We start from the raw sequence: 57,671 nt of genomic DNA, 5'->3' as shown, positions 1-57,671 counted from the left end.
CTGCCTCCGGATAGGCCATAATGATCGGAGAATGTGTAGCGATAATAAATTGTGAGTGTTCCCTGACCAAATCATGAATTCTTGTCAGCATGGACATTTGCCGCAAAGGAGAAAGTGCTGCCTCCGGCTCGTCCAGGATGTAAATCCCATTGCCGCGAAACCGGTGAAGAAACGTAGAGAAAAACGCTTCTCCATGAGATTGCTCATGTAAAGAACGGCCTCCAAAGGAGTCGATTACTTTTGGTGCGCCACCTTCCCGATCCATTTCCTCAATATTAGAAGCGACATTATAGAAACTCTCTGCCCTTAGAAAAAAACCATCAGACGGCCTATCTATGCCTTTTATCACCTTGAGATAATCTCCCAGCACAGAATGCGAATCGAAGGTTGAAAAGTTAAAATTGAAAGATCCGCCTTCTGCATTAAATCCTAGTGCAACCGCTACTGCCTCGAGCAGTGTCGACTTTCCCATTCCATTCTCTCCAATCAGAAAGGTTACTTTCGGGTGGAAAGGCACCTCATCCATGGTTTTCAAGCTGGGAAGGTTGAAGGGATACTGATTGAAGGAAGGAATTTCTTCTCTTTTAAGGCTAATACCTCTTACATAATGTGAACTTAATAGATCCATAAAAATACCTCATATATTTTATAGTCAGCTATTTGCCATCAGGGCTGAAGCCAGCCTTGGATACACCTAATTGAATGGGTGCATCTTGAAATTCCCGGTCCAGCATTTTAAGAACCACTTTATATGCAGATGGACTATACCATTTCTCCAAACCAAGCTCATCAAAGATCTTGCGGATTCCAAGTCTCTCAGTCCTGCGTCCGCCGCTTCCATCCCCCATCCAAAAATCGTCAATTGTAACTCGATTTGCAATAGACTTAAGTTTTGCAGGAAATTCTCTTGAACAAGGCAGTAACGGGGCTATTGTTGCTTGAGTTATAATTCCTGCATCTTTTATGTCTTTTAGTGCAGCCATTCTTGCCGGGATGGGAGGGGCCGCTGGTGCAAATGCCTTTCTGACTTCTTCTTTGTCTGTCTCGATTGTCATGGAGATTCTGATACTATCTCCGAATTGCTGAAATAAATCAATATCCCGCTTCACCATAGGAGAACGGGTTTGTACATGTAAAAAGTCAGGCTGATTTTTAAGCATAACTTCCAATAAACTTCTTGTCAGTTTTGAGGCATATTCAATCGGCTGGTAAGGGTCTGTGGAAGAGGACATAAATAAAGCAACTTTTCCCCTCTTTTTAGCTTTAGCCAATTCTTTCTCCAAAAGTTCGGCCGCATTTGATTTTATATCAATCCACGCACCCCATTCCTCTTCACGAAAAATGGAAACAGGAAGCTCCCTAACGTAGCAATATTTGCAGCCAAAGGCACAGCCCGCATAGGGGTTCAATGAATGAGTAAAGTTGTCAATTGCACCTTTGGCAGGTGTTAAGATACTTTTTGATATGATTTCTTCAAGATGTATATTCAGGATAATCACCAAATCGAATGTATGTTCTGTCTTAAAAATAACACCGTGATTTCCTGAAGTCAACAATAAAGCACTAACTGCTTAAATAAAAAATGCCTGCCCCACTAATGGGGCCAGGCTTTGCAAAATTACAGCCAACGCTCTAATTGTTCATTTCTCTATATTAAGTTCCGCAAAATGTTCGATATGGCATGCCGGATGGCTCTGGCAGCTTGCAGTATTCTTCCTGTTCTATTGTATAGGCATAAGGATCCTTCAGTGCTGCAAGAAGCTTTTTCATCACGCTGTAATCCCCTTTGGTAACAGCTGCTTCAAGAGCTTCTTCAACTCTGTGATTCCGGGGGATGACGGATGGGTTGCTCTTCCTCATTAATTCATTCACTGCTTCTTTCGATTCCTTTTGCCTGTTCAGCCTTTCCTGCCATTGTCCATGCCAGTTTGCAAATTCTTGATCATCAAATATCGAAGTTTCCTCAGGCTTGTCTAATGTTAATAAACGGAAGGTGTTTGTATAATCTGCTCCAGACTTCTGCATCATCTTTAGAAGGCTGGTAAATAGGGCTTCATCTTGTGCTTCTTCATTAAAAAATCCGAGTTTTGCCCTCATCCCTGCAAGCCAATGGTTTTGATAAATTTTATTGTATTCCGAAATTGCATCCTGGGCTATATTTACAGCATCTTCCTCATTTTCATGCAGCAGGGGCAAGAGGGTTTCAGCAAACCTTGCCAGATTCCATCCGCCTATATAAGGCTGATTTCCATAGGCATACCGGCCTTCTCTGTCAATGGAACTAAATACGGTTGCCAAGTCATACTTATCCATAAAGGCGCACGGACCATAATCGATGGTTTCTCCGCTAATTGTCATATTGTCGGTGTTCATGACTCCATGGATAAAACCTGTTAGCTGCCATTTCGCAATGAGTGCAGCCTGACGTTTGATCACTTTCTGCAAGAGTGTCTTGTAAGGATTTTCATCGCCTTTAATTTCTGGGTAGTGGCGCTGAATCGTGTAATCTGCCAGTGTTTTAAGCTCATCAGCCGGCCTCCAATTTGCCGCATATTGAAAAGTGCCCACCCGTATATGGCTATCAGCCACTCTTGTCAGTACAGCACCTGGAAGCTCAGTTTCCCGGATAATCGCTTCACCTGTTGTTACAACTGCCAGACTGCGGGTAGTGGGAATTCCCAGAGCATACATGGCTTCGCTGATAATGAATTCTCGGAGCATCGGGCCTAGAGCCGCCCGCCCATCTCCCCCGCGTGAAAACGGAGTTCTGCCGGAGCCCTTCAGCTGAATGTCCACCCGTTTATCCTCAGGAGTTATCTGCTCGCCGATCAGCATGGCCCGGCCATCTCCAAGCATATTAAAGTGTCCAAACTGATGCCCTGCATAAGCCTGAGCAAGAGGTTCAGCGTCTTTTGGAACTCGAGAGCCAGAAAGTACCTCAATGCCAGTTTCGCTTGTCAATGCATCAATGTTTAGTCCCAAAAATTTCGCCAGTGGCTCGTTAAGGATCACCAGCTCAGGTGATTGTACAGGATTTGGCTTTACTTTTGAAAAGAATGTCTGCGGCAGCCGTGAATAGCTATTATCAAAATTCCATCCGGTTTCATTAATAGTCGTCATTCTATCTCCTTCCTGTCTGCATGGATTTAGTGTCATTTTCATTTATTATACCCTTTCCGGAGAAACATAGCGGTCTTAATAATCTTCTCTTTTTGTATGTAAAAAAAACCTGACGGCCGGGATCGTTAAAATTCTCCAGCAGTCAGGCCTACTCAATCTTATTCACGATGCTCAAACGTTTTACAGGCTGTTTCCTCTACATCATCAGCTTCTCGGCCATTTTGGCCAATCACATAAATAGAGTCGGCAACGCACTTATCACCTTCAGCCCAATACTTGCAGTTCTCAACATTACATAAAACTTCTACTTCCATTCTTGGCCACCTCCTTTTGGATTACTGATCAATACCCCTTTTCCAAGTGAATTAACCATATGGAATTTAATTCCACACACAGGTGAAATGGCTGGGCTGCTGTTATTTGGAGAGAATTAGGCTTCTTAGTTTTATCGTCATTTCTGGAGAAGTTAGGTAAACAGATTCATCTGTAATATACATGAAGGCGCTTTTTTCATTGTCTTCTCCAAGCCACAAATGAATGCCGTGAGAAGGAAGTTCTCCTTTATATTCTACTGCTATATCATACTCAGGTTTACTAATATCTGCATTCCCTGACTGTTTTACAGCAGATGTTATTGCCTTTTCAAATACAGCGATCGATTTTCTATCCTTGAAAGAAATAAAACTTTCTTCATTAATTCCGCCTAGACCCTCCGATTTTGAAACTTTGATTTCTCTGACTTCCTCATCCAGCAGAACCATTGTTTCAGCTGATTGACAGCCTGCTATCATTGCAAAAGAAAATACCATGAATGTGCATAATAAAAAAGCTTTCATCCTCATCCCTCAAGTTTAAAATTTAGGCTCTTTTCGTATAAATTGTTGTTTTTTGCTTATCAATGCTGTCCGTTGATTTCCGCTCCAGGCTGCTCGCTTTCCGCGGGGCGGGCGGTGAGCCTCCTCGACGCTGTGCGTCTGCGGGGTCTCACCTGTCCGCTACTCCCGCAGACATTGAGTAAGCTCCCTTGAGTAAACACCGCACGAAGAATATGCGAATGCATTTTCAAGGATCTCGCACCTTCCGCTACAATCAACTCAGTAAATATAATACAAAAAGCAACAAACCTTGTGAAAAAAAAGGAGGATGGACCGCTTGCCCATCCCCATTTAGAATTCAGTTATTATTTTCAAGATTCTTTGACACAAACGCATCAAGCAATTCACGCACTTCATCTGTAGACCTTGTGTTCATCAATTGATTTCTTAGTGCACTTGCCCCTGGAAATCCTTTGGCATAAATCTTGAAAAAACGGTGAAGAGCCGTGAACGGCCGCAGCTCTAAATGCGAATATTGATCATGAAGATCCATATGCAATCTTAAAAGGTCCAGCAATTCCTCACTGCTATGATCTTTCTTCTCCGTTTCAAAGGCAAATGGATTATGGAATATGCCGCGCCCAATCATAACTCCATCAATACCGTATTTCTCGGCCAGCTCCAAGCCCTTCTGACGGTCAGGAATATCTCCATTGATCGTCAAAAGGGTATCTGGTGCCACCTGTTCGCGAAGTTTCTTAATCTCCGGGATCAGCTCCCAATGCGCAGGCACTTTGCTCATTTCGTCCCTTGTACGCAGATGAATGGAAAGATTAGCAATGTCCTGCTCCAAAATGTGTTTCAGCCAGACCTTCCATTCGTCTACTTCCGTGAAGCCAAGCCTTGTCTTTACACTTACCGGCAAACCTCCTGCTTTGGCTGCCTGGATCAATTCAGCTGCCACTTCCGGGCGACGGATCAGGCCGCTTCCCTTCCCGTGCTGTGCCACATTGGGTACAGGACAGCCCATATTGATATCCAATCCCTTAAAGCCCAGTTCCGCCATCCCAATACTCATTTGCCGGAAGTATTCAGGCTTATCCCCCCATATATGGGCTACAATTGGCTGTTCATCCTCTGTAAAAGTCAAACGCCCACGCACACTATTAATCCCCTCAGGGTGACAATAACTATCTGAGTTTGTAAACTCAGTAAAAAATACCTCAGGTCTGGCTGCTTCACTCACCACATGGCGAAAAACAACATCCGTCACCTCTTCCATTGGTGCCAGTATAAAAAATGGCCGCGGTAACTCACGCCAAAAATTATCTATCATAGTAAAATTCAAATCCTCTCAATATGGGAAACCAACTTTTAATCCCAAAATTAAAAAGCAGAATATCCCTGCTTCTTTTACACTTATACCATGCTTAAGCACTTTTTATCAAACTGATTAAATAATGTAAATTTTAACTGCACAATTTTTGTACAGCTAAAATATCTCCTGCTGACATCCATCCCATTAAACAGTATTCCACTGGCTGAGTAAAAAATAAAGCTTTGCTAAAACATCCTAAAAAACAGCAGGGATTAACAGAAAAAAGACCCCGAAACCGCAAAAATATTTTTTACGAAATCAGGGTGGATCAGCAAAAGCTTATGTTTGGGTTACACGTTTAAAACAAGTTGTGTCACACTCTCCACATGTGCGGTCTGCGGGAACATATCCACAGGCTGTATGCCATTTACCTTATATTTGGGGCTCAGGACCGAAATATCCTTTGCCAATGTAGATGGGTTACATGAGACATACACCACTTTCTTGGGCTGGACTTTTAAAATAGTCTTTAACAGCTGATGATCAAGTCCTGTTCTTGGCGGATCGACGATAATAACATCCGGACGCCATCCATCTTTTGTCCATTTAGGAAGCCATTCCTCTGCTTTGCCGACAACATATTGGGCATGTTTAATTCCATGGCGGTCAGCATTTTTCTTTGCATCCTCAATGGATTCCCTGATGATATCCATGCCGCGGATTTCCGCTGCCTGATCTGCTACCCATAATCCAATCGTTCCGACGCCGCAGTATGCGTCAGCTACTTTTTCCTTGCCGGTTAAAGCCGCTGCTCTTTTGACTTCATTATAAAGCTTAACGGTTTGTTCAGGGTTCAGCTGGAAAAATGTCCGTGCAGATAGTTCAAACTGCAAATCTCCGAGTGTTTCCTGGATAAAGTCGCTTCCGTCCAGATTCATGGTTTCCTGTCCAAAAATAAGGGAGGTTTTTTCACCATTCACATTTTGTATGATTGATTTTACTTCAGGAAGCTCGCTTTTGATTTTTTCTATTATGATCTCTTTCTTTGGAAGCTCTTTTTGAGTTGTGATCAGTACAATCTGAAGCTCTCCTGTCTGGATTCCCACCCTGGCAACGATTGTTCTTACTATACCTTTTCGGCTTCTTTCATTATAGATTGGGATTCTCAAATCCTGGAGAATCCGTTTCACTGCTTCAGTCGCCTTTGTTGTTTGCGGATGCTGCACCGCACAGTGCTCAATATTAATCAGGCGGTGCGAATTCATGCCATATAATCCGGCAAGCACCTTCCCGTCTTTTTGGCCAACCTGGAACTGGCTTTTATTTCTGTAGCTCCACGGATCTTCCATTCCAATGGTTTCTTTGATATCCAGCTTCTCGGGATTCAGCTTAGTATGGCGTTCTAAAGCTTGAATAATGATATCCCGTTTCTCCTTCAGCTGCTGATCATACCGGAGATGCTGCAGCTGGCAGCCTCCACACTCATGATATACTGGGCATGGCGGCTGAACACGGAATTCGGATTTTTTACGGATTTTTTTTATTTTGGCCTCAGCAAACTTTGGGTTTACCTTTGTTGCTTCTGCTGTGATTTCCTCGCCAGGCAGTGCTCCTGGAACAAATACGACTTGCCTTTTAAAATAACCGACACCTTCCCCATTGATGCCAAGCCTTTTGATTGTCAGCGGGAATGTTTGCTTTAGTTTTAATTTAGCTGTTTGTTCTTGTTTCATGGTGCTTCATCACTCCAAATTACTCGATACTCCTCCACAAATAAAGAGAAGCATAGCTCAAATAAGGATCCCAGCTCTTCGAGAATGTCTCCATTTCCTCAAGAGTCGGTTTCGCTTCTAATTTATATAGTTTTTTTAAGGCATTCTGGATGCCAATGTCTGCAGCTGGAAAAAGATTTGGCCGGCCCAGCCCGAACATCAAGAAGTTTTGAACAGTCCAGGGTCCGACACCGCGCAATTTGATAAGTTTATCATAAATTTCTTCATCTGAAAGGTTTTTAAGCTCGTCAAAGTTTAAATTTCCCGAGGCCGTTTCTTTTGCGATGCCAATTACATACTCAGCCTTTCGTCCACTGAACTGCAGCTCTCTTAATTCATCCACTTTCAGTTCTGCAACTTTTTCGGGAAGCGGATAAAACCACACTCCATCCTTTTCGAATCCAAATGCTTTTACAAACCGTTCTGTTAACGTGTGTGCGAAAGCAAGATTAAGCTGCTGGTGAATAATGCATTTTAATATACAGCTATACGGATCAAAATCAAGAACAATTGGAGTACCATAATGAGCATCGAAAATTGGCTGTAATTCTGTGTTTTGAAAATGTTCGTGAATCCTCTCAAGAGGCAGATGCCATTGAAAAATTTCCGATAAACGCTCTGCTGCTTTTTCTTTAAAAGCGCCATCAGTTCCGGTTATTAAAAATTCCGGCTTATCAGTTGTACCGATTGCTTTTACTTCTGCCACAATCGGATGATGGCTGAGCAGCATAGGCACTTTCACAGACCGATTTGCTATATCAACCTGATTAAGAGGGTCATTCGAAAGCCTGTCCAGTACCAGATCAAAATTATAAGGTCCTTCTACTTGTATCTTTTCCAAGAAGAATCCGTCCTTTATCATTTTCCCCGATTATAGCATTTTTTGCCGTTATTTTACTAAAATTGTTGGACTATATACAAAATAGACCCTGAAAAGTTGGGTCTATTTCATGCAATTTATAAATTTCTGCAGTGTTACCGGCCGAAATTGGGCATTTACCGGCCATCTTAAAAAAATACCGGCCAAAGCACATAATTTACCGGCCTAATCTTAAGTATTACGGCCAATATGACTTTGTTGTGCCCATCCAAATTTTTTATCGGCCAAACATAAATCAGTACAGCATCCTCTCTCCAATTGCCTGCTCCCATTCCAGGTCATCAAGGCTCTTAAAGGTGTACCCGCGTTTTTTCAGATCCTGTATGGCCTTTTGGAGAGCATCGGCATTGTCCTTTGAAACAGTATGCAAAAGAAGGATACAGCCTGGATGGATCTGACGCATAATATTGTCGTAAGAATACTGCCAGCCTTTCTGCCGGTCTGTGTTCCAGTCGACAAAGGCCAGTGACCAGAATACATGCGTATAGCCTTCCTTTTTAGCCAAAGCCAAAGTGCGTTCGCTGAAAATGCCTCGAGGCGGCCGCAAATATGCCATATGCTTAACACCTGTAAGCTTTTCGTTTTCAGCACGGACCATTTCAAGTTCTTTAATAAATTTCTCATCGCTCACTCTTGTCATATCAGGATGATGCCAGGAGTGATTGCCTATGATATGCCCTTCATCCGCCATTCTCTTTACAAGATCGGGTGCGCTTTTTAAATAATGTCCTGTTACAAAAAAGGCAGCAGGAACGTTTTCCTTTTTCAGAACATCCAAAATTTGCCCTGTATAGCCGTTTTCATATCCATTATCAAATGTTAAATAAATGTCTTTTTTGCTTGTATCGCCTTTATAATAGGAGCCATGTCTTTCAAGCAGTGAGTCGAGCGGCTTTCCTGCTTCGGCCGGCACCTCATTTTTTGCTTTTTTGAATCCCCAGTGAACCGGCGAATTGCCATAATTCGCATAAGCTGTTCCGGAAAAAAACAAAATAAAAACACTCAGGAAGATACTTAATTTTTTCATCTGAGCTCCTCCAATATTTTTTTCTTAGTGTTTGTGAATGAAATAAAAACATTCGCAGGGATCATTGGCAAAAAAATGCACAAAAAAGAGAGGCCGCAAACAGCCTCTCTCCCGTTCATCTATTAGAATACACGCTCTTTGAATTGAGCCAATTTCTCAAGTGAAGATTTATCTACATCCCTATGAAGACTGTTTCCATGGGAATCCATCGTCACAACTGCAGTAAAGCCTTCAACCTTCAGGTGCCACATTGCTTCCGGAATACCGAATTCCATGAGGTCCACGCCTTCAACAGACTTGATGCAGTCAGCATAATATTGTGCAGCACCGCCGATTGCATTTAAGTAAACGCCGCCATGTTCCTGAAGTGCTTCCAATGTTTTTGGCCCCATTCCGCCTTTACCGATAACAGCACGGATGCCGAACTTTTTCATGATATCTCCCTGATATGGCTCCTCACGAATACTTGTAGTCGGTCCAGCGGCTTTTACATGCCACTTGCCGTCTTCGTCCTTCATCATGACCGGGCCGCAGTGGTAAATAACCTGCCCATTAAGATCAACTGGTGCATCATGGTCCATCAGGTGATGGTGGATGGCATCGCGGCCCGTGTACATCATGCCGTTGATCTGTACCACATCACCAACCTTAAGGTTGCGGATCTGTTCTTCAGTAATCGGCGCCTGCAATGTTACGATGTTTGTTTGCTCTGCTGTTTCTGCTGCTGCCGCTGTCTCAAGTTCGGCTTCAGAAGCACTAAAGTCGATATGCTCGCCTTCCTGATACATCCATTCATTAATTTCACCTGTTTCCATGCTGATTGCTGCGCCAAGGCGGCGGAACGCCCAGCAATTATAGGCAACAGATACGAAGAAGCTTGCCGGAATACGGTTCATAACACCGACTTTACAGCCTAAAAGCGTGGTTTCCCCGCCGAAGCCCATTGTTCCGATTCCTAACTCATTTGCATTCTCCATCACGTAATCCTCGAGTTTGCGGAGATCTTCATTAGGATTTACATCATCTACAGAACGAAACAGCTGCTCTTTCGCCAGGTCATAGCCTGAAGAGCGGTCTCCCCCGATGCCGACACCGATAAAGCCGGCGCTGCATCCCTGTCCCTGCGCCTGGTATACAGAGTGCATGATGCATTTGCGGATTCCATCTAGGTCGCGTCCAGCTCGGCCAAGGCCTTCAAGTTCGCAGGGAAGGCTATATTGGATATTTTTATTTTCACAGCCGCCGCCTTTAAGAATCAGGCGGGCGTCTATATAATCTTTTTCCCATTGTTCAAATTTAATGACAGGTGTTCCGTAGCCAAGGTTGTCCCCGCTGTTGGCGCCAGTTAAGGAATCAACAGAGTTCGGGCGAAGCTTTCCGTCCTTAGTTGCCTGGGCGATTGCGTTTTTGATTGCTTCCTTCATGACCAGCTGGTTAGCACCGACTGGCGTCTTGATTTTGAAAGTCGGCAATCCGGTATCCTGGCAAATTGGCGACACATTATCATCAGCCATTTTAATATTATTCGTAATGGTATCTAAGCTCATCGCTGCTCTAGTGCCGGCATTTTCTCTTTCTTTCGCTGATTTGATTGCACGGCGCACATCACGCGGAAGATTAGTGGATGTCTCAACAATCAGCTGATACATACTTTCCTGAAATTTGTCGATATTCATTGCTTTAGTCCCCTTCCCTTTGTTCCCTATATAGCTCATATCTTTTATGAAAATTACAATTATTAATCGTAATCATTATACTCCTATCTGATGCGTATTTAAAGACAAAGGTTGCAATCGTTTACAGGATGAAAGAGGGAATTTCCAAAGCAATTTCCATAAAAAAAGAGCCCTCATGTTATTATCCCCTTCAGGTAGACAGTAAAAAAAGAGAACATGATATGATGTTCTTACTAGTCTACTTGGAGGGGTTTTTTCTATGGCCAAAAAAGGACAAACCTTTAAAACCTATACAGAGGGGTTTAAGCGAGAAGTTGTTCGTTTGAAGTTGGAGGAGAAATGGTCTTATAAACAGCTTCGAGAACATTTTGGTATTAAAAGTGATGCCCAAATTGCAAATTGGGTTAAAAAAGTACGAAACGGAGAATCATTTGATGACCAGCGTGGGCATTGGAATAAGAAAAACTTTAATAATTTGGAAGAAGAGAATGCCTATCTGAAAGCGCAGGTGGAATACTTAAAAAAGCGCAATCCAAATCTACATGGGAAGGAATGGTCCTAAAAGCAGATCGATTTCAAATTATTGATAATTTAAGGGAAAAGTATCCCCTTGCGTGGCTACTGAAAATTGGGGAAGTTTCAAAAGCAGGATATTACAAGTGGCGCAATACAAATCCTATACGAAGAATCCGTCTTGAGGAGAATATTTTAGTAAAAGAGCATATCTTAGCCATCCACAAAATGCATCCTTACTACGGATATAAACGAATGACAAGGGCTCTTTCCCGGGAGGGAATTGTAGCTAATCATAAACGGGTCAGAAGATTAATGAGGGAATTAGGTATTCGTTCTGTCATTCGCAAGAAACGTCCATTCTATGGACGAAAAGGATCCGTTTTATTTCCCAATGTCTTAAATCGGGAGTTCTTTGCTGAAAAACCGTATGAAAAACTCGTCACAGATATTACTTACATCCGAGTTGGGGATGAGTTTGTCTATCTGTCAGCTGTTTTAGACTTATATAACAATGAAATTGTTTCATGGCAGTTATCTGAAAGGAACGATCTTAAGTTAGTCATAGATACTATAAAACAGCTAGAAGGCAAGCAGTTCGCAAAAAATGCTTTAATCCACTCAGATCAGGGGTTTCAATATACAACCAAAGCATACGAAAAACAAGTGAAGGAGGACCTCCAAGTTATAGGCAGCCATTCAAGAAGAGGAAACTGTCATGATAATGCTTGTATAGAGTGTTTCTTTTCTCATTTAAAGACGGAGAAAGTTTATTTAGTACGTCCCAAAACAATGGAAGAAGCTTACGTAGCAATTCAGGATTATATACATTTTTACAATCAAGACCGTTTTCAAAGTAAATTAAACGACCTTTCCCCGATAGAATATCGAGAAAAGGCCGCAGCTTAGTATACTCTTTTTTCAATGTCTACTTGACAGGGTTATGTGCATCAGGCTCCTGTTTTAATCGCGGTTATTAAATTCACGGCATTTGGATTCGAGGTCATCGATCATAGCAATTAAACGGTCGATGTCTTCGATTTCGGTGTCTTCCGGCTCAATAGCTTCCAGTACGTCCAGGAACATATTTAAGCGCTGTTTTAGAAAAGTAACCTGTGAATTCTTATCTTGAATCGGACTGCCCAAAACGTTCTCTCCTTTCGTCTCGATTACATCCTACATGAAATTAGTTATTTCAGCAAATAAGTATTTTTATTTAATATACCCTTCAATTGCCTCCCTGCAACATGAATGGAGATAAAAATCGTCCGTTTATTGTCTTCCTATAAAAGGAATGAAAGCCATATATAAGGGAGTCAATCATGTTTTTTCCAGCTGACAAGATTTATGGAGAGTTCTTTCAAATGGAGCTATAAGCTATATTTTTCTGATTCTGTTCCTGAGACTATCGGGAAAACGTACTTTAACAAAAATGAATGCATTTAATTTAGTGGTAAGAGTTGCCCTTGGGTCTACCCTGGCGACTATTTTCCTTAACAAACAGGTATCACTTGCAGAGGGTCTGACCGCATATGCACTTTTGATCGGCCTATATAGTAGCCTGGCTTTCTCTTCATTCAGCCACATTCAATAAAGCAAGTCCTGACCTGCTTTATTATCAAGGTCAATTCATAGAGTCAGCCTTATATAAAAACAGGGTTTTGAAATCAGTAATTATGCAGGCTATTCGTTCCAATGGGTTTTCCTCAATGGAAGATGTGGAAGCAGTTGTATTCGAGACTAACGGCAGTATGTTAGTCATTAAAAGGAGCAGCTCAAACAGCAAAACGAGCACACTATCTGATATTGATCCAAAGAAAAGCTGATGCCAGGCGGCATCAGCTTTTTAATTGCTCCTCTGTAATTCCGGCTGCCTTTCCTTCACGGCTGGAGTCAGCCGCACCATATAGACGGCCCTTCTCCCGGTCAATCTGAATGGCCTGAACATTTCCGATTCGGCTTGGCTTATCTCCAAATTCAAATCCGCTTGACTCCATTTCGCCTTTGGATTCCATGCTTATTCCCGGCTCCCATTCAATAAGCGGGCCTGTTGTGGCAAAGATCCGGGGCTCTTCAATAGCTTCCTTTAGATTCATTTTATGGTCAATGATATTCACGATCGTCTGAAAAACCGAGCCAATAATGGTCGGTCCGCCTGGAGAACCAAGAGTTAGAACGGGCTGGTCATCCTTAAATAAGATCGTCGGGCTTTTGCAGCTGACCGGCCTTTTGTCCGGTTTTGGTTCATTGATTCCGCCAGGGTTGGCATCAAAGTCTGTAAGTTCATTGTTTAATAAAAATCCGTAGCCCTTTACTATAATCCCTGACCCAAATGGATGCTCAACGGTTGATGTACATGCGGCAATATTGCCCCATTGGTCAATAACCGTGAAATGAGTTGTTTCACTTTTCTCTAAGTCATCCGGCTGGCGAATAATCTGCTTTGGTTCGCCTCCTTGATATTTCCAGGGGTTTCCAAAATCTATTGCATCATTTCTCCTTTTAAAATTTATAGCCTTTACCCTTTCAGCAATATAATCATCATGTAGCAGGCCTTCAATAGGGAGATCAGAAAATTCCGGATCCCCTGAATAGGCAACTTTGTCCGCAAAAGCCAAACGCATAGCTTCGGTTATCAGATAATACTTTTCCCAGGACTTTGCGTCATATTGGCTTAAATCAAACTTCTCCAGCATTTTAAGAATTTGGATAACGGTTACCCCGCCTGCACTGGGAGGAGCGGACGAAGCGATCTTATAGCCTTTATACTCGCCCCATATCGGCTCATCAATGGTAAGCCGGTAATTTTTCAGGTCCTGAAGCGTCATAAAGCCGTTCTTTTAACGTTTCTACGATGGCTTCAGCTATCTCTCCTTCATAAAAGGAGGCTATTCCTTCTTTTTGCAGGATCCTGAATGTCTTGGCTAAATGATCCTTGACAAGTCTGTCACCTTCCTTTAGAGATTTGCCTTCCGGAAAATAAAAAGCTTTGGCTTCCTCACCCAGCCTGTAATGAAAGTTCTGAAGAGCTTCCTCCATTACCCAGTTCACTTCAATGCCGCTTTCTGCGGCTTCTATTGCCGGCTGAATCAGATCGGCTAATGACTTTGAACCGTGATCCTTTACAGCTGAATCCATAGCTTTTAATATTCCCGGGATTCCTACTGCTGTTCCATGCGTAGAGCGTTTGCGAAAATCGATTACTTCCCCATTGTCATCGAGGAACATTTCCGGATGCACACCTTTTGGCGCCCTTGTGTGTCCATCATATATTTTTACATCTTTCTTTTTATTGTCGTAAACCATTAAAAATCCGCTTCCGCCAATGCCTGTCATCATTGGTTCTACTACATTTAATGCAAATTGGATGGCAGCTGCAGCATCTACTGCATTGCCGCCCTCCCGCAGTATTTTTTCACCTATATCTGTGGCAACTGAATGAGGACTGACTACCATCCCTGCAGTTCCAACAGCTGTTTCTCTTTCGTAAGATTGTTTTTCCATATCCTTTGATAATGATTTCCCTCGTCTATAACCCATAAATGTAACCTCCAAAAAAAGTCCTATACCTATAGTTAAGGGTTACCCCCTCCGTGTATATATAAAACAACCATCATTAGGAAACAGAACCAATAAAAAATCCTCCACTCATAAGAGCAGAGGAAATTTTATATTATTAATTAAAGGTTATTGCTGTTCTTTTGAGTCTCAGGACTATAGGTGACAGCACTTTCTCCACGCTCTACCGGGAAAGCAGTTTCTGAACTGCTCACTGAACTTGCTGCCTGGTTGTTCGAGCCAGTGGAATTTCCACCGTTCTCAACAGGGCTTTCCATTAATTCTGAACCTGCTTCCTTTACTTTTGACCCGATATCAGCCAGCTCGCTTTTTGCTTCCTTTGCTGTTGACATGGCTTCATTAGACACTTCTTTTACCATATCCATGTTGCCGAAAACATCTTCGTTGACACGCTGGTACAAACTCTGGGCATCTTTAATGGCCTCTTTAAGAGTATTGGAAGCACTCTTAAACTGGTTAATCATATTATCCTTTACATCACCAGGATTTTCTTTCACTTCAGAAATAAGATTTGCAGAAGAATCCTTTAGATCCATCGCTTTCGTTTTTACTTTTGTTCTTGTTGTACTATCCAGCATTGCTAAAGCCCCGCCAATAATACCGCCAATGACAATCCCTTTCATCAGCTTGCTGTTTGATCCGTTATCATGGTCATAATTCATATCCTGTCCATAATCTGATCTTAAAGCAGTTGTTGTGTTTGTTGTATTATAAGTGTTATTCTGTTCCATGTTAAATCCTCCTCTTAAGTTAAAAAGTGTTTCGCGTTTGTTATTGAGTTAATTCCCGCATGAGGAGAAATTAAACGTTTTTATATCATTTTTAGTCCAAACTATCGATTGACATGGGATATGAAAGATTAAATAATGACAAAGGACTTAGATTTAAAAGGAGATACATATGAAAACACAACTTTCACCTATCACACCGGAAAATGATCCATGGGAAGCTTATTCCGATATCGATCAGCACGGAAAATTGGTGCTTTCAAATATTGAATTCACAACCACTGTATTATGCAACATGCGCTGTGAACACTGCGCTGTCGGCTATACACTTCAGCCCAGGGACCCCGATGCCCTGCCCATTGACTTGATGCTTAAGAGGCTGGATGAAGTTTCTCATTTAAGCTCACTGAGCATCACCGGCGGGGAGCCGATGCTTTCAAAAAAATCGGTTAAAAATTATGTTGCGCCGCTGCTTCGCTATGCGCACGAAAGAGGGGTCAGAACACAGATTAATTCTAATCTGACACTGGAGTTAGCCCGTTATGAAGAAATCATTCCATATTTGGATGTCCTTCATATTTCTCATAACTGGGGAACTGAGGAGGACTTTATCGAAGGCGGCTTTGCGATGATGGAGCGAAAGCCGACGATAGAGCAGCGTCAGCGGCTCTTTTACAGGATGATTGAAAACAGCAGGGAGCTCGTGAAAGCGGGGGTAATGGTTTCTGCTGAAACAATGCTCAACAAACGGACATTGCCTTATCTTGAAAAAATTCATAAACAGATTATAGAAGAAATGAACTGTCAGCGCCATGAGGTCCATCCAATGTATCCATCAGACTTCGCCTCATCATTAGAAACTTTAACTCTTGAAGAAATGAGATCAGCCATCCATCATCTGCTGGATATCCGGGATGAGAATACATGGATGCTGTTTGGCACCCTGCCCTTTTATGCCTGCAGCAGCAATAAAGAAGACCTGGATCTTTTAAGAAGACTGCATTCATCAAATAATGTAACCGTCCGGAATGACCCTGACGGAAGATCACGGCTGAATATAAATATTTTCACCGGCGATGTCATTGTCACTGACTTTGGCGATACACCGCCGCTGGGAAATATCCAAACAGATCAGCTTGAGGATATTTATCAAAAGTGGAGCAAAACAGAACTCGCTGATTCTCTGAACTGTCATTGTGCGGGGGTTAGATGCCTTGGCCCTAACGTTCTTGTAAAGAACAGCTACTATAAAGAAACAGATTTCAAAAGAAGACGTTCGAATATCTAATAGATTAAGCCAGCCTATATGTCAGGCTGGCTTTTTTATTATCTAGGCCTTTCCGAAACAAGAAACCCAAACGTCACATGATCCTGAATCGGAATCCAGGCACCTATTCCCTGTGAAGTGACATTTTTAATGACAATCATTTTCTTGCTGCCTTTCAGCATCAAATACACTTCTCCATACGTTACTTTCCCCTTTTCATTGATTGCGGGAGCATAGCCGTATAGATACCCTAATCTTTTGGGCGGAATGTTATAGATATGATCTTTTTTGGTGCCTGCTCCAACAATCGTTTCAAAAGCAAGAGGCAGACCGGATTTCTCCATGGCTTTGAGAAGCATCATCTTTTTTACATCCTCGGCATTGGGAACCTTGGCAGTCAGACCTCCACGGACAACCTTTTGGGCTTCCTGAACATAATGAATCTGGTATGGGGCCTTGCCGCCGCGGTTGTCGAAATAATTCGTGTTAATCCTCTGATATTCCCAATTAGGGGAGGTTTCAGCAGACTCATAATTAAGCGGCCACTGACCGAGATAGACGATGGCCCTGTATCCAAGTGCGAACGGAGTGCTGCTCACAGAGGTTTCATTCAGCATCCGAATGAGATCCGGATTTTCGATTTTAACCTTGGATGAATCAATGAGCTGCTGGGTTAATTCACTCGGCTGGAGTGTCGGCATATCCTGAGCCGGATTAGGATACGTATTTTCCTTTGTAACATTCAGCACCGAATTAGGGACAACAATGGCCTTCGGCGGCTGTTTTGCCGATTTCTCAGTCCCTTTCTGCGCTTCTGCGGCCGGATGGAATGACAGTATTAATATAAGACCTAAAAAAAGAATGCTTACGTATTTTTTCATGATGTCTTTCTCCTTTCAAGTCACAATCTTTTTAGGTTGATATTAGTTTTTTCGGAGAAAGTGGATATTATCCGTCCCGTGAAAAATAACGGAGGGATTTGAGGAGGAATCAGCAGCAAAAATATTTCATTTGTAATGATTTTGTAAAAATCTGAATATTTACAAATATCTAATAATGTTTTATAATAGGCTTACTAAACTAAAGGAGGGCAGTGGAAATCAACCCCACTACTATGTAAAAGGAGGAGAATCGTTTTTTTGTTAAGTCTTCTGCAAGTCATGATAATGGTCAAAAATCAGCGTAAAGGTTGGTGATCAATGACTGAAAGCGAACAGAACCATTCTCTGAAAAACATAATCCTTTAAAAAAGTACTTAAATACCCATATAAATAACCGGCCCTGAGATTTTTTCAGAGCCGGTTTTCTGTTTTGTCATGACTATAAAAGATAAAATCCGATTCCCATTATAACGTAAGCTGCCAGCAGAGTGGCGCCTTCGAACCAATTGGTTTCCCCATCATTGCCAATGACAATCATAAGCAGCACCGCTGTCACCATGGCAATTAACTCAGGCAATGTAAAGACAAGAGGCATTGCAGCCGGGAACAGCAATGAAAGCAGTACAAGAACAGGTGCTACAAACATCGCAACCTGCAGCGTGGAACCAACAGCAATTTCAACAGCTATATCCATTTTATTTTTATAAGCCATAATGATGGCAGAGGCATGCTCAGCCGCATTTCCCACGATTGCCACAATGACCACCCCAATAAACAATTCCGTCCAGCCAAACGCTTCTCCAACTTCTTCGAAGGTGTGAACCAGATTCTCTGATACATAAGCAACCGCAATGGTCGAAATGGCAAGTACAGCAATGGCTTTTCCTTTGCTCCACTCCGGAGTTTCCTCCTCATGAGAGCTTCTGTCATCCTCTTTTGATTGATAAACGCCCCGGTGAGTGACCAGTTTGAAGAACAAAGCCGCTAAATAAAGCGCTATTAATATGACAGAGATGCCAATGCTGAAAGTTATCGTTTCAGCTTCATCCATGGTCATTGAAAAAACTTCAGGAATCACAAAAGCCACAATGACGGCAAACATCAGAAGTCCTGAGTTATGACGTGCATCATATACATTAAAGGACTGGGTCTTGTATTTAACTCCTCCAACGAAAAATGAAAGGCCGGCCACTAACAGTAAATTTCCCAATACGGACCCTGTCAGTGAGGCAAGAACAACACTAATCAGGCCGACCTTTAAAGCAAAAATCGAAATGATCAGTTCAACCGCATTTCCAAAGGTGGCATTCAGCAGCCCTCCAATTCGGGGGCCGGTTACTATGGCAAGGCTTTCTGTCGCCCTTCCCATATAGCTGGCCAATGCGATAATGGTGATGCAGTAGATCACAAACAGCAAAATATTGGACCAGTGCATCAATGTTCCGATGACAGACAGGGGCACACCTGCAAACGCCAATACCATGAAAACTTTATTAGTCATATCTTTTTTCTCCTTACGTTTTAATATTTTTAGTATTGCCTGCTCATTCACGCCTATGTGATTATATGCAGTAAGTTTATGTAAAACGTTTCTTTCTCTTTAGCCGATTTCGAAAAAATTCAAACTTGAAGCAGGATTTAGGCATTTTAAAAACAGGGAAGAAATTTAGCTTTTGCTGTCCGAACACAGGGCGACTTGGGACACAATCCACGGTTCTTCCTCTTCTCTTGTCCGAACTCGGGGCGACTTCAGACACAATTCACGGTTTTTCCTCTTCTCTTGTCTGAACTCGGGACGACTTCGGACACAATTCACGATTTCCCCTCTTTTTCTATCCGAACATAGAGCGACTTCGGACTCAATCCACGGTTTTTCCTCTTCTCCTGTCCGAACATAGGGCAACTTCGGACACAATTCACGATTTCCCCTCTTTTTCTGTCCGAACATAGGGCGACTTCGGACTCAGTCCACGATATTTCTTCTTCTCCTGTCCGAACATGGAGCGGCTTCGGACAGAATTCAAGGTTTTCCCTTTTTTTCTTGTCTGAACTCAGGGAGACCCTAGGCCCAAACCACGACTTTTGCTGTCCGAACTTAACCGCTAATTCAGACATGAAGACAACAAAATACCCCAATCACCAGGCGATTGGGGCTACAATGATATAAGTTTTTTAAATAATAACTAAAGCTGCTAAGAGAGCAGCCTTCCGGGTTACTTTATAGCTTTTTTTGCTAAGGCCAGAATGGTCATATCATCCATTGGCGGATTATGCAGGCCGGCACGCACATCCCTGTAATATCGCTGCAGAGGATTTTTTGCTGATAAACTGCGGGCACCTGCCACACGCATGGCCAAATCGACTACTGCTATGGCTGCGTTTGTTACAGCCAGCTTGACTGCTCCCAATTCAGGCTGCATCCTGCTTCTGGCTTCATCGTTTGCTTCATCCCATTTCTTTGCAACTGAATAGAGAAAATGGCGTGCTCTCATGAGTTCAAGCTCCATCTCGCCAATTTTTTGCTGAACATTTGGCAAATCAATGATTGCACCACTAATGCTGTTCGGGGAATAATTTTTGGCAAAGGTAATGGCATAATCTTGAGCCGCTTGTGCAATGCCTAAATAACAGGCCGGTATATGGAGAAGCCAGCCAGCCGCTCCTTTTTTTCCAGGCTGAAACAGCTCGACTAGCGCGTCCTGCTTCACTCTTACATTTTTTAAAAGAAGATCATGGCTCCCCGTTCCTCTCATGGCAATGCTGTCCCATGTTTCCTCTATTTCCAGGCCTTCGGAACTTCTCGGAATTAAAAAGTTTCCTATTTCCCCGCTTTCTTCAATCGTGGCGCTCACATTGAAGTAATCAAGCACAGGGGCCATGGTTGTAAAGCTTTTCCGGCCATTAATGATCCAAAAACCCTCTTCTTTTCTGGCAGAGGTAATTGGCTTTCCTCCCCTTGTAGGGCTGCCCGTCTGAGGTTCTGATGCACAGTTATTCATTAAAGCCCCCTTTTTTACTTCTTCACATAAAGCCCTAAATACGGATTCATCCCAGTTGTTTTTCTCGCCCAGGCTTTTGATAATGCCCATATGCCAGCCAATGGATAAGGCTGTGGAGCCATCTCCTTCAGCAATCTTTTCCTGGAGGCGCAGAAATTCAGAAAGGGAGATTTCCTTTCCTCCATATCGTCTGGGGACTGTTAATGATGTATATCCCGATTCTTTAAGTTCTTTTATATTTTCAAAGGGAAAAAGACCCTCTTCATCATTTTTGCCAGCTCTTGATAAAAACGTTTCCGAGAGTTTTTCCATGAGCTGGATTCTTGCTTCGGCTGTATGTAAGTCTTGGAATTTCATTGCGGGGCACCTCACTTCTAATTTTCAATTCTTATTATTTTTATAGGAATTATTATACTATTTTTCAGTTACCCTTCACAAAGATACTGATGAAAAGCTTGCCTATAAAAAAAAGAAAGAGGCATCCTCTTCCTTGTTTGCGTTTTAAATAAGTTCAAATGTCTCTTCTATTTCAATGCTTCCTTCCACTGAGCGCACCATTGAACAATTTTTTCTAGTCAATTCCAATGCTTTGTGAAGTTTCGCTTCATTTAAGTCAGTTCCTTTTATGATGAAATGAATATGTACTTTCTCTACACGATCAGCGACTTCAGGATTTCTTTCCACATTGGTTTTTATTTCGATGTCTTCGAATTCCATGCGCATTTTTTTCATGATTTTCCTCAAAACACCCCCGCTGCACACAGCCAGCGAAGCGACAAGCAGCTGGTACGGTCTGAAGCCATGCTCTTCATCCCCGGCAACATCCAGGCGTCCAAATGGCAAATCGGTATAAAAGCCTGCTTCTTCCTTCATTTTAAATTCCATGGTATTCGCCCCTTTTTATCTTATTAATATTAGAGATTACACTATTTTATCTACAAACAAAAATATTATGACCAGCAACTTTCTCTTGCCAAGATTCTCTATTCCCGATACCATCATTTAGGAGACATTTATATTTCAAGTCAGAAAATGAGGTTTTAATATGAATAAAGAAACAATGCGTTTTTGGATTCTCATCAGCATTGTGGCCATTTCAGGTTACAGTCAGGGAATGCTGCTTCCTTTAATTGCAATTATTTTTGAAAATGACGGCATTTCCTCCAGCTTGAATGGTTTGAATGCAACAGGTTTATACATTGGGATCCTGCTCATCTCTCCTTTTATGGAATATCCATTGCGCAAATACGGCTACAAGCCTGTTATCATCCTTGGAGGTTTATTAGTGGTGGTATCTCTCATCCTGTTTCCTCTCTGGAAATCATTTTGGTTTTGGTTCATTCTCCGGCTTTTAATCGGAATTGGCGACCATGCCCTGCACTTTGGCACACAAACATGGATCACATCCTTCTCACCTGAAAACAAGCGCGGCCGGAATATTTCATTATATGGACTTTTCTTCGGGGTGGGTTTTGCAGTAGGTCCATTAATGGCTCCGCTTGTCAAAATTAATGAAACCATGCCGTTTGTCCTTTCTTCCATACTATGTCTAATCGCCTGGCTGTTCTTATTTACATTGAAAAATGACTTCCCTGAACAGGCCATTGAAATCAACTCATTCAGGGAAACAATGAAACGTTTTTCAAAAGCCACAAAATATGGATGGGTTGCCTTCTTGCCTGCACTCGGCTATGGGTTCCTTGAAGCCTCCTTGAACGGCAGCTTCCCTATTTACGGCCTGCGCATAGGACTTGAGGTTTCAAGTGTTTCCCTTCTGCTCACTTCATTTGCAATCGGCGGAATCATATTCCAGCTTCCTTTAGGGATCATGAGTGATAAATTCGGCAGACGCAACGTGTTAATGAGTGTTCTTTTTATCGGGTTTATCAGCTTCGTCGCCGCAAGCATGCTCGAAGAATTGGTCTTTGCTCTAACAGTTTGCTTATTCATTGCCGGTATGGCAGTCGGATCAACTTTTTCACTTGGCATCACCTATATGGCAGACTTAATGCCTAAAAACCTGCTTCCAACCGGCAACCTCCTATGCGGAGTAGCATTTAGCATTGGCAGCCTGATTGGCCCCTATTTCGGCGGCCTTTTCATTGAATTATTCAAATCCATAAGCTTCTTCAATATTATCAGTGTCATGCTTTTGATTATCTTTGGTGCAGTCACATTGTTTGGGAATAAACAGCAGGTATTGGAAAAGAGCCAGTCATTCTAAGCATTGTAAAGCAGTTTAATATTGGTGCGGGGTTTTTAAATGCAAATTAAATTACTGAGTTGATTGGAGCGGAAAGCAAGTACCCGCAGCGGAAATTCACGTGCAAAATTCATAAGCTAAATAAATTTATTTAATTTTTATAGAGACCGTTTAACTTTCCTTTTCATAGGCTATATAGTAATATAAGAGTAATAGAATACAATATTTGCATAATGCTAGCTGGCATTACCTGATATGACTGGATTTTAACGCTGTCACCTAATTGGTGGCAGCTTTCGTCGTTTTTTAGGGGTATTGAATGTGATTATTCTTCTCAATAAGACAACTAAAAAAACTTTAAAATCATTTTTAGGAGGACAAACGATGAGTATGGAGGCAAAGGCTCTGCTTAAAAGCAGCACTGCATCTGAAGAAAATCTTTTAGAAAAAATCAAACCGCATGCTGAACTGATTGCCGCTCTTCTAAGCGGTGTATTGATTCTGGCAGGCTGGTTATTAGACCGAAGCAATATGGAGGCTGCATCGATTGCCGCTTACCTGCTTGCTTTCATTATAGGCGGCTTTGCGAAAGCAAAAGAAGGTATTGAAGAGACCATTGAGAATAAAGAACTGAATGTTGAAATGCTGATGATTTTTGCTGCGATCGGGTCAGCCATTATCGGGTATTGGACAGAAGGTGCAATCCTGATATTCATCTTCGCCGTCAGCGGCGCTTTAGAAACATACACCATGAACAAGAGCCATAAAGAAATCTCTTCCCTCATGGAACTTCAGCCGGAAGAAGCCCTGAGGATCATAGATGGGGCCGAGGAACGTGTGCATGTTTCTGAGCTGAAGATTGGGGATTTAATCCTGGTGAAACCAGGTGAACGTGTTCCATCAGATGGAACGATTGTAAAAGGCCATTCATCATTGGACGAGGCAGCCATCACGGGTGAATCACTGCCAGTTTCCAAAGGTGCAGATGACCAGGTATTTGCCGGTACTGTGAATCTGAACGGATCGATTACCGTTGAAATAACAAAACCAAATAATGAAACTCTTTTTCAAAAAATCATTGAGCTGGTCCAATCTGCCCAAAGCGAGAAATCTCCTTCACAGCTTTTCATTGAAAAGTTTGAAGGAACCTATGTCAAAGTGGTTTTGGCTGTTGTCGTTTTAATGATGTTTGCTCCTCACTTTCTTTTAGGATGGAGCTGGACAGAAACCTTTTATCGGGCAATGATTCTGCTTGTCGTCGCTTCACCTTGTGCCCTGGTTGCATCGATTATGCCGGCAACCTTATCCGCTATTTCGAATGGTGCGAAACACGGCATTCTGTTTAAAGGAGGCGTGCACCTCGAAAACTTAAGCCATCTTAAGGCAATCGCTTTTGATAAAACCGGCACCCTGACAAAAGGAAAACCGGAAGTTACCGATGTAATAGTCAAGGATGGTCTTTCCAGGGAAGATCTGCTTTTAAAGGTAGCTTCCATTGAGAGTCATTCAAACCACCCGCTTGCAAATGCCATAGTCAAATATGCTAAAGAAACACTATCAGAATCCCTTGTTCGTCCGGAAAGCATTGAAGATGTTACCGGATTTGGAGTCAAAGCCAAAGTTGATCAAGATGAATGGAAAATCGGCAAAGCCTCTTTTGTCGGTAAAACAGAGGCCAAGGCATTTGCAGAAGCTGCTGCCGATCGAATGGCAAGTGAAGGAAAGACTGTTGTGTTTGTACAGAAAAATGATGAAGTAATCGGCCTTATTTCCCTCAAGGATGTTGTCCGCGAAGAGACGAAGCAGGCAATAGACCTATTGAAGCAGCAAGGGATTTACACCATCATGCTTACTGGAGACAGCCAGACCACGGCCGCAGCGATTGCCAGCGAAAGCCATGTGAATGAGCATATTGCCGAATGCCTGCCTGAAAACAAAGTGGAGCATTTAAAAAAGCTCAAAGAAAAATACAGCAATGTCGCCATGGTCGGTGACGGAATAAACGATGCCCCTGCCCTTGCAACGGCAAATGTCGGAATTGCCATGGGCGAAGGAACGGATGTAGCGCTTGAAACAGCTGATGTTGTCTTAATGAAAAATGACCTGCCAAAAATTGCGGAAGCCATTGAACTTTCAAGCCGAATGAATCGCATTATCAAACAAAATGTCATCTTTTCTATAACGGTCATTATGTTTTTAATTGCATCCAACTTCCTGCAGATACTTGACCTTCCTTATGGAGTAATCGGCCATGAAGGGTCTACCATTTTAGTTATTTTAAATAGCCTGAGGTTATTGAGATCATAAGAAAAAAGCCTGGGAACTCAGTTTCCCAGGCTTTTATTATGTCTGGCGCAAGCAGCCTGCCCCCTCGAGTACACAAACCAATCCTGCCACAAAGGCAAAGGACGCCTTTCAGGCTCGTCTTGTGCTTGGGGCCCCCAGGATGGGGGTCATGCAGACGTTTCCACAGGTCGTGGTGTCCTTAGTCTGCGGTCCTGCGTGATAAGGCGCTTACGCCTTTCTTTTTAATGGTAGCCGTTCTGCCCGTTAGCAGATCCGGATGTTTTTTGTTTAGGTTTATTTTTGCCTTTTTGCTTTGTGCCGCCGTCTTTTTTCGTGTGTTTTGTCATTTCGATGCCCTCCTGAAAATTCATTTTCCCCCATTACTATTGTGCTACGGAGAGAATGTTTTTAAGAAGGAAACTTTTTCATCAGCAATCCTCTTTATTGATCTTAGAATTGATGGCATTGATTTCCCCGCCAAGAATGATGATAATGCCGGATATGTAAAACCAGATCATAAGCACGATAATGGCCCCAATGCTTCCATATGTCGCGGAAAAATTGCCGAAGCTGCTGACATAGTATGAAAAGGCAAGTGATGACAGCACCCAGCCGGCTGTTGCAAAAATGGCACCAGGTACAACACTTATACACTTTAATTTTTTATTTGGGGCAATCCAGTATAACCCTGTAAACACCACAAAAAGAATGAATGGACTCACTAACCATCGGACCATATTCCATATCGCCAGAAATTGGCCTGACAAACCAAATTCTGAAGAAATAAACAAACCAATCTGTCTTCCGAAAACAGGAAGGAGCAATGCCAGTACAAACACAAAAATCATGGCAAACGTCAGTAATATCGCCATCCCGCGTGCAATAATAAAATGACGGGTTTCCTTAACGTCATACGCCTTATTAAAAGCCTTCACCACGGCATTGATTCCATTTGAAGCTGACCAGAGCGTAGCGATGATCCCAAAGGAAAGCAGCTTTCCATTTCTTTGCGTAATTTCATAGATATTGCTTTCAATAAGCTTCATGGTCTCTCCTGGTGCAAAATCCCGAACAACATTTAAGATATCCTGCTGTGTGATCGGCAAATAAGGAACGAGTGTGACCAAGAAAATTAGCAGTGGAAAAAGAGAGAGGAGAAAGAAATACGCCAATTGGGCTGCAAGTCCAAACACGTCATCCTCTTCTACTCTCCTCCATAAGTTTGGAATCAGAGCCGAAAAAGTTCGTCCCATTCCAACACCTCACTTGTTTTTAATGCGGAATCTGAACTGAATCGTCAGCAGATTTTTCCGGCAGTTCACTTGATCCCTTCAGCTTAATATCTGAAAAGGCCTGCTTTGTATTCTGGACAATCTGTGTTACTTCCGGTGCCATTTCTCTTATTTCTTCCACTGTTCCAGTAATAAAAGCGACGTCTTCACTTACCTGGTCAATCGCTGTTTTGACCTTGTTGGAAACATCCTTCACCTGATTAACTGCTTCACTTGGGTGCTTTAAGTAATAGCCGACATTGCTGGACGTTTTCCGGCAATTGTCAAAAACGGTTTCCCTTGTAGATTTGTCAAGAAGGCTTAGCGCACCGCCTGCAAGTGCTCCATATAGTACGCCTTTCCAAAACAATGATTTCCCCATATTTTATTCTCCTTTAGCAAAATTATTATATGAAAATTTGATTCGATTTTTCCCTTTTTTCCGGCTGACGAAACCTGACTCGTCCATTTCTTGTATTATCTTATGTGATTTGTACAAACTTCTCCTTTATTTTCTACTAATTTCCATGGTACATGCAAGCCTAATTTATATTGACAATTTATTGAGAACATGGAAAGATGAAAAGAATACGAAGATTCGTGAATACATAGTGATGAGAGGGTGTTGGGAATGAATAATTTGTCAGAGAAATCGGTTGAGAATGTGGAGTTTATGATTGAGGCGATTAAGGAAAAGCTGAAGGTTTTAAACTTAGGTGCTATAAAGCCTTCCCACTTTGATGAGGAAATGTATGAGGAATTAAAGGATATTTATGATCTTGTTATGAAGAAGGATTCTTTTAGCCCGAATGAAATGCAGGCTTTGGTGGAAGAGCTGGGGAGTTTGAGGAAGAATAAATAATTATTGGAGCAGCCTATTGATGGCTGCTTTTTTTGATGGGTTGTACCCTTTAAAAATAATGTACAGCTGTTGATATGGGTGCTGATTTCCGCTGCAGGCACTCGCTTTCCACGGGGCTACCGGGAGCCTCCTCGGCGTGACCGCCTGCGGGGTCTCCCCTGGTTCGCTACTCCCGTAGGAGTCTCGTACCTTTCGCTCCAATCAGCACAGTTATTTAACAATTATACGGAATAAAAACCCATATTAAGTGTATATATTAAGCCCTCTACCAACTAAGGCAGAGGGCTGTCAATTTTATTAACCTAACAACTTAAGCGATTCACGTGTAAATGCCGGAATATCACCTGGCTGTCGGCTTGTTACTAACTGGTTTTGGCAGACGACGACTTCTGAGTCCTGGAATTTGGCGCCTGCGTATTCCATGTCGACTTGGATGGATTTGTAGCCGGTTGCGTCGCGGCCTTCGAGTGTTTTAGCTGTCAGCAATAGCTGTGGTCCGTGGCAGATGGCGAATACTGGTTTCTTTTCGTCCATGAAGGATTTTGTAAATTGAACAAATCGGTCATCGGCACGAAGCTGGTCCGGTGAGAATCCGCCTGGCAGGAATAGTGCATCAAAGTCCTGCGGATTTACGTTATCAATACTTTGATCTATTTGAACAGTGGCTTCGCCCTGTTTTCCTTTAACAGATTTGCCTTGTTCCTTTTCAATTGTCACAACTTCATGGCCGGTTTCTTTAAATGCTTGGGCAGGTTCCGTGTATTCACTATCTTCGAACATCTCGGTAATTAAGCATGCGATTTTTTTACTCATTTATAACATCTCCTTTGAAAAATCTTCACATAAGGAGATTTCCCTGAATGGACAATCTTAAACGTAAAAAGGCATATTCACCTTTAAAATACCTGGCTGTCCATTCTTCTGGCAAAGTCAACAAACCTGAATTTGTCGGGTCTGTGCCTGGATTCTGTGTATTGAAAAAGGGTGGCATCGTCAAAGTAGATATAATTTTTCACCACGACAATGGCATGGAACCCTTCCATATCAAGGAGCCTGCGGTCTTCAGCAGTTGGTTCTTCCACAGTAAATTCCTTTTTGGCAAAACTGATTTTTTTCCCGAGTTCGCCCTCAATGTAGGCAAAAATAGAGCTCTGGCATATTTCTTTGTTCAAGCCCGGGACATATTTCTCAATTAAAAAATCCTTGTCCAAAATAATCCGCTCATCTTCAATCTTCCGGACACGATACACTTTCCATACCTTTTCACTTTTATCAATATGGAGATGCTTCATCTTTTCTGCATCAGGCTGAATAAGTGAAAATTCGTCCACAATCGTTTCGGCACGCTGACCCATCTTCCCGGCCAGCTCTTTAAAGCTGACCAGACCCGATATGGGGAACTGAAGCTTTTTTAAATCAAGGACCAGCGAGCCTTTCCCGCGGATTTTCTGGATAAAGCCGTTTTGCGCAAGCAAATTCAACGCTTTTCGGATGGTTTCCCTTGAAGTGGAATACATCTCCGTCAATTCATGTTCAGATGGCAGAATGGATCTGGCGGGATACTTGCCTTCCTGAATTTGCTGGGCAAGCTCCTCATAAATCACTAGGTATTTATTATTTCTCATTTCAATCACCATTTCAGTCATGTTTTACACCATTCTACCATTTATCTAGCTTGCTTTCATTTACCTGTTGGACAGCTGGATAAAATACCATCCACCTTCAGTTACGACCGGCTTGAAGGTTTTTACTTTCAGCTTCAGCTCTTTAGCGATTTGATGTATATCCTCCTCGGTCGGGGTAGGATAGAGATTTTCAAATGCAGAGAAGAAGCTGTTAAAAACACTTGAAAACTCTTCCCCTTTTTTCGAATGAAGAATGGGCGTGATAATAGTTATGGATCCTTTTCGGCTAAGCCAGCCTTTCAAGCGGAATAGCAGCTGCTTGCGATCCTCCGGCTGGATATAGTGCAGTAAGTTATTGACCATAATTAAATCAGCCTGATGCTCAGGTGAGTATTCATGGACATCCGCTGTGACAATTTTAATGCTGGGAATATCTTTGCAATTGGTTCTGGCGGAATCTGCCACCTCTTCATTCATTTCAATGCCTGCCAGTTTTGCCTGCGGGAACTTTTGGCCGATTCTGCTTAAATAGCCGCCTTCCCCGCACCCAATGTCGATGATCCTTTCCATTTTGTTTTTCTTAATGGTTTTCATCAGACGCGGCAATGCAAGCTGTTCAAGCAGTGACGAGGTTCTCGCTACGGTAGGTCCATGCTCTTCATGGTCAAAAGTGTTTTTCTTATTGGAACGGAGCAGTTCTGGATAAGAGAGTAAAGTCGGGATATGCAATTCCATCATTTCCTTCAGGATGATTCCTGTAGATCGGGGGTTTTTCGGCGTAGACGGAAGACTGAATTTAGATGCTGTCTTAATTTTATCCTTCCCTTTCTTTTTCAAATGACGGATCGAAAGCCCCACCTCCACCCACCTTAAAAGCAGCTCCTCCTGAAGATTTTTGCTTGATGCCACCTCTTTTACCGTTTTCCAGCTGCGGAACTGGGAAAAAAGGTCAAGCTCGAAGCCTACGTATGCGTGCCAGCTGTACAAAAACGGCTGGTTCTTTTTCATCCAATTTCGTGCTTTTAGTAATCTCACATATTCATTTATCATGGCTGTTCAACCTTCTTCCAGGGATAGTCATCTTTTTCTGTATAAAAATAATCACTTTTAACGGCAGCTGATAATTCTGTTTTTCTTGCCGGCAGCATTCCTGCCTGAATCAATCGATCCCACAGGCTCTCTGACCAATATCCAAGGCCTGAAACATTCAGCATTTGCTTATATTGCAGGGTTTTATCTCTTTCAATCTGCTTCAGGCCATTGCGGCGTATTCCAGTAATAACCCGGTTGGAATAGGAATAGGCTATGGCCGATAAATGGCTGAGGCCAATCATGTTTTCAGCGCGGGGCTTCCTGACTTTTTCATACCATTTAAGCTTGTCCGGCGAAATTCTTCCGCTCGCATACATCTCTGCAAGCAATTCACCAAGCACATCCGCATCCTGAATCGCCATATTCATCCCTTCACCTGCCATCGGGTGGACCGTATGGGCTGCATCCCCCAAGATAGCGAGCTTTCCATCCACATATTTATCTGCATAAAAGGCTGTCGGAATCATCAGCTGAATATCCTTCCAATTTTCCAGCCTGGTCACATACCCCTCCAATTCCGGAAAAAGCTCTAAATAGTTTTTATGGAAATGGTGAATTCCTTTTTTGAGATGTTCCTTATAAGTGCCCTCCGGAATTAAATAGACAGACCGTACTTTCGCATCCGGCAGCGGAAATAATCCGAGAAACCGTTCACCCTTAGAAATGATCTTCCCTTCCTCCAATGATTGAGGCCGGGGGAAAGTAACAGTTAAAAATTGATGATTGTACTCAATCTTTTTAATCTTGCTATTCATTACTTTTCTTGTTATGGAATTCCTTCCCTCAGCACCTATAAAAAAGTCAGCCTTCACCGTCAGCTGCTCCTTTAAATCCTTCCGCTCAACCATTAATTCGCCATTTTCATAGCCTTTTGCCAGGGTCCCTGACAAGTAATGAAAGTTTGGATATTGAAGTGCCTGTTTGAGGAGGATTCCTTTCAGCCTTTCATGCTCGATCATGAGTGAATATTTATAATCTCCCGGCAGAATGCTGTAATCCATGGCAAACTCTTTTTCCCCTTCCTCAAACGCAATTCGGGAAAATGAAAAGCCATTCTCTCGGATTACATCCAAAGCATCAAGCCGCTTAAAAATTTTCAGGCTCTTCGGCTGCAGGAGTTCTCCCTTATAAACGGAAGATGGGGCATCCAGTTTCTCCAGAACGAGGACATCAATATTGGCTTGGGCCAGCTTCAATCCAAGCGTCAAGCCGCCAATCCCTCCGCCCACAATTGTAACCTCTGTATTCAAGGACATGTTTCCACCACCTTTGCCTTTTATTTAACCTCCTTTTTAAAAAGCAAAACCAATGGATATGCTGATATTACAATGTCTGGAAAAAATTATTAGAACAAACTTTTGAAAATAGGAGTATGATTGTGGGAGACACCTATATTTTCAAAATCCTGTATAATAGAGAGAGTAAAATCAATTAACGTTCCTTTTCGGAAGATATATAGCATTATTTTTTGGAGGCAATAATAATGAGAGAAATAGCAGTCGAACAATATATCCAAATGGACAACGCAGTTCCGGTTGATGTCAGGTCTCCAATTGAATTTGAGGAGTGCAGCATTCCCGGTGCTGTCAATGTTCCGCTTTTCACCAATGAAGAGCGTGTGGAAATCGGAACACTATATAAGAGAGAAGGTTCTGATGCGGCTAAGTGGAGAGCGATGGAAATCGTTTCACCTAAAATTCCGTCCATGATGCAGAAAATCAGAGACCTGAAAAATGATGGCTTACAGCCTGTCATTTACTGCTGGCGCGGCGGCATGCGCAGTAAAGCGGTCACCACATTTATAACCTATGCGGGAGTTTCAATCCCCCGTTTAATTGGGGGCTATAGAGCGTACCGTCAATATATACTTGAAAACACAGCAGACTTGATTCCTGAAAAAGCAGTTGTTCTGCACGGAATGACCGGCGTCGGGAAAACGGATGTGCTGAAGGTATTAAGCGAAAAAGGATATCCTGTTATTGACCTTGAAGAAATGGCAGGACATCGCGGTTCAATCTTCGGATCCTTTGGCATGGGAGACGGCAGTACCCAGAAAACATTTGATGCACTATTGTATCAAGCCCTTTCTGAGGTTAAAGGTTCCCCTTATATTATTATGGAAGCTGAAAGCAAGCGAATAGGAAAGGCTGTTCAGCCGGACGAGCTTCTTGATACCAAAAAAACTGGTATTCATATTGATATGTTTGCAAGCATGGAGTCCCGTGTACAGCGTATCCTCCGTGACTATGTGGAACCTTATCAAAGAGAAGAATGGTTCAAGCCGAAAGTGGATGAAAGCCTTGTGTTTATTAAAAAACGTCTGAAAGATACTGAAATCCGCGAGCAGCTGGATGAATCAGCTGAAGCAGAAAACTACGAGCTATTTATCAAGCTTTTATTAGAACACTATTACGATCCGCGCTATGCTTTTAAACAGCATGACTATGAAGGCCAATTCCACCACGTAAATGCGGATGATGTGGAAGCAGCTGCACAACAAATTATTCACATTATTGAAAACCAAAATGCTCCCGTCCTCTGACGCGGAGCATTACTTTTTGCGAGCGACAAAAGATTTATTTTTATAAAACACAGATAACTAACTATTTAAATCGGTTGACACTGTGGTATGATGGTAATAATATTGAACAAATCGTTCTTAATATGGAACTAGATATATGATATAATCCTATTACATACAAAATAAGGTGTGTGGTATACGATGATCGGTGATCGTGTAAAAAAACTTCGCCAGGACAAGAAAATGTCCTTATCCGAGCTTGCGGACCAGGCCGGTGTGGCAAAATCATATTTAAGCTCGCTTGAGCGCAACCTGCAAACTAATCCATCGATTCAATTTCTTGAGAAAATCGCAGGTGTTCTGAATGTTCCCGTGGACCATCTGATCCATGAGCAGATCAACAAGGAAGACCTCGATTCAGAATGGATGAAAATTGTGAAGGAAGCGATGGAGTCTGGTGTTTCTAAGGAGCAATTTCGGGAGTTTTTGGATTTTAATAAGTGGAGAAGCGGACAAAAATCATAGATGCAATGAGCCTGAATGTACAGGCTTATTTTTTTTGCAAAATTAGGATCCTTTCTCATAGTGTGTTGTTTTTGCTTATTATTCTGCCCGTTGATTTCCGCTGCGGGAACTTGCTTTCCGCGGGGAGGAACGGGAGCCTCCTCGGCTTTGCCTGCGGGGTCTCCCGCTCCCTCTCCTCCCGCAGGAGTCAAGTCCCCTCCGCTCCAATCAACTCAGTAAATTAAATCAATTTATTAAATAGCATCAAACTTTACGAAAACAGCCAAAATAAAAAGCATTTCCGTATATAGAGATACCTCTAACAGAAATACTTAGCAATACCGGATATTAGGCTTCCATCAGAAGCTCTTTGGCTTTGTTATTATGTAAAAACTCTCTAATTTCTTCCTTTTGCAGGCCTAAGTTCTTAGCTTCCATAATTAACTGCAGCCACTCCAAATCAATTCCTTCGACCTTTACATTTTGCTCCGTCAAAATTCTTCCCCCCAGGATACGTATCGTATTCCAGGCAACCCAGCCATCGTAGTATTTTTCAATACCTTAGACCCGTGACTTTGCGTCCTCATTTTTCAATGAGTTTGCCTTTTTCTGCGCCTATCGACTCAAAGAAATATTTTCCATAGATGTATTCTACTATGGCCGTATTGCTAACGTTGTCATATTTTGTAATTTTTATTAATTATTTTAATATTAAATTAATTTGATTTTCGACAAATTTCTAATTGATCTAGGTTCTTTTGATTACCTGTACCCCTCATCTTTTAAAGGAAGTTGTTATTAATGGTCGAACTCTTTTTTGAGTAGTAGGAAAGTCCGATTCTTTTTCTGAAATTTTTGCTGATTTGTTTTATTGAATCGGTATGCGAATTTATACATTTTTTAAAGGTCGTGTGGACTGGTTCGAGGGTCATAGCATTCAGAAAGACTTCATCCGTTAAATTAGATCCGCATATCGGGCATAGCCAGTCACCCGATTCACTGCTGCTGTATGAAGGCTTGTGGCATTTATTGCAGTTCTTTCGGTACATTTTCAGCCTCCTTATTTGACTAAGAATAGTATTTTTACTCTATCTTCATAAATCCATAAAACATGAAGTACTAATAAAGATAAGCTGCACCTCTTGCCAATACCTTTACCTTGGTTTGCGTCGGAAAATTAGTCGAAGTTGAGAGCAGAATTAAAAAGCCTGAAAAAACAGCTTTAACAGAAAGAAATAATAGGGGTTCTATAGTATATATAAAATCCATTATTAGATTCACTTCTTCAATCAGCCAAAGTCTAATTCCAAAGAACGTCAAGAGACCATCCAGAAGATTAATGAAGGCAAGATACTGCAGATTTTCTTTCATAAGTTCACCGCTTAATGAGCAGCTTTTTGATTATATTCATTAACTGCTTAAATAAGTTCTAAACACGAATAAAAATTAAGGCCTTAAAGAATCAGTTCCTCAGGCCTTAATCTAAGTATCACTCCGAAGCCTTCTATAACGCCATAATAAAATTACGCTTCCAGTACTTAAAAATAGTGCACCAATAAGTAATAAATTATAATTATTAGTTGCGGTATTTGGGAGCTTATTCACTTTCTCTGGAATTACCGTGGCATCTGTTGATGGTGGTGAAGTATTAGTTCCCCCTCCAGAATTATTATCTCCTGATCCGGGAGTCTCGTTGTCGGTTCCAGAATCACCTGTTGCTTCCGCAAGAAAAATGATTTCAACCTCTGCGGCGGAATTTTGAAATTCATTTCCCAAATGCTCTGGCATTGTTACTTGGAAAAATAAAGTTTCTTCTGTCCCCTTCCCTAATTCTCTGGGAGAGAAGCCTTTAAAATCCTTAAGTTTTCCTTCGTAAAGCATCTTTGTATCTTTCTTAACCTCAAGCTCTAATTCCTCAAAAAGTCCTTTAATAGACTTCGATTTTCCAATGTTAGAAGTATATTTAAAATCTTGATTGCCATCATTTTTTATCGTTATGTTTCGGGGCATCCAGTCGCCTGGTTTTAGGTTTTCAACATTAAATAATACCCCATGCGTAGTAGAATTTATATCTATCTCTTTTGCAACTGCACTAACACTTTTCTGACCTATAGATATAAAAAGAAGAAATCCTGCTATAATTAAAATCTTTATTGGTTTTGCCAGCAGACTTTGGTTATTCATGGCATTACCTCACGTAGGTTGATTTAACAAAAGGTGGGAACGGGATTCCCACCTTTGTTATATTAGTAAATTACCTGCTTTGACCTGCAGTTTGTTTTGCATCAAACTTCCAAGTAAGAGCAAGGGAAGCATTCTGAAACTCATTTTGATCCTGGCCATTATCAACGAATTGGAATTGTACATGTAGCTCGTCGCTATCTCCAGATTTAAGACCGTCTTCCTCTCCAAACAGGAATTCGTTAAATACAAGACGACTAAGATTATCAACGGCATCAGGAGTCATTGTCTTTAATTCATATAGTGTTTTGTGAGTAATAACATTAGAAGGATTAAACAGTCCGTTCTTATCTTCATTTTTTAAGAAGTTAACTCTTATATGTTTTGCAAACTCATTTGAGGTATCTGGAAAATTGGTTGTTAATAACACTTTAGAAATATCTAATGAACCATCGTTTTTTAAAGTAAATGAACGATTCATCCAATCACCTGGCTTAATATTACTTACATCAATAATAGTTGTAGGATTAACAGCTAAATCCAATTCACCTGCTGCAAATGTATTATTAGTTGTTTCTACATCATTAAAGTATGCAAATGTCCCTCCACCGACTAATGAAATACCAAGTGCTGCAGATGCAATTCCTAAACCTAACTTCTTTTTAAGGCTCATACTAAATTTCCTCCTCTTACCCCATATTGGGTATGTATGTTTTTTTATATTGACCCTTGTATTTCTACAAGGAGAACAATCAAATTAAGCAGTTTTTTCGTTTGTATCTGTATTTTTGTCTTTTGGATCCAGTTCTCTTAATGCTTGGAAAATGGTGAATGCTGCATATCCAAGCAGTAAAATTCCAGGGACAATCAACAATATCGCACTTCCTTCTTTCGATTGAGCAAAATCTATAAAATATCCCACATAAGGAATGGTGAAACCAGTATAAACAGCTCTTACATTTTCAGATAGCACAGGTTCCATGTCTGCAGTTTTGTTGTTATCTCCCTTTGTTTCATACATGACATGATCTCCGCTGCTGCTGACACCGATTACGCGGTGAGTAATTAATTTTTCTTCGCTTGCCTGGAATGTAATGACATCATCTTTCTTAAGAGACTTTCTTTCTTCAGAGCTAAGCGGCTTTACTGCAATAACAGACCCAGTTTGGAAGGCAGGCTCCATAGAGCCTGATAACACTGTCTTAAGCTGATATCCAAAGGCCTGCGGCTCTCCTCCTGATGCTTTGGAGGAGACCACTAGGAAGGCCATTAATATTAAATTAATGAATAGAACCGCTGTTATAATGTTGCTTATAATTTTCAATGCTTTTTTCAAGCTATTCACCTGCCTCATTTGTGCTTTCTTCGGAATTAACAGGAGCTTCTGAAGACTTAGCCTTGGTATCTTCCGGCTTTGATTCTTCTTTTGGTTTCTCTTGTGGCTTTTCTTCAACTTTAGGCTGTTCTACCTTCTGCTCTTCTTTTGATTCTTCTGCTGGCTTTTGCTCTGGATTCTCTTGAGATTTATCTTTTGTTGATTCAGCTGCTTCTTTTCCAGTTTCCTCTGTCTGATTGCTTACCTGTTCCTTGGCAGCCTCTTCTGTTACATCTGCCTTTTGTTCCGTTTTTTCTTCTTCCACATTGTCAGTCTCACCTGCATCTATGCTTACTGTTATAGCTTCACTCCACAGCTCCCCATTTCCAGGATGATCTTTGTGCTGATAGGCTTTAAACATATAGGATCCACTTTGCTGAGGAATAAAAGAAACTTCTATTATTTTTCCTTCTTTAATAGGAGCAAATGTCAGCACTTCACCAACAGACTTTCCTTTCTTGGGATTCCCTTTCTCAATGTAATAAATTTCATATGTTCCATTCGTTTTCATATCTGACCCTGTGTTTTGAATGGTTGCATATATCTTCTGTCCATCATATTTTTGTCCAACGAATTTTAGAGAGCTGCAATCCCATTCCCCATGCTTCTCACCTTTAGAGCACCCAGGCTCTTCTGTCTCCCAGGTACCCGCTTGAATGGTCCCAGTTACTGTGTCCCTATCACTAAAATAGGCATTCGTCTGCCCAGTCAAAGTTGCCGACATCCCAATAAGCAGATACCAGGCAGCCACAAACTTAAATGCAAGCAATAGGATCTTATTCTTCTTCCCAAATTTTCTAATCCGTTTGTATCGTATAAGAACCCCCTCCTAGTGAGTTGATGTTCTTTGTTTTCGTTTTTTTCGTTCTTTTTATCGAACCAATAAGTCGAGTATAGTTCATCCGTCTTATTTTGAGAAATTCCAAATTCAGCCGAATTTTCGTTTTAAAGAACGTTTTTCGTTCTTTTTCTAAGAATATCTCGAGAATTCTCACTATTTTGTATTTTTTATTGAACAATTTGTTCGTTATAATGAAAAAGTCTTTACATTTTATGATAAGGGAGTATTATGCCTATGATAGGTAGCCGGATTAAAACCTTAAGAATCAAGAAAGGATACTCAATTAATGAGCTTTCTGAAAAAGCGGAGGTATCCAAATCGTACCTAAGCTATATTGAGAGAGGCATACAGGAGAACCCTTCATTGCAGGTTTTATCACGAATCGCCAGGACACTGGATGCTAATCTTGAGGATCTGCTGGAAGAGAATAGAGAAGATATTACAGACTTGTCTAAGCTGGATGAGGAGTGGGTTTCCCTTGTCAAAGAAGCAATCAGGCAGGGAATTACGAAAGAGGATTTCGCTTATTATCTGGACTTTATTAAATTTAAGAAGTTGAATGGAGGTAATTCTTAATTGAAGGTTAAAAGCCGTTTGCTGCTATTAGCTGCCTCCTTCTTTATCTTAATCGGAGGCGGATTGGTCCTGTTCTCGCTGCAGGAAATGTACGCTCAAGAGAAGAAAACAAAGGATTCTTTAGCCCAGGCACAAGAAGGAGTTCAGAACGAAGTAAACAAAGAAAGTAAAAGTGTTCTCCTAACAGAACAGCCAATAGATATATCCTTCGAGCAGGGTGAAGCTATTGGCATCTTAAAAATCCCCCGTTTAAAAGCAGAACTTCCCATTATAGAAGGAACAGATGAGGATGAGCTGGAAAAAGGGGTTGGCCACTACTCCACAACTGTACTTCCAGGGCAGCCCAATCAGATTTTATTATCAGGGCATCGGGATACGGTCTTTCGAAGACTCGGCGAACTTGAAATCGGTGATATTTTTGAAGTCAGCATGCCATATGGTAAATTTACATATGAAATTACCGATTCTAAGATTGTTGATGCAGACGATACCACTGTGATCCGCTCCACCGCTCCTAACGAAATTCTCACTGTTTCCACCTGCTACCCCTTCTCATATGTGGGCAATGCACCATCCCGGTATATCCTGAATGCCAAAAGAATACAAAATTAAGAGGCACATTCCAAAGGAAGTGCCCTTTTTACTGCATATAGACAAACACCCTTCCCCCATATAAGACCCTGTACATATCATCTAATATATGGGTTCCAGAAGGGACAGATCCTGATGATCAACTTCTTAAGATTACTATTATATTTAGCCATCATCATCACAGCTATCATTCTATCAGTATAAAAAGCCAGACTCCCTAAGTCTGGCTTTCCCCTTACTTATTCAAACTAACAGCAATCTTAGAGCCCACTTCCGCATTATGCTTCACCAATGCAATGTTCGCTGTCAAGCTTCTTCCTTCTGTTAACTCCTTCACTTTACCTAGTAGGAATGGCGTTACTTTTTTGCCTGCGATATTGTTTTCTTTTGCTTCTTTAAGAGCAGTTTCAATAACATTTGTGATGAACGCTTCTTCCAGCGCATCTTTTTCAGGGATTGGGTTGGCAATGACGACGCCGCCTTTTAGGCCCAGTTCCCATTTTGTGCGGATCATTTCGGCTGCTTCTTCTGCATTATCCACCCGGTAGTTCACGCTGAACGGACTTGTGCGTGTATAAAAGGCAGGCAATACATCTGTTTCAAATCCAACGACCGGAACGCCGTGGGTTTCTAGATATTCGAGCGTTAACCCGATATCCAGGATGGATTTTGCACCTGCACAGATAACAGCAACATTGGTCATCGCAAGCTCCTGAAGATCAGCCGAGATGTCCATTGTGGTTTCAGCTTCGCGGTGAACTCCGCCAATTCCGCCTGTTACAAACACTTCAATGCCGGCAAGCTCTGCACAGATCATGGTGGCTGCTACAGTTGTCGCACCATTTTTCTTTTTCGCTACCAAATATGGAAGGTCACGGCGGCTTGCTTTTTCCACGTCCTTGCTTTGGGCCAGGAACTCCAGTTCCTCATCTGACAGACCGATTTTAATTTTTCCGTTTAAAATGGCGATCGTTGCAGGAACAGCACCGTTTTTGCGGATGATTTCCTCTACCTCTTTTGCCGTCTGAACATTTTGCGGGTATGGCATTCCATGTGAAATGATTGTGGATTCAAGGGCAACAACCGGTTTATTTGCTTTCTTTGCTTCTAACACTTCTTCTGAGTACTCAAGCCATTTTTCTAACATGATGTCACTTCTCCTTAGTCGAAATATTGTTTGAATGTTTCCTGCAAGCGTGTGTTGTTTAGATTAGGATTAACGGTTTCAAGGGACTGCAGAGCCAGCATGGAGCAGGACATGCCGATTTTGCAGGCATCCTCTGTGCTCAGGCCCTTTAAATGGGCAAAAATAATTCCTGATACAAGCGAATCACCTGCACCTGTCACATCGGCAATTTTCACCTTCGGAGGAAGTTGCACACCTGCTTCACCCCTGTTTGTAAAGTAGATCAGCCCTTTATCTCCCCGGCTGATAACGACTCTTTCAACGCCTTTTTTCATAATCTCCTGTGCCGCCTTAAAGAAGTCTCCTTCATTGCTGATCTCCATCCCCGTTAGTGCTTCTGCCTCATTTTGGTTGGCAATCAGCCAGGTAACACCCTTCAGATCATCCGGCAGATTTTTTATTTTTGGTGCTGAAACAGGAGTAATGCAAAGAGGAATGTTCTCTTCATAGCACCTTGTAATAATCTGTTCCAGAACCTTGGGCGGGAAGTTTGTATCGAGTATCACCATTTCGGATGATGCCAGGTAACCCCACTTCTTCTCGACAAACTCTCTGTTAACGCTTTCATAAATAGACATATCAGCGAGTGCTACAGCCATTTCTCCTTCAAGGTCAAGCACTGCTGTATAGGTACCGGTGGTGGATCCTGCCTGCGACTGTGAAGGAGTGACATCAGCAAAAGCTTTCGTATATTCAAGAAGCCATTCACCTTCCGGATCATCTCCCACTACTGTCATCAAACCCACATCACAGCCCAGCCTGCCAAGGTTTTCTGCAATGTTGCGGGCCACTCCGCCGCAGGATTGGGAGCTTTCTGCAGGGTTCGATGTTCCGTATTGGAGCTGCCCTGTTGTCTGGATTTTTCTGTCCACATTGGCGCCTCCAACACAAAGCACTTCTTTCTTTTGCGGCAGGATATAAGCTCTGCCAAGAATTTTCCCCTGCTTGGTCAGTGAAGAGATATAGCCGGCTACTGCGGACCTGGAAAGTCCCGTTTTTTCTGCCAGCTCGTTTTGGGCAATAAAAGGATCCTCTTTAATCAGCTGCAAAATCAATATTTCTTTATCATTCATAATTGACCAGCCCTGCCTTATTAAACTTTTGTCTATATTATAAACTTATGTCCATTTATAACACAAGTGTTATTTTTCAAAAAATTTGCGAAGTTAATAAAAAAGCCTCCCGCCATAAGCGGAAGACCAAACTTTACGCAGCATTATCATCTTTTTTAATATCCTTTAAATAATATTTTTCTGAAGTGAAAAACTCGTTTTTCAGCTGTTTAACCTCTTTGCTTAGAAGGAGAACAGCAACGATGTTTGGTATCAAAATCATGGCAAGAGCCAGATCAAGGAATTGCCAGATTGTTTTCGCCGCTCCCACTGAGCCAAGAACAATGGCAGCAATGTAAACGACTTTAATGGCTTTTCCGGCAAATGAGCCAAATAGGAACTCTGCCATTTTGGATCCATAAAAGACTACGACAATGATCGTTGAAATGACAAAGAATACCAGGGATACAGCAACAAGAATACCTCCAAATGATCCAAAGTATTCCGTAAATGCCGCTGCTGTCAGGGCTGAAGGATCTTCCATTGCCCCTTCCCTTGTCCACACCCCGGAGGATAGGACAACAAATGCCGTTGCAGTACAAACAATCAGCGTATCAACAACGATTCCGATGATCGCCCAAAATCCCTGGCGCACCGGGTGATCGGTTGTGGCTGCAGCATGGGCAATCGGAGCGGTTCCGAGTCCTGCCTCATTGGAATATAATCCTCGAGCAAATCCCCAGCGAATGATTTCGCCAATTGCCGCTCCGGCAAATCCGCCCATTGCAGACATTGGCTGAAACGCATAAGTGAAGATTAATTCCAACACTTCAGGAAGTTTGCCAAGATTCATAAATAAGACTACTAACGCCGCACCTACATAAATGAGAGCCATAAACGGAACAAAGATTTCGGTCACCTTGCCGATTCTCTGAATCCCGCCAAAAACAACTAACGAAACAAGTACTGCTACAGCAATTCCTGTATAAAGGCCATCAATTTTAAATGTCTCGCCAACCGCTGCTGCTACTGCATTTCCCTGTACCATGATGCTTGGAATCAGTTCAATCATCAGCGCGAACGCAAAGATCACACCAAGCCACTTCATGTTAAGTCCTTTCGTCATATAATACATAGGGCCGCCCACATATTCTCCATCTTCATTTTTTTCTCTGTACTTAATGGATAATACACTTTCCGAGAACTTGATGGCCATTCCAATGAGCGCAATGATCCACATCCAGAATACGGCACCTGGACCGCCAAACATGATGGCTGCCGGCACACCTACAATATTCGCGGCACCAATGGTAGAAGCAAGTGCTGAAGTGAGTGCCTGCAGCGGTGTAACGGTTCCTTTCCCCTTCGGCTTTTTAAACACACTTCCGAATGTTTGCTTAAAAATATATACCGGATAACGGAACTGGAAGAAACCAAGCAAAAAGGTTAAATACAGTCCTGTTCCGGCTAATAATAGGATGATGGGATATCCCCACAGCCATCCTGAAATATCTCCTACGGCTTCTAATAACTTATCCAAAAAAATTTCCCCCTTATTGTTGTGCACAGTTGCCCTTATTCTTCCATTCCCTTTTATTTGGCAGTTAAACACTTAGTTAGCAAAAGAATAGAAGAGGTGGACATATTCGTAAATTTCATGTATAGTTAGCTAGGTAATTATTTTAAGCAGGTGAATACATGCACCCTAATCAAAGTGAGTTTTTTCATTCTATAAACCAATTTACACGCCATTTTTCCAAAGTACTTAATGAAAGTTTAGTGCCGCTTGGTTTATACGCTGCTCAATGGACGATTATTTACCGTCTGAAAATTGGAGGCCCGAGCACTCAAAAAGAGATTTCTTCTTATCTTGGCGTTGAGGCTCCGACCATGACCAGGACATTGGCCCGTCTTGAGAAATCGGGCTGGATCACGAGAACGGCAGGAAAGGACAAACGTGAAAAATTGATTTCACTGACTGATGCAGCCATCCAGGAATACGACAATTGGCTTGCTGCAGTAAGATCAAGTGAAAGCAATGTCCTGCAGAATATTACGGAAGAAGAAATCAGCACGATGATCACAATTATGGCAAAAATGAGAGAAAATATGGTACCAGGCACCTAGACCAGTTCACCAAAGTGGTCCAGGTACCTGGTACTTCATTGTTAGGAGGACAACTATGAAGAAACAGCCATTATGGACGAAGGATTTTTTGAGTATTTCTATTACTAGCTTTTTCTTATTTATGGGGTTTTATGTTTTGCTGACTACGCTTCCCCTTTATATTTTGGATGATTTAAAAGGGGATGAAACACAGGTAGGTCTGATTATTTCAGTCTTTCTGATTGCTGCAGTGATCAGCCGGCCTTTTACAGGGAAATGGATTGACGAGGTTGGACGCAGAAAGATCCTGATTGCTTCCTTGATTGTATTTGCCGTATCTTCTTTGCTTTACTTCTGGGCTGACTCTACACCCGCTCTTTTAGCACTGAGATTCCTGCACGGAGTTGGATTTGGCATGGCTACCACTGCAACTGGAGCTATCGTTGCTGATATTGTACCGAATGAACGCAGAGGCGAAGGACTTGGATATTATGCAATGTTCATGAATCTGGCCATGGTCATTGGCCCGTTTGCCGGTTTGACGATTGTTCAATATGCAAATTTCTCATGGATTTTTGCTTTATGTACAGTTTTATCTTTTATTGCTATCTTGCTGGGTGCTTTTGTAAGAATACCGCATAAAGCAGAGAGCTCTGTGAAGCATCCAAAATTTACCCTTTCAAGCTTATTTGAAAAAAGTGCAGTTCCCGTGGCGATTTCTGCAGGCATCCTTGCTTTCGCTTACTCAGGAATTCTTTCCTTTATTTCTGTTTATGCGAAAGAGCTTGATTTGCTTGAAGCTGCCAGCTTCTTTTTTGTGGTATATGCGGCATTTATTATTATGTCCCGCCCATTTACAGGCCGCTGGTTTGATGCGTACGGAGAAAATAGAGTGATCTATCCGGCCATTATTCTTTTTGCCGCAGGGTTATTTTTACTAAGCCAGGCAAACAGTACCTTTGTGTTTTTGCTGTCAGGTGCGATAATCGGATTGGGATATGGCACCATTGTTCCGGGTCTCCAAACGGTTGCAATTAAGCAGGCTGATCCAGCTAAACGCGGACTTGCTACCTCAACCTTCTTCACACTTTTTGATACCGGAATTGGACTGGGATCCTATGTTCTTGGAATACTTGCTGTAAAAACAGGCTTCGCTTCACTTTATTTTATGCTTGCGGGCGTGGCACTGTTTGGATTACTCGTTTACTATTTGCTCCATGGAAAAAAGACAGAAGCCAAAACCATTCATTCAGAAGCAGATCTTCCATTATAAGAGCCCATTTGCGGCTCTTTCTTTTTGTCAATCTTAAATTATGTGTATTTTCTGAATATTATTTGTCTTTTTTGTGAATGTTGGCATATGATGTAATTAATACCTTTTGGGAGGTTTGCTAATGACCATTGTTCATGTATTGAACTTTTCTATTCCAATTGCCTGTGTATTTCTATTTGGTGTAATGGTCGACCGCATGTGTAAACCGGAAGGCACGGAACAGGAAGCAAATGAATAATGATTTTTCATTCAAAGCGGCTGGATCACAGCGCTTTTTTTATTTCACCGCAAAAAGAAACCAGCCCCTAAGGCTGATTCCCCGTTCTTGGCAATATTAAAATTTCTACCCGTCTGTTCTTCGCTCTGCCTTCCTTGGTATTATTTCCGGCAACCGGCTGGAATTCTCCGAAGCCTTTGGCACTGAACCATTTAGGGTCCAGCTGGTCATTTTTCAGAATTATTTTCATAAAATTGACAGCGCGCATCACACTGAGTTCCCAGTTGGACTCGAAGCTTGAGTTGCGGATCGGGACGTTGTCTGTATGGCCGCTTATGATAATGTTTCTTGGCGGGTCCATGATGAGAAGCTCTGCAATTTCACTTGCCATATTTAAATCCTGCTCACGGACTTCTGCACTTCCTGAGCCGAACAGGACATTATCCCTGATTGACACAAGCAGTCCTTCGGTGGTTAAAGAGGTTTCCAGTTTATCCGCCAGGTTTTGATTTTCAATAAAAGCATTGACTCTTTGCTGCAGCTCTGCCAGTTCTTCCTGATCGGCAGCCTGCTTCAGCTTTTCTTTTTCCAATTCATCCATTGCTGCCATCTCCTCCAAATCCTTGCTTGGCTTTTCGGACACAGCATCAGTGGATTGCATTTGGCCTTCTGGCATTGGACTTGGGAATTCAAATACCCCAGTCCCTCCTGAAAAGACATCATTGAATGCCTTTGAGAGCTTCTGAAATTTCTGGGCATCTACGGAACTCATTGCGAATAGGACAATGAATAGGGCCAGAAGCAGTGTTAATAAATCAGCATACGGCAATAGCCAGGATTCATCTACATGCTCCTCATGGTGCTGCTTCTTTTTCCGCCTACTCATCCTTCGCCACGCTGCTTTCTTCAAGGAATTTCCGGCGTTCTCCTGCAGGAAGGTAGGAAGCAAGCTTTTGTTCTATTACCCGAGGCGCCTCCCCTTCTAAAATAGAGAGAATGCCTTCGATCATCATACTTTTAATTTTTGCTTCCTGCTTGGATTTTCTCTTAAGCTTATTGGCAAACGGATGCCAAAACACATAACCTGTGAAAATCCCCAGCAAAGTCGCTACGAATGCCGCACTGATGGCATGACCGAGGCTCGTGGTATCCTCCATATTACCCAGTGCTGCAATTAATCCAATTACTGCTCCCAGCACTCCAAGGGATGGGGCATAGGTGCCTGCCTGGCTGAAAATCTGGGCTCCGGCCTGATGTCTTTCTTCCATCGCTTCGATTTCTTCGCTTAATACATCACGTATATAATCGGCACTTTGGCCATCAACGGCCAGAGATAAGCCGTTCTTTAAAAAAGTATTTTCGATTTCGTTCGTTTTGACTTCAAGTGCAAGTAATCCTTCTTTTCTTGCCAGCTGAGCCCAATCCGAAAACATCTTAATCATCTCAGCCGGGTTCATCAGCTTTTCTTCTTTAAATAAAATGCCGAAAAGCTTGGGCACCCGTTTGATTTCATTTGTTGGAAATGCAATAGCCACTGCTGCTGCAGTTCCCAGGATAATGATCAGAATAGCGGCCGGATTAATCAGAACAGACGGGGAAACCCCTTTAAAAACCATCCCTACTCCAACTGCTATGATCCCTAATATTACGCCTATAATCGTTGTTTTATCCATGCAAGCCACACCTTCTATGTAGTCTGAAAATCTCTATTACCTTCTATTATTAATTTCGGATGATTTTTACAGTTCTTTAGGGAATTTTTCATATATAAAAGGCAGAGGTGCTTCCCCTGCCTTCGTTTTCATTGTTTTTAGATCCAGCGGCATCCGCAGAAACCTCTTCTTCTGCGGTCATCATCATCTCGGCGGCGTCTGCATCCTCTTCCAGATCCGGCTAAGTCTCTGTTGTACCATAAGTCACCAGCACCGCGTACGTCATCACGGCGATGTTTTCTGCGGTCGTCTTCTGCTCCGCCCACACTGTCTCTTCCACAGCCGCAATGGTTTCTGCGATTGTCTTCGATACCAAATACATCGTCATCACGGTGGTGCTTCCTGCGGCGGTCTTCTGCTCCACCTACACCATCCCGACGGTGCTTCCTGCGGCGGTCTTCCGCTCCACGTACATCATCACGGCGGCGATCATCATCTTCTTTTACAATAACTCTTTCGGCTCTGATTTCTACTTCATCTGCATTAATCTCAAATCTTCTTCTCCAATCTCTCGACATATTTCTACCTCCTTTCTCATGGATACTATAGAATATGTGCCACCGGAGGTTTTCGCATGGACAAATCCCCAAAGGGAAAGAAAATGTGCCTGTTCAATGAAAAAAACCCCTGTCCTATTCAGGAGAGGAGTTTTTGAGAATTTATATTTTTTGAAAGACGAGGCTGTTTATTTTCATTAAATGCTTTAAGGCCGCCTGGAAGGTTGCATGTGTTTCAGCATTTAGCTCTATTCCGGAAAGGACGATTTCCTTTATCAGCTGCGGGGTCATTCCTACAAAGTAAGGCTTAACCCCCATGAGGTTAATGGAATCAGTCAGGTTGCGGATTTGCTGTCCAAGTTCGGAAAGGCACATCTGCTCTATGCGGTCGACCGTAATGTCTGTAAAATCTATGATGGCGAATTCAGTGTCATGCTCTTTAATATGATTCAGGATTTTAGCCGTAATTTTTTCAAATCGTTCTGCCATGAGCAGGCCTGTAATAGGCACCAGTATCGTCTGGGGAATGATCGATGGTATAATCGGTGCAGTCATATCCGCTATGGCTGCCTCATATTCTTCCACTCTTTTTTCAAGGACCGTTATATATTCATCTTTGTTCATGTATTCTCCTCAATTCCAATCATCTGATCCATTAGAATAATTTATTGTTAATTTTCTCTTCGTAGTTTTTGAAAAGGGATGAATTGGTGTTTTGTCTTCTTTTCGACATCATGCTGTTAAAGCGGATCATCTTTTCGTTAAGCTTCTTCTGCAATGCCTTTTTTTCTTCCTGATCCTCACATTGTTTAATCAGGTCTTCGATCGTTAGCATTTCCTTCTTCATTTGGTTTTCTTCATCAGTGAATCCGGCATTCTTCATGATGCGGTAGGCCATGCGCAAATTTTCAGGGACGGAAGACAGGTCATCGAACGGAAGCGGTTTCCCATAGCCTGGCAAATTATCAAACTCGCCATCCTTGTACGCTTTTTTGATCCGATCTTCAGACAGTATAGAAAAGAAGTCCAATCTCTAGTTCCCCCTTCACTTCATTTGTTACTTATTATTATATATTTTCAGCGCTGCTTATTAAAGCAATTATGTATATGGAGGACCTGCAGAAAAATCAAGAGAAAGCTTGCGCCTCCTCCCTTCAGATTTTGCCTATTAAGTTCGGATCCATGTTTATCCCGGTCTGGCCAGGCTGCCAATTGGCCGGCACACCTTTTCCTGTCTGCTGAGCATATTGAATTCCCTGCATGATTCTGACATGTTCATGCAGATTTCTTCCAACTTCTCCAGGGTAAATGATCTTCGCCGCAATAATGCCATTAGGGTCGATAAAAACGGATGCCCTGATGGCCGCTCCTGAATTCTCGTCCAAAACCCTGTAAGCTCTGCTTATTTGATGGGTTCGATCACTTACCATTGGATAATTTACATTTTTCAAAGAGGGAGATGTTTCCTTAAATACTTTATGGGCGTATACACTGTCCGTGCTGATGGACATTACTTCACAGTTTAAAGCTTTTAAATATGGATTCACAGCGGCGACCGCCGCCAATTCTGTCGGTCAGACAAATGTGAAATCACTCGGATAAAAAAACAGCAGAACCCATTTTCCGATATAATTCTCCAAATTGACTTTTTTTATTTGATGATCAATGACAGCATCTGCAGTAAAAACAGGAGCTCGATCTCCCCGGCCCGCACAAAATACGGAGGCATTCGAATCGTTCATGGCTATCCCCCTCCCTTCCTCTTTCGTCTCTGCTATATATACTTATGCGGCCAAAGACAAAATTGAACGGAAAATATTGAGTGAATCAGCCGTACATAGTCCAGGTGTCCAAGGGAAAAATAGTGAAAGAATATGAATTCAAGAATGAAAGGAGCCAGACTATGTCACGCGGAGTCCATTTTAATCATAAAAGAAAACATCACCCTGGGGAATTTCCTGAACACACAATGGTCGAGCGCCACACAACTGAAGCACAGGAAGACGAAGAATTTATTGTGACACAGGAAGCTTTTAAGAACCGCTTTGAAGAAGATGAAGCAAAGCAACTTGAGGAAAGAGCCAAAGATTAAAAAGCCGGGGGCCTGAATAACATTCAGACCCCTGCTGCTTATATTGCGTCTACTTCCACTTCTTTCAGCCAGGACGCGCATGCTTCAATATCCTTTGAGAATACGCGGTCTTTTGTGATGGAAGGCACCACTTTTCTTGCTTCTTCATAAAAACGTTTTGTTTTATCAGCCATTTTATCTGAACCGCGGTATTCTGCTGCCTGGAGTGCGCAAATCAGTTCAATTGCAAGCACTTTATTAACATTCTGGATAATCTGATATGCATGTCTTGATCCGATGGTTCCCATGCTCACATGGTCTTCCTGATTCCCGGATGAGGGGATGGAATCCACACTTGCGGGATGGGCAAGTGTCTTATTCTCCGATACAAGTGAAGCTGCAACATATTGGAGAATCATCGCACCAGACTGCAGTCCAGGTTCCGGGCTTAAAAATGGCGGCAAATCACTCAGCTGCGGGTTAACAAGCCTTTCAATCCGGCGCTCTGAAATATTGGCCAATTCCGCAACCGCGATTTTCATGAAGTCCATTGCAAGTGCGATTGGCTGCCCATGAAAGTTTCCGCCGGATATAACGCTTTCCCCGTTTTCAAAAATCAGCGGGTTATCTGTGGCTGCATTCATTTCAATTTCAAGCTTTTCTTTCACATAATCAAGCGCCTGCCAAGATGCTCCATGCACCTGCGGGATGCAGCGGATGGAGTACGCGTCCTGGACCCGGATTTCTCCCTGTCTTGTGATCAGGCTGCTGCCTGAGAGATATTCCCTCACTCTTCTTGCTGTATCGACCTGCTGCTGATAGCCTCTTGCCTGATGGATATTCTCATCAAACGCATCAATAATTCCGTTTAAGCCCTCCATTGTAACTGCAGCGATCAATTCACTTTGATAAGCGATTTTTTCCGCTTCCAGATAGCCAATCACTCCCATTGCCGTCATCGCTTGAGTGCCGTTAATCAGGGCAAGCCCTTCCTTCGCCTGTAATGTTAAAGGCTCGATTCCCTCCTGAACAAGCACTTCAAGAGCAGGCTTTCTTACCCCCTTGAAAAACACTTCCCCTTCTCCCATTAACACTAATGCCAAATGGGAAAGAGGAGCCAAATCGCCGCTCGCTCCAAGAGATCCCTGCTGCGGGATGACAGGATGGATTTGTTTATTCACAAGCGCTAAAAGAGTTTCTATCACGACAGGACGGACTCCTGAAAATCCTTTCAATAAAGCATTGGCTCTTAATAGGAGCATAGCTCTCGAAACAGCCTCCGGAAATGGTTCCCCTACACCGCAGGCATGCGAGCGGATTAAATTCAGCTGAAGATCCTCTACATCTCCCTGATCAATTCTTACATCGCTGAATTTGCCAAAGCCAGTGTTAATGCCGTAAATGACCTTTTCTTCACTTACAATTCTCTTAACAGCTTCACGGCTGTTTTTTACACGCAGCATGCTTTCCTCCGATGCTGCAGCCTTTACTCCTTCAAAAAGCACTCTTTTGGCTTCAGACAAAGTAAGGGTATTTCCATTTAAAGTAACCACTTTGTTCTCCTCCCCGCGAGTTAAAGTCATCATCGAATCTGTCAATTTTTCCATTTCATTTCCTCCTCGGTACATTAGCGAGATAAAGAAAAGGCTGTATCTCAAACACAGGTTTGAAATACAGCCTTTTTAAAAAGATTATTTGCAGTATCAGTTTTTAGATGTCTCATCTTTATCACAGCCTAATTTTGATATATTTTCTGAATATAATTAATTCTATGTGCCATATGAGAGGATGTCAATTAATTTTTACCATTTTTTAACAAGTTAGATTGTTAGAATGGTAACACAGTAAAGCGTTTTTATTATAGCTATATAAAAAGCCGGCATTTCTGCCAGCTTGATTTCATTCAATGTCTTGTCTTTTCAGTGCTTGCTTTAATGTACCGTAAGTATTAATGCCTGTGAAGTCCAGGCCAAGCTGAATGGAAGTCTGGGCAACTTCAGGGCTGATGCCGGAGATGGTGGATTTTACCCCCAGCAGCTTTAAAGCTGTCGTTAAAGAGAATATTTGATGGGCAACCATCGTGTCGATGATGGCCACACCTGATAAATCAATGAATAGATGTTCTACATCTTCTTTTGCACATTTTTTCGGAATTTCCTCCAGCAGGATTCGTGCACGTTCGGTGTCTATATTTCCGATAAGAGGGAGTACAGCTGTATGGTCTTTTATCGGAATAACAGGAGTTCCAAGTTCATTGATCAGACTTTGCTGGGCAACAAGCCTGTTGGTCGTTAATTGATAATACTTCTCTGAAAATTTATTAATGAGCTTATCAAAAGCCTTGTTAATAATTGTGCTCCATTTCAATACATCATCTGCTGTGACTTCAGACTTGTTTTCGTTAATGAACTTTTCAACAAAATGCCAATAGGTTTCCCGCACATTGCTTAAAGCTTCAAGCACTTGAAAAATGGGCGTATTAGAATCCACTCTGCTCTCCGCTACTGTAATGGCCCATTCTTCCATATTCTCGTTAAAAGTGTCCTCATCAATCAGAGCTGCTGAAACGGTGCGGTTGGTAAATGTATTTTGTTCTCTCAGGAGCTTCTCATAAGCAGAGTCTGCATCTGCAGAATAAATGGAACCTTTCTGTTTATCCCTTAAAGACAGCCACATATCTGTGATATTGATTGAATTCTCCTGAATGTAATCATAAAGAAGCCGATTTTTTGCATTCATTCATTTCACCTTGTCTCTTTCTATTTGTAAACAAACTGGTAAGTTCATTGTAGAATGAATTGTGGCTGATGAAAAGCAATACAACTTAGGCAGTTATTCACTTTACTGCCCATCAAAGTTTATCCCATTACAAATATTGATTAATTTCAGCTATACTTAGTTTGTACAGAAATGGCTGAATGTAATTTGAAAGGAGTTCTTATGAAATCACTTGTTCTTGCTGAAAAGCCCAGTGTTGCCCGTGAAATTGCACGGGTTCTGGGATGCCGGCAATCTCATAAAAGCTATATGGAAGGCGATAAATATATCGTGACATGGGCTCTTGGCCATCTAATCGAGTTAAAGATGCCTGAGCATTATGACACCAAATACAAAAACTGGAATCTGGAGGATCTGCCGATTATTCCTGATCAAATGGGCCTGAAGGTGATGAAGCAGACCAGCCACCAGTATAAAGCGATTGAGAACCTGGCAAAGCGGAAGGATATTAAGGAAATTATCATTGCTACTGATTGTGATGTATCTCTATAAAAATAAAATGTACATAAATCCTATATTATATTAAAAGCTTTAATTACAAGAATATCTTGGGTTTTTGGATTGCACATAATACTTTTGCTGAATTTGTACATAATTAAAAGCCTATCAAATATATTTCATATTTGATAAGCTCCTACATTTAAAACAGAGGTGAAAATTTGTTTTCATAAAATTCATTCACAGCTAAATTAACGTCCCGTAAGTTGATATCATGTAACTCTTTATTTTCAAGCTGTAAATTTTGAATAACGTATCCATATAAATTGAGTCCATCTATTTTAGTTAAGAATTCGTTATAGGACACATTCACTAACTTTTCATAATCAAAAATTCTTTCAAATAAGTAGCTAATAGTAGCTCTAATAATTTGCTTATCTAAATCTAAATTTAAATTATATTTCAGAGATGTATATAATACGGTTAGATATTTAAAAGGCAAATTACCACGGATATAAGGTATAAAATTAGTTGTAGACATAGTGAATAAGATATTCATTCCTTGTGATAAATAACCTATTTGTGAAAAGAAAAATATTTCACTTATGGGCGCTTCTTTGTTACCCATAAATTCCGTATTTATAAAATTTGTGATCCTTTCTTTTAAAGAATTATTTCCTACCTCGTCATCCCAACCAAATAATATCCAATCTTTAACTGGCTCCTTCAAATACCTTTCTATATCCTCAAAAGTGTTTATTTTTTTAAAGTAATCTTCAATACTAATAATACCTTCGAATAAAGAAACAAAAAATTGATTTGCAGCTTCAGTAACAATTCTAATTGGAATTAAAGTACGTATAGGTAAGATAAAAAAATCGTGTGAGCAGATTTTAAATAATTCTATAGACTCCCGTATATTTTTTTGAATTACTTCTGAGAATTTCTCTCGCATCTTTGGAGGGAGATCTTTGTCTAAAAGGTTTAAATAGCTTATTAAAGGGTCATCTATTATACAGATTGTACCACTGATTTTCATAGAATAATGTTGTAAATATTCAAGATCTATTTTAGTGACAGCTGTAAGGAAAACAGTCTCTAATTCAGGAAATTCATATTCATAAATTGAGTTTAATACATTTTCATTTCTTTTCCAAAATAAATTTAATTCTTCTACAAACTCAATAAAATATTCTTCCTCCCAATCTTTTAATCCTAATTCTAAAAGTTGAATGTACTCATTTTGGATTTCAATTAATTCTTCCAAGAATTTAGTTTTTACCATTTTGGATTTCCTCCAAGTGGTAAGGATACCCATATAATTCTTTTAAAAGCTCTAATGTTTTTTGCATAAGCATTTTAGAATCATGCCATACACTTTTTAAATTCTGTTGATTCTCAATGTCTGGAACACAATGGAATTGATGACTAGCAGTATCACATTTTAATAAGCTGCTTTCTCTAATAGCTCCCCACAAACCGTGTTCATAAATTGAATCGTAATCATATAGATGTTTATACAAATCAGATTCATTTACCATCTCTGCTTTCTTTTTAATATTATGGCTTCCAAAATAATTCAAATCCATATCGATAAAATTCTTGCTTTTATATTCTTCCACTAACAATCCTATATATTTATAATCTACATGACTGTTAGGGTAGATATTGCCACTATCTTCATATCTTTCGGTTATCAGTTTAAACTGGCCCAACCCGTAATATTGATATTCTTCCCAAATATTCTCCTTATCTTCTTCTCTAAGAAGTAAATATTTCATCATAATATAGTTTTCGATTAAAGATCTAGTGATACTTCGACCGGTGATAGTGTTATAAAGATTAAATTCCACTAATTCCAAAAATCGTTTATATGAAAAGGTTGCTATCCCCAATAAAACTAACATTTTATTATTCAATGGAGATGTTGTATGGAATAAATCTGTGAAATACTTTAATTCTTTGTATGTTTTCTCTAAGGATTCCTTTTTATCTGTTAAATCTTCTACATCAAACTTAATTTGAAAAAGCTCACATTCAGACAATTCGCTCATCCTTTCCCAAAATAATTCAAGATACGTTATATCTATATTTTTTTCAAAAGAAGGTGACACCATTTCTAAAGTTCTTATAGTAGGTCTAATCATCGCCATTAAAGGGTTATCATGTTCCAATAATGGATACTGTTCAATTAGTTCAAGATGTTGTGCAGGCATAATAATTCTATTTTTTAAATGCATGTAGAAAAAAATTAAATATCTTAGGTCTGTAGTTTGATTAGAATGTTGACTTGAAAATTCTTTGAGAGTTTCTTCTAATTTGCTTGTTTTTTCTTCAAGGGTATCTTTATTGCTTGAAAAATATTTTGCGAATGTTCTACTCACTGAATAACTAACAATAATTGTGAGTGGAGATAAAATATTTTTATCGACTTTAGTTAATAAGTATTCATAAAATTTTTTCTGTTTTTCCTCTGAGAGTTTTAAAATGTTTGAAATCTTAGGGTGATTATCTCCTGGAGGTAAGTATTTATTCAATTCGTATAAAATAGATTCAATTAATTGAAAAGATTTTTTGCGAGAATTAGACTTGTAAATTAAAGCCATCCAAATGTACTCGGGTAGTCTTCCTAGATACCATTGTTCTTCCTTTCCAATTTGGGTTAATATTTCATTAAAAGGTGTTATAAATTTTCCCTTTTTCAATTTATGACCTTTATACTCCATAAATTAGCCCCCTGCTTTTTATATAATATTCACTTTCAATTCTAGCATGTTTAAAAGTAAACTGGAAAAAATAACTAAAACATTAATTAGGAATGGTGTCTAATGACTGGAATACAAAATCCAACATCAGGAATAGCAAATCCATATTGGTATGAATGGACAGTAGGCTTAGATCAAGCGATAAATATGCTTAATCCAGAAAACAATATTAAATCCATTACGTTACAAGCCCCTGATTTACAAGGGCTAGATGATGTAGTAATAAAATATCATGATGATTGTGTTGAATGTATTCAAGTTAAGCATACACGAGAAGGAGATCAGTTAAGTTTTTCAGATATTATCTCTAGAAAGAACAATCAATCTTATATTTCGAAATTCGCTAAGGATTGGATGAAGTTAATTCAAGATGTACATGTAAAAAAAGTTATTCTTTATACTAATAGGATTATTAATGATACTCCTAATAATAGAAATGGCCTTTATAGACCCGGATTAGCTAGCTTTTTAAAAAAATTAAGTGAACAAGTACATACTGTTAAAAGAATTAATGATATTGTGTTCCCAAAAGAATGGAAAAAAGCTTGGGAAAGGTTTCTGAAAGAATTAGATATATTAGAAAATGACAAACAAAAATTGGAGTTTTTAAAGGTATTAGAAATTCAAGCTTCTCAACCAGATTTATTAGAGTTAAAAAAAATTGCCATAAATAAAATTGAAGCTACTTTACAAAGTAGTGTACGTATTTCAGAAGCTCTATTTGATAAATTAGTAGTTGCACTATTTACTTGGACAACTACTCATAGAAATAAAGAGGAAATTTCACTAGAAGATTTATATGAAGCATTATCCATTGAGTCTTATGATTTTAAAGGAATTGTAAGTTTACCTACTACAGAACCGTTTATAGAATCCAGAGTTAAATTTTGTGAGGATTTCGAGAGAGAAATTTTAAATACTGATAAAAAAGTAATATTTTTATCAGGAGAAGCTGGCTCGGGGAAAACAAATGTAGCTAGTTTTTTAGTTAATAAAGTAAATTCAATTATCTCTTTAAAATACTATACGTTTAAACCTCTTAACATACAATCTGATTACCTTTCAGCTGATAAAGGAGGAAGTAATCCAAAGATTTTATGGGGGGATTTACTTTTACAATTAAAAGATAGATTAAAAGGACGACTTTCTAAATATAATGTCCCTATGTCAATTGAGTTTATTGATTCTATTGATCATTTGCGTACAGAAGTTATTCGTTTATCAGAGATTATGAGTGAACTAAGTGGGAAGAAAACAATTATTCTTATAGATGGAATTGATCATGCAGCTAGGTCCGGACAAGATTCAAGTTTTTTAAATACCCTTTTGCCCCCCGAATTACTTTCAGATAAAGTTTGCTTTGTAATTATTGGGCAACCTATAAAAAGTTATAATAATTATCCTACTTGGATAAATGATTCTAGTGTAGTAAAAATAGAAATGCCCCCTGTTACAGTAAAAGATGTAGAGAGTCTATGTGAGAACTTCAAGATAGTTTTAAATGATACTGAAAGGTCCTCACTGGCTAATTTTATTCACCACAATACAAAGGGAAACATATTATTATCTATCTTTTTAATCCATGAATCTCAAAAGTATTCGAATCTAAGTGAGTTTGAAAGTGTATTACAAACACAAAATATCTCGCAAGGTTTAAATTTATATTATGAATATATTTGGAAAAGTGCTATTTCAGAATGGGGAGATACATTCGAGCATCTTGAGAAGATATTAGCTGGATTGTTTAGTCTTATCAATAAAGGAATACACTTTAAAGATTTAGAAATTATTTTTCCTAACCTAGGCCTAGGAGCTTTAAATTGGAAAAATGTACTTGATAAGCTTTTCCCTTTAATAATAGAGCATGAAGGTGTGTATACGGTTTTCCATAATGATTTTAGAACATACCTTCAAAAAATTTTAGAACAAGATCCATATATATTAAAGGAAGTATCTTCTTATTTAGCAGATTTTTTATTAGAAAGGTGCAGAGATATTCCTTTAAAACACGGACATATATTCAATTTGCTAACTAAGGCACAACGACAAAACGAATTTTTTGGATTAATGAATCCAGAATATATTAAAGATGCTATAAAATATCGTAGACCATTAGAAGAAATTGAAGAGCAGATATTATTTTGCTTAGAATATATAAATGAAAATTTCAATATTGAAAATTTATTTAAACTAAGTATCTCTATTAGTACACTAAATCAATTTTTACAGAGTAATCAGTGGGCAGATATTAATTATGTGCCTTCTGTAGAATATATAAAATTAAAAGATAGCGAAAAATACTATTCTCCTGTTGAAAATTTAAGTATATATGAAATCTTAGAAATACTAAACGATATACTTTACTTAATTAAAAATAATGAAAAAAGTAGGGGTAATAATTTAATTAATAAGTGGTTTGGAGCTTTGGGTCCATTAGAATTAGTTAAACTACTTAACATACCATTAATAGTAGGAGAAAGATTGAATGAAGACATTAAAGAAATGCTTTGGAGATTTGGATATATTAATGCTTGTTTTAATAGAGATATACAAATCAAAGATTTATCTGACGAAGATGAAAAAATTATTGTAGCACTTTATTCAAGGGGGTTTTTATCTTATCTTTCAGAAACTAAACATGATGATATTATAAATAAAATAGATAGTATATCTATTATGTATAAAAAGGATTATGAAAAATTTCTTGTTAGAGCTCTTGGTCATTATACAGAAGATGTATTACTCGAGCTAATTACTAAAAAAAATTATAAAGAATATGATTTATACACATTATTAGAAATATATTTCTGGGCTTTAAAATGTAATATGGTTGAAGAAGTTCAATTTGTAAAATCTATCATCGTAAAAACAAAATTAGAAGTTTTTAAGGAAGAAAGATATTTTGACCGTTCTTTTAAACCAATTCTGTTACTAACAATAGCAAAATCGTATGAAAATGAAGAATACGAAGTAATTATTGAAGATTTTAGAAATATTAATCTTTCAAGGTCGCATATTCAATTAGAGATTTACTCAAATTACGTACAAGCTGCTTACTATCTTGGGAAACTTT

At 40.7% G+C, this 57,671-nt stretch carries 57 protein-coding genes, 2 pseudogenes and 1 riboswitch (2 of these 60 only partly in view); of the genes and pseudogenes, 16 read left to right on the top strand and 43 right to left on the bottom strand.

Annotated elements, in window-relative coordinates; genetic code table 11:
• From A361_RS05800 to A361_RS05760, 10 genes are all read right to left on the bottom strand, one after another.
• Positions 1-628, bottom strand: partial view of an AAA family ATPase gene (locus tag A361_RS05800; protein ID WP_009335770.1) — the 5' portion only. Its footprint begins 125 nt before the window's first position; 628 of the gene's 753 nt are visible here — the first part of the coding sequence; it begins with the start codon at positions 626-628; the stop codon falls past the left edge of the window.
• A 28-nt stretch (positions 629-656) separates the two neighbouring features.
• Complete coding sequence (locus A361_RS05795; protein WP_082919429.1) at positions 657-1,499, bottom strand: radical SAM protein; 843 nt, start codon at positions 1,497-1,499, stop codon at positions 657-659.
• A gap of 154 nt (positions 1,500-1,653) precedes the next feature.
• The gene (locus A361_RS05790; RefSeq protein WP_009335768.1) at positions 1,654-3,120 is read right to left on the bottom strand and encodes a protein adenylyltransferase SelO; all 1,467 of its coding nucleotides are present in this window, start codon (positions 3,118-3,120) and stop codon (positions 1,654-1,656) included.
• Between the two features lie 158 nt (positions 3,121-3,278).
• Entirely contained in the window at positions 3,279-3,434 is a 156-nt protein-coding gene (locus A361_RS29125) for a DUF1540 domain-containing protein (protein ID WP_019383459.1), read from the bottom strand.
• 102 nt (positions 3,435-3,536) lie between these two features.
• Positions 3,537-3,929 (bottom strand): hypothetical protein, encoded by a 393-nt coding sequence (locus A361_RS05785; RefSeq protein WP_236887996.1) that lies wholly within the window; start codon positions 3,927-3,929, stop codon positions 3,537-3,539.
• Between the two features lie 364 nt (positions 3,930-4,293).
• Complete coding sequence (locus A361_RS05780; protein ID WP_019383457.1) at positions 4,294-5,271, bottom strand: tRNA dihydrouridine synthase; 978 nt, start codon at positions 5,269-5,271, stop codon at positions 4,294-4,296.
• Positions 5,272-5,603: 332 nt separating this feature from the next.
• Positions 5,604-6,986 (bottom strand): 23S rRNA (uracil(1939)-C(5))-methyltransferase RlmD, encoded by a 1,383-nt coding sequence (gene rlmD / locus A361_RS05775; RefSeq protein WP_019383456.1) that lies wholly within the window; start codon positions 6,984-6,986, stop codon positions 5,604-5,606.
• Between the two features lie 19 nt (positions 6,987-7,005).
• A complete protein-coding gene (locus tag A361_RS05770; RefSeq protein WP_033196640.1) occupies positions 7,006-7,887 on the bottom strand; it encodes a DNA-3-methyladenine glycosylase family protein in 882 nt (293 codons plus the stop codon).
• Between the two features lie 253 nt (positions 7,888-8,140).
• The gene (gene pdaA, locus A361_RS05765) at positions 8,141-8,932 is read right to left on the bottom strand and encodes a delta-lactam-biosynthetic de-N-acetylase (protein WP_019383454.1); all 792 of its coding nucleotides are present in this window, start codon (positions 8,930-8,932) and stop codon (positions 8,141-8,143) included.
• 122 nt (positions 8,933-9,054) lie between these two features.
• The gene (locus A361_RS05760) at positions 9,055-10,608 is read right to left on the bottom strand and encodes a fumarate hydratase (protein WP_009335761.1); all 1,554 of its coding nucleotides are present in this window, start codon (positions 10,606-10,608) and stop codon (positions 9,055-9,057) included.
• Between the two features lie 259 nt (positions 10,609-10,867).
• Here A361_RS05760 and A361_RS05750 point away from each other — a divergent pair.
• Positions 10,868-12,030 (top strand): IS3 family transposase gene (locus A361_RS05750; RefSeq protein WP_099049166.1). Its coding sequence is split into 2 segments (ribosomal slippage): positions 10,868-11,126 and positions 11,126-12,030, totalling 1,164 coding nucleotides; the frame shifts between segments, so codons are not numbered across the junction.
• A gap of 54 nt (positions 12,031-12,084) precedes the next feature.
• Here A361_RS05750 and A361_RS05745 read toward each other — a convergent pair.
• Positions 12,085-12,267, bottom strand: coding sequence for an SE1561 family protein (locus tag A361_RS05745; RefSeq protein WP_009335760.1), 183 nt, complete (start codon positions 12,265-12,267; stop codon positions 12,085-12,087).
• Positions 12,268-12,553: 286 nt separating this feature from the next.
• On the opposite strand from A361_RS05745, the gene A361_RS30800 reads away from it, so the two are divergent.
• Positions 12,554-12,715 (top strand): hypothetical protein, encoded by a 162-nt coding sequence (locus A361_RS30800; protein WP_009335759.1) that lies wholly within the window; start codon positions 12,554-12,556, stop codon positions 12,713-12,715.
• On the top strand, positions 12,675-12,947 hold the full coding sequence (locus A361_RS30795; protein ID WP_226280811.1) for a YetF domain-containing protein: 273 nt from the start codon (positions 12,675-12,677) through the stop codon (positions 12,945-12,947). Before A361_RS30800 ends, A361_RS30795 begins: the two co-directional genes overlap by 41 nt.
• 12 nt (positions 12,948-12,959) lie before the next feature.
• Here the strand turns inward: A361_RS30795 and ggt are convergent.
• Positions 12,960-14,577: pseudogene (ggt, locus tag A361_RS31385) on the bottom strand (gamma-glutamyltransferase).
• Between the two features lie 224 nt (positions 14,578-14,801).
• Positions 14,802-15,431 (bottom strand): hypothetical protein, encoded by a 630-nt coding sequence (locus tag A361_RS05735; protein WP_009335757.1) that lies wholly within the window; start codon positions 15,429-15,431, stop codon positions 14,802-14,804.
• Positions 15,432-15,600: 169 nt separating this feature from the next.
• Between A361_RS05735 and yfkAB the strand changes: the two genes are divergently transcribed.
• Positions 15,601-16,716 carry a radical SAM/CxCxxxxC motif protein YfkAB gene (gene yfkAB, locus A361_RS05730; RefSeq protein WP_019382402.1) on the top strand — a complete coding sequence of 372 codons (1,116 nt, stop codon included), beginning with the start codon at positions 15,601-15,603 and terminating at the stop codon, positions 16,714-16,716.
• A 38-nt stretch (positions 16,717-16,754) separates the two neighbouring features.
• Here yfkAB and A361_RS05725 read toward each other — a convergent pair whose 3' ends face one another.
• The 4 genes from A361_RS05725 to A361_RS05705 all read right to left on the bottom strand — a co-directional run bounded on the left by A361_RS05725 (position 16,755) and on the right by A361_RS05705 (position 21,460).
• On the bottom strand, positions 16,755-17,576 hold the full coding sequence (locus A361_RS05725; RefSeq protein WP_009335737.1) for a YfkD famly protein: 822 nt from the start codon (positions 17,574-17,576) through the stop codon (positions 16,755-16,757).
• Between the two features lie 439 nt (positions 17,577-18,015).
• The gene (gene cax, locus A361_RS05720; protein WP_019382403.1) at positions 18,016-19,077 is read right to left on the bottom strand and encodes a calcium/proton exchanger; all 1,062 of its coding nucleotides are present in this window, start codon (positions 19,075-19,077) and stop codon (positions 18,016-18,018) included.
• Positions 19,078-19,789: 712 nt separating this feature from the next.
• On the bottom strand, positions 19,790-20,932 hold the full coding sequence (locus A361_RS05710) for an acyl-CoA dehydrogenase family protein (protein ID WP_009335735.1): 1,143 nt from the start codon (positions 20,930-20,932) through the stop codon (positions 19,790-19,792).
• A gap of 144 nt (positions 20,933-21,076) precedes the next feature.
• Positions 21,077-21,460 carry an OsmC family protein gene (locus A361_RS05705; protein ID WP_009335734.1) on the bottom strand — a complete coding sequence of 128 codons (384 nt, stop codon included), beginning with the start codon at positions 21,458-21,460 and terminating at the stop codon, positions 21,077-21,079.
• 160 nt (positions 21,461-21,620) lie between these two features.
• Between A361_RS05705 and A361_RS05700 the strand changes: the two genes are divergently transcribed.
• Both A361_RS05700 and A361_RS05695 read left to right on the top strand, forming a co-directional pair.
• Positions 21,621-22,799: an MFS transporter gene (locus tag A361_RS05700; RefSeq protein ID WP_019382405.1), complete on the top strand. Its 1,179-nt coding sequence runs from the start codon at positions 21,621-21,623 to the stop codon at positions 22,797-22,799.
• 363 nt (positions 22,800-23,162) lie between these two features.
• A complete protein-coding gene (locus A361_RS05695; protein ID WP_019382406.1) occupies positions 23,163-25,085 on the top strand; it encodes a heavy metal translocating P-type ATPase in 1,923 nt (640 codons plus the stop codon).
• Between the two features lie 407 nt (positions 25,086-25,492).
• Here the strand turns inward: A361_RS05695 and A361_RS05690 are convergent, their stop codons facing one another.
• A complete protein-coding gene (locus A361_RS05690) occupies positions 25,493-26,317 on the bottom strand; it encodes a YihY/virulence factor BrkB family protein (protein WP_009334894.1) in 825 nt (274 codons plus the stop codon).
• Positions 26,318-26,336: 19 nt separating this feature from the next.
• Positions 26,337-26,717 carry a YtxH domain-containing protein gene (locus tag A361_RS05685; protein ID WP_009334895.1) on the bottom strand — a complete coding sequence of 127 codons (381 nt, stop codon included), beginning with the start codon at positions 26,715-26,717 and terminating at the stop codon, positions 26,337-26,339.
• Between the two features lie 249 nt (positions 26,718-26,966).
• On the opposite strand from A361_RS05685, the gene A361_RS05680 reads away from it, so the two are divergent.
• Positions 26,967-27,197: a DUF1128 domain-containing protein gene (locus A361_RS05680; protein WP_009334896.1), complete on the top strand. Its 231-nt coding sequence runs from the start codon at positions 26,967-26,969 to the stop codon at positions 27,195-27,197.
• Positions 27,198-27,494: 297 nt separating this feature from the next.
• Here A361_RS05680 and A361_RS05675 read toward each other — a convergent pair whose 3' ends face one another.
• The 4 genes from A361_RS05675 to A361_RS05660 all read right to left on the bottom strand — a co-directional run bounded on the left by A361_RS05675 (position 27,495) and on the right by A361_RS05660 (position 31,170).
• Positions 27,495-28,010, bottom strand: coding sequence for a type 1 glutamine amidotransferase domain-containing protein (locus A361_RS05675; protein WP_019382408.1), 516 nt, complete (start codon positions 28,008-28,010; stop codon positions 27,495-27,497).
• 83 nt (positions 28,011-28,093) lie between these two features.
• Complete coding sequence (gene treR, locus A361_RS05670; protein WP_009334898.1) at positions 28,094-28,843, bottom strand: trehalose operon repressor; 750 nt, start codon at positions 28,841-28,843, stop codon at positions 28,094-28,096.
• 39 nt (positions 28,844-28,882) lie between these two features.
• Positions 28,883-29,857 carry a class I SAM-dependent methyltransferase gene (locus tag A361_RS05665; protein WP_236887994.1) on the bottom strand — a complete coding sequence of 325 codons (975 nt, stop codon included), beginning with the start codon at positions 29,855-29,857 and terminating at the stop codon, positions 28,883-28,885.
• An 11-nt stretch (positions 29,858-29,868) separates the two neighbouring features.
• Positions 29,869-31,170: an FAD-dependent oxidoreductase gene (locus A361_RS05660; RefSeq protein WP_019382410.1), complete on the bottom strand. Its 1,302-nt coding sequence runs from the start codon at positions 31,168-31,170 to the stop codon at positions 29,869-29,871.
• 227 nt (positions 31,171-31,397) lie between these two features.
• On the opposite strand from A361_RS05660, the gene mnmH reads away from it, so the two are divergent.
• Positions 31,398-32,456, top strand: coding sequence for a tRNA 2-selenouridine(34) synthase MnmH (mnmH, locus tag A361_RS05655; protein WP_009334901.1), 1,059 nt, complete (start codon positions 31,398-31,400; stop codon positions 32,454-32,456).
• 180 nt (positions 32,457-32,636) lie between these two features.
• Positions 32,637-32,960, top strand: a complete 324-nt coding sequence (locus A361_RS05650; protein ID WP_009334902.1) for a helix-turn-helix domain-containing protein — start codon at positions 32,637-32,639, stop codon at positions 32,958-32,960.
• A gap of 327 nt (positions 32,961-33,287) precedes the next feature.
• Here A361_RS05650 and A361_RS29270 read toward each other — a convergent pair whose 3' ends face one another.
• The 7 genes from A361_RS29270 to tapA all read right to left on the bottom strand — a co-directional run bounded on the left by A361_RS29270 (position 33,288) and on the right by tapA (position 37,297).
• Complete coding sequence (locus A361_RS29270) at positions 33,288-33,434, bottom strand: anti-repressor SinI family protein (RefSeq protein WP_019382411.1); 147 nt, start codon at positions 33,432-33,434, stop codon at positions 33,288-33,290.
• Between the two features lie 30 nt (positions 33,435-33,464).
• Positions 33,465-33,553, bottom strand: a riboswitch (cyclic di-GMP riboswitch).
• A 168-nt stretch (positions 33,554-33,721) separates the two neighbouring features.
• Entirely contained in the window at positions 33,722-33,988 is a 267-nt protein-coding gene (locus A361_RS05645) for a hypothetical protein (protein WP_064328212.1), read from the bottom strand.
• 70 nt (positions 33,989-34,058) lie between these two features.
• Entirely contained in the window at positions 34,059-34,310 is a 252-nt protein-coding gene (locus A361_RS05640) for a DUF5658 family protein (protein WP_019382412.1), read from the bottom strand.
• A 111-nt stretch (positions 34,311-34,421) separates the two neighbouring features.
• Positions 34,422-35,123: a TasA family protein gene (locus A361_RS05635; RefSeq protein ID WP_019382413.1), complete on the bottom strand. Its 702-nt coding sequence runs from the start codon at positions 35,121-35,123 to the stop codon at positions 34,422-34,424.
• Between the two features lie 70 nt (positions 35,124-35,193).
• A complete protein-coding gene (locus tag A361_RS05630) occupies positions 35,194-35,793 on the bottom strand; it encodes a TasA family protein (protein ID WP_019382414.1) in 600 nt (199 codons plus the stop codon).
• An 84-nt stretch (positions 35,794-35,877) separates the two neighbouring features.
• On the bottom strand, positions 35,878-36,456 hold the full coding sequence (sipW, locus tag A361_RS05625) for a signal peptidase I SipW (RefSeq protein WP_019382415.1): 579 nt from the start codon (positions 36,454-36,456) through the stop codon (positions 35,878-35,880).
• Position 36,457: 1 nt separating this feature from the next.
• Entirely contained in the window at positions 36,458-37,297 is an 840-nt protein-coding gene (gene tapA / locus A361_RS05620; RefSeq protein ID WP_257781354.1) for an amyloid fiber anchoring/assembly protein TapA, read from the bottom strand.
• A 273-nt stretch (positions 37,298-37,570) separates the two neighbouring features.
• On the opposite strand from tapA, the gene A361_RS05615 reads away from it, so the two are divergent.
• Both A361_RS05615 and A361_RS05610 read left to right on the top strand, forming a co-directional pair.
• The gene (locus A361_RS05615) at positions 37,571-37,912 is read left to right on the top strand and encodes a helix-turn-helix domain-containing protein (RefSeq protein WP_019382417.1); all 342 of its coding nucleotides are present in this window, start codon (positions 37,571-37,573) and stop codon (positions 37,910-37,912) included.
• Entirely contained in the window at positions 37,913-38,524 is a 612-nt protein-coding gene (locus tag A361_RS05610) for a class D sortase (protein ID WP_019382418.1), read from the top strand.
• Between the two features lie 214 nt (positions 38,525-38,738).
• Here the strand turns inward: A361_RS05610 and A361_RS05605 are convergent, their stop codons facing one another.
• The 3 genes from A361_RS05605 to A361_RS05595 all read right to left on the bottom strand — a co-directional run bounded on the left by A361_RS05605 (position 38,739) and on the right by A361_RS05595 (position 42,281).
• Positions 38,739-39,650, bottom strand: a complete 912-nt coding sequence (locus A361_RS05605) for a pseudouridine-5'-phosphate glycosidase (protein ID WP_019382419.1) — start codon at positions 39,648-39,650, stop codon at positions 38,739-38,741.
• 14 nt (positions 39,651-39,664) lie between these two features.
• Entirely contained in the window at positions 39,665-40,762 is a 1,098-nt protein-coding gene (locus tag A361_RS05600; protein ID WP_019382420.1) for a carbohydrate kinase, read from the bottom strand.
• 133 nt (positions 40,763-40,895) lie between these two features.
• The gene (locus A361_RS05595) at positions 40,896-42,281 is read right to left on the bottom strand and encodes an alanine/glycine:cation symporter family protein (RefSeq protein WP_019382421.1); all 1,386 of its coding nucleotides are present in this window, start codon (positions 42,279-42,281) and stop codon (positions 40,896-40,898) included.
• A gap of 158 nt (positions 42,282-42,439) precedes the next feature.
• On the opposite strand from A361_RS05595, the gene A361_RS05590 reads away from it, so the two are divergent.
• Together A361_RS05590 and A361_RS05585 are read left to right on the top strand one after the other, a co-directional pair.
• Positions 42,440-42,868, top strand: coding sequence for a MarR family winged helix-turn-helix transcriptional regulator (locus tag A361_RS05590; protein WP_019382422.1), 429 nt, complete (start codon positions 42,440-42,442; stop codon positions 42,866-42,868).
• A 55-nt stretch (positions 42,869-42,923) separates the two neighbouring features.
• Positions 42,924-44,120 (top strand): MFS transporter, encoded by a 1,197-nt coding sequence (locus A361_RS05585; protein WP_019382423.1) that lies wholly within the window; start codon positions 42,924-42,926, stop codon positions 44,118-44,120.
• A gap of 305 nt (positions 44,121-44,425) precedes the next feature.
• Here A361_RS05585 and motB read toward each other — a convergent pair whose 3' ends face one another.
• The 6 genes from motB to A361_RS05555 all read right to left on the bottom strand — a co-directional run bounded on the left by motB (position 44,426) and on the right by A361_RS05555 (position 48,288).
• On the bottom strand, positions 44,426-45,223 hold the full coding sequence (motB, locus tag A361_RS05580) for a flagellar motor protein MotB (RefSeq protein WP_009334915.1): 798 nt from the start codon (positions 45,221-45,223) through the stop codon (positions 44,426-44,428).
• Entirely contained in the window at positions 45,216-46,010 is a 795-nt protein-coding gene (gene motA / locus A361_RS05575) for a flagellar motor stator protein MotA (protein ID WP_009334916.1), read from the bottom strand. The genes motB and motA overlap by 8 nt, the downstream gene beginning before the upstream one ends.
• A gap of 137 nt (positions 46,011-46,147) precedes the next feature.
• Complete coding sequence (locus A361_RS05570; RefSeq protein ID WP_019382425.1) at positions 46,148-46,567, bottom strand: hypothetical protein; 420 nt, start codon at positions 46,565-46,567, stop codon at positions 46,148-46,150.
• Positions 46,568-46,708: 141 nt separating this feature from the next.
• Positions 46,709-47,170: an STAS domain-containing protein gene (locus A361_RS05565; protein WP_019382426.1), complete on the bottom strand. Its 462-nt coding sequence runs from the start codon at positions 47,168-47,170 to the stop codon at positions 46,709-46,711.
• 31 nt (positions 47,171-47,201) lie between these two features.
• Entirely contained in the window at positions 47,202-47,576 is a 375-nt protein-coding gene (locus A361_RS05560; RefSeq protein WP_019382427.1) for a DnaJ family domain-containing protein, read from the bottom strand.
• Positions 47,577-47,700: 124 nt separating this feature from the next.
• A complete protein-coding gene (locus tag A361_RS05555; protein ID WP_226280810.1) occupies positions 47,701-48,288 on the bottom strand; it encodes a peroxiredoxin in 588 nt (195 codons plus the stop codon).
• 122 nt (positions 48,289-48,410) lie between these two features.
• On the opposite strand from A361_RS05555, the gene A361_RS05545 reads away from it, so the two are divergent.
• Positions 48,411-48,638, top strand: a complete 228-nt coding sequence (locus tag A361_RS05545; RefSeq protein ID WP_335582809.1) for a hypothetical protein — start codon at positions 48,411-48,413, stop codon at positions 48,636-48,638.
• Positions 48,639-48,676: 38 nt separating this feature from the next.
• Here the strand turns inward: A361_RS05545 and hutH are convergent, their stop codons facing one another.
• Positions 48,677-50,170, bottom strand: coding sequence for a histidine ammonia-lyase (hutH, locus tag A361_RS05540; protein WP_026041753.1), 1,494 nt, complete (start codon positions 50,168-50,170; stop codon positions 48,677-48,679).
• A 346-nt stretch (positions 50,171-50,516) separates the two neighbouring features.
• Positions 50,517-51,356, bottom strand: coding sequence for an STAS domain-containing protein (locus A361_RS05535; RefSeq protein WP_019382430.1), 840 nt, complete (start codon positions 51,354-51,356; stop codon positions 50,517-50,519).
• 201 nt (positions 51,357-51,557) lie between these two features.
• Between A361_RS05535 and A361_RS05530 the strand changes: the two are divergent.
• Positions 51,558-51,869 (top strand): annotated as a pseudogene (locus A361_RS05530) (toprim domain-containing protein); the annotation flags it as partial.
• Positions 51,870-52,035: 166 nt separating this feature from the next.
• Here the strand turns inward: A361_RS05530 and A361_RS05525 are convergent.
• Both A361_RS05525 and A361_RS05520 read right to left on the bottom strand, forming a co-directional pair.
• Entirely contained in the window at positions 52,036-53,118 is a 1,083-nt protein-coding gene (locus tag A361_RS05525) for a hypothetical protein (protein ID WP_019382432.1), read from the bottom strand.
• On the bottom strand, positions 53,105-54,559 hold the full coding sequence (locus tag A361_RS05520) for a DUF5677 domain-containing protein (RefSeq protein ID WP_019382433.1): 1,455 nt from the start codon (positions 54,557-54,559) through the stop codon (positions 53,105-53,107). The genes A361_RS05525 and A361_RS05520 overlap by 14 nt, the downstream gene beginning before the upstream one ends.
• Positions 54,560-54,661: 102 nt before the next feature.
• On the opposite strand from A361_RS05520, the gene A361_RS05515 reads away from it, so the two are divergent.
• Positions 54,662-57,671: the 5' portion of an ATP-binding protein gene (locus A361_RS05515; RefSeq protein WP_019382434.1), read on the top strand. 1,559 nt of this gene lie beyond the right edge of the window; 3,010 of the gene's 4,569 nt are visible here — the first part of the coding sequence; it begins with the start codon at positions 54,662-54,664; its stop codon lies beyond the right edge, outside the window.

Source organism: Cytobacillus oceanisediminis 2691 (assembly GCF_000294775.2).
Classification (GTDB): Bacteria; Bacillota; Bacilli; order Bacillales; family Cytobacillaceae; genus Cytobacillus; species Cytobacillus pseudoceanisediminis.
The sequence above is the reverse complement of the archived record's forward strand: the minus strand, read 5'-3'. Positions and strand labels throughout refer to the sequence as shown.

Coding starts and splice junctions, on each gene's coding strand:
- A361_RS05790 (WP_009335768.1), bottom strand. CDS start 3,120: ATGACGACTATTAATGAAACCGGATGGAATTTTGATAATAGCTATTCA.
- A361_RS29125 (WP_019383459.1), bottom strand. CDS start 3,434: ATGGAAGTAGAAGTTTTATGTAATGTTGAGAACTGCAAGTATTGGGCT.
- A361_RS05785 (WP_236887996.1), bottom strand. CDS start 3,929: ATGGTATTTTCTTTTGCAATGATAGCAGGCTGTCAATCAGCTGAAACA.
- A361_RS05780 (WP_019383457.1), bottom strand. CDS start 5,271: ATGATAGATAATTTTTGGCGTGAGTTACCGCGGCCATTTTTTATACTG.
- rlmD (WP_019383456.1), bottom strand. CDS start 6,986: ATGAAACAAGAACAAACAGCTAAATTAAAACTAAAGCAAACATTCCCG.
- A361_RS05770 (WP_033196640.1), bottom strand. CDS start 7,887: ATGATAAAGGACGGATTCTTCTTGGAAAAGATACAAGTAGAAGGACCT.
- pdaA (WP_019383454.1), bottom strand. CDS start 8,932: ATGAAAAAATTAAGTATCTTCCTGAGTGTTTTTATTTTGTTTTTTTCC.
- A361_RS05760 (WP_009335761.1), bottom strand. CDS start 10,608: ATGAATATCGACAAATTTCAGGAAAGTATGTATCAGCTGATTGTTGAG.
- A361_RS30800 (WP_009335759.1), top strand. CDS start 12,554: ATGAATGCATTTAATTTAGTGGTAAGAGTTGCCCTTGGGTCTACCCTG.
- A361_RS05735 (WP_009335757.1), bottom strand. CDS start 15,431: ATGGAACAGAATAACACTTATAATACAACAAACACAACAACTGCTTTA.
- yfkAB (WP_019382402.1), top strand. CDS start 15,601: ATGAAAACACAACTTTCACCTATCACACCGGAAAATGATCCATGGGAA.
- A361_RS05725 (WP_009335737.1), bottom strand. CDS start 17,576: ATGAAAAAATACGTAAGCATTCTTTTTTTAGGTCTTATATTAATACTG.
- cax (WP_019382403.1), bottom strand. CDS start 19,077: ATGACTAATAAAGTTTTCATGGTATTGGCGTTTGCAGGTGTGCCCCTG.
- A361_RS05710 (WP_009335735.1), bottom strand. CDS start 20,932: ATGAAATTCCAAGACTTACATACAGCCGAAGCAAGAATCCAGCTCATG.
- A361_RS05705 (WP_009335734.1), bottom strand. CDS start 21,460: ATGGAATTTAAAATGAAGGAAGAAGCAGGCTTTTATACCGATTTGCCA.
- A361_RS05700 (WP_019382405.1), top strand. CDS start 21,621: ATGAATAAAGAAACAATGCGTTTTTGGATTCTCATCAGCATTGTGGCC.
- A361_RS05695 (WP_019382406.1), top strand. CDS start 23,163: ATGAGTATGGAGGCAAAGGCTCTGCTTAAAAGCAGCACTGCATCTGAA.
- A361_RS05690 (WP_009334894.1), bottom strand. CDS start 26,317: ATGGGACGAACTTTTTCGGCTCTGATTCCAAACTTATGGAGGAGAGTA.
- A361_RS05685 (WP_009334895.1), bottom strand. CDS start 26,717: ATGGGGAAATCATTGTTTTGGAAAGGCGTACTATATGGAGCACTTGCA.
- A361_RS05680 (WP_009334896.1), top strand. CDS start 26,967: ATGAATAATTTGTCAGAGAAATCGGTTGAGAATGTGGAGTTTATGATT.
- A361_RS05675 (WP_019382408.1), bottom strand. CDS start 28,010: ATGAGTAAAAAAATCGCATGCTTAATTACCGAGATGTTCGAAGATAGT.
- treR (WP_009334898.1), bottom strand. CDS start 28,843: ATGACTGAAATGGTGATTGAAATGAGAAATAATAAATACCTAGTGATT.
- A361_RS05660 (WP_019382410.1), bottom strand. CDS start 31,170: ATGTCCTTGAATACAGAGGTTACAATTGTGGGCGGAGGGATTGGCGGC.
- mnmH (WP_009334901.1), top strand. CDS start 31,398: ATGAGAGAAATAGCAGTCGAACAATATATCCAAATGGACAACGCAGTT.
- A361_RS05650 (WP_009334902.1), top strand. CDS start 32,637: ATGATCGGTGATCGTGTAAAAAAACTTCGCCAGGACAAGAAAATGTCC.
- A361_RS05645 (WP_064328212.1), bottom strand. CDS start 33,988: ATGTACCGAAAGAACTGCAATAAATGCCACAAGCCTTCATACAGCAGC.
- A361_RS05640 (WP_019382412.1), bottom strand. CDS start 34,310: ATGAAAGAAAATCTGCAGTATCTTGCCTTCATTAATCTTCTGGATGGT.
- A361_RS05635 (WP_019382413.1), bottom strand. CDS start 35,123: ATGAATAACCAAAGTCTGCTGGCAAAACCAATAAAGATTTTAATTATA.
- A361_RS05630 (WP_019382414.1), bottom strand. CDS start 35,793: ATGAGCCTTAAAAAGAAGTTAGGTTTAGGAATTGCATCTGCAGCACTT.
- A361_RS05615 (WP_019382417.1), top strand. CDS start 37,571: ATGATAGGTAGCCGGATTAAAACCTTAAGAATCAAGAAAGGATACTCA.
- A361_RS05605 (WP_019382419.1), bottom strand. CDS start 39,650: ATGTTAGAAAAATGGCTTGAGTACTCAGAAGAAGTGTTAGAAGCAAAG.
- A361_RS05600 (WP_019382420.1), bottom strand. CDS start 40,762: ATGAATGATAAAGAAATATTGATTTTGCAGCTGATTAAAGAGGATCCT.
- A361_RS05590 (WP_019382422.1), top strand. CDS start 42,440: ATGCACCCTAATCAAAGTGAGTTTTTTCATTCTATAAACCAATTTACA.
- A361_RS05585 (WP_019382423.1), top strand. CDS start 42,924: ATGAAGAAACAGCCATTATGGACGAAGGATTTTTTGAGTATTTCTATT.
- motB (WP_009334915.1), bottom strand. CDS start 45,223: ATGAGTAGGCGGAAAAAGAAGCAGCACCATGAGGAGCATGTAGATGAA.
- motA (WP_009334916.1), bottom strand. CDS start 46,010: ATGGATAAAACAACGATTATAGGCGTAATATTAGGGATCATAGCAGTT.
- A361_RS05570 (WP_019382425.1), bottom strand. CDS start 46,567: ATGTCGAGAGATTGGAGAAGAAGATTTGAGATTAATGCAGATGAAGTA.
- A361_RS05565 (WP_019382426.1), bottom strand. CDS start 47,170: ATGAACAAAGATGAATATATAACGGTCCTTGAAAAAAGAGTGGAAGAA.
- A361_RS05535 (WP_019382430.1), bottom strand. CDS start 51,356: ATGAATGCAAAAAATCGGCTTCTTTATGATTACATTCAGGAGAATTCA.
- A361_RS05525 (WP_019382432.1), bottom strand. CDS start 53,118: ATGGTAAAAACTAAATTCTTGGAAGAATTAATTGAAATCCAAAATGAG.
- A361_RS05520 (WP_019382433.1), bottom strand. CDS start 54,559: ATGGAGTATAAAGGTCATAAATTGAAAAAGGGAAAATTTATAACACCT.